56 protein-coding genes, 1 tRNA gene and 1 riboswitch (2 of these 58 running past the window's edge) are annotated in these 55667 nt (G+C 57.0%); of the genes, 27 read left to right on the top strand and 30 right to left on the bottom strand.

Annotation, left to right across the window (positions count from 1 at the left end; translation table 11 throughout):
* The 3 genes in view from AC2FIZ_RS04765 to AC2FIZ_RS04775 are tightly spaced (each overlapping or abutting the next) and all read right to left on the bottom strand, a layout consistent with a single transcriptional unit that may run on beyond the window.
* A protein-coding gene (locus AC2FIZ_RS04765) for a 5-guanidino-2-oxopentanoate decarboxylase (protein ID WP_496790656.1) crosses the window boundary here: on the bottom strand, window positions 1–832 show its 5' portion. 764 nt of this gene lie to the left of the window's left edge; only the first 832 of its 1596 coding nucleotides appear in the window; it begins with the start codon at window positions 830–832; its stop codon lies beyond the left edge, outside the window.
* Window positions 829–2016 carry a pyridoxal phosphate-dependent aminotransferase gene (locus AC2FIZ_RS04770; RefSeq protein WP_496790658.1) on the bottom strand — a complete coding sequence of 396 codons (1188 nt, stop codon included), beginning with the start codon at window positions 2014–2016 and terminating at the stop codon, window positions 829–831. Before AC2FIZ_RS04770 ends, AC2FIZ_RS04765 begins: the two co-directional genes overlap by 4 nt.
* The gene (locus AC2FIZ_RS04775; RefSeq protein ID WP_496790659.1) at window positions 2013–2663 is read right to left on the bottom strand and encodes a TetR/AcrR family transcriptional regulator; all 651 of its coding nucleotides are present in this window, start codon (window positions 2661–2663) and stop codon (window positions 2013–2015) included. Before AC2FIZ_RS04775 ends, AC2FIZ_RS04770 begins: the two co-directional genes overlap by 4 nt.
* Window positions 2664–2759: 96 nt before the next feature.
* On the opposite strand from AC2FIZ_RS04775, the gene AC2FIZ_RS04780 reads away from it, so the two are divergent.
* From AC2FIZ_RS04780 to AC2FIZ_RS04795, 4 genes are read left to right on the top strand one after another with little or no spacing between them, the layout of a single operon-like run.
* Window positions 2760–3536 carry an ABC transporter ATP-binding protein gene (locus tag AC2FIZ_RS04780; RefSeq protein ID WP_142634458.1) on the top strand — a complete coding sequence of 259 codons (777 nt, stop codon included), beginning with the start codon at window positions 2760–2762 and terminating at the stop codon, window positions 3534–3536.
* Window positions 3537–3567: 31 nt separating this feature from the next.
* A complete protein-coding gene (locus AC2FIZ_RS04785) occupies window positions 3568–4341 on the top strand; it encodes a transporter substrate-binding domain-containing protein (RefSeq protein WP_142634460.1) in 774 nt (257 codons plus the stop codon).
* Between the two features lie 47 nt (window positions 4342–4388).
* The gene (locus tag AC2FIZ_RS04790) at window positions 4389–5102 is read left to right on the top strand and encodes an ABC transporter permease (protein WP_416383908.1); all 714 of its coding nucleotides are present in this window, start codon (window positions 4389–4391) and stop codon (window positions 5100–5102) included.
* Window positions 5102–5872 (top strand): ABC transporter permease, encoded by a 771-nt coding sequence (locus AC2FIZ_RS04795; protein ID WP_496790661.1) that lies wholly within the window; start codon window positions 5102–5104, stop codon window positions 5870–5872. The genes AC2FIZ_RS04790 and AC2FIZ_RS04795 overlap by 1 nt, the downstream gene beginning before the upstream one ends.
* Before the next feature lie 162 nt (window positions 5873–6034).
* Here AC2FIZ_RS04795 and AC2FIZ_RS04800 read toward each other — a convergent pair.
* A tRNA-Leu gene (locus AC2FIZ_RS04800) sits at window positions 6035–6121 on the bottom strand.
* A 142-nt stretch (window positions 6122–6263) separates the two neighbouring features.
* On the opposite strand from AC2FIZ_RS04800, the gene AC2FIZ_RS04805 reads away from it, so the two are divergent.
* Together AC2FIZ_RS04805 and lipB are read left to right on the top strand one after the other, a co-directional pair.
* Window positions 6264–6923: a DsbA family oxidoreductase gene (locus AC2FIZ_RS04805; RefSeq protein ID WP_282027460.1), complete on the top strand. Its 660-nt coding sequence runs from the start codon at window positions 6264–6266 to the stop codon at window positions 6921–6923.
* 38 nt (window positions 6924–6961) lie between these two features.
* A complete protein-coding gene (lipB, locus tag AC2FIZ_RS04810) occupies window positions 6962–7621 on the top strand; it encodes a lipoyl(octanoyl) transferase LipB (RefSeq protein ID WP_271946447.1) in 660 nt (219 codons plus the stop codon).
* Between the two features lie 292 nt (window positions 7622–7913).
* Here the strand turns inward: lipB and AC2FIZ_RS04815 are convergent, their stop codons facing one another.
* Entirely contained in the window at window positions 7914–8840 is a 927-nt protein-coding gene (locus AC2FIZ_RS04815; protein ID WP_496687570.1) for a cation diffusion facilitator family transporter, read from the bottom strand.
* Between the two features lie 81 nt (window positions 8841–8921).
* On the opposite strand from AC2FIZ_RS04815, the gene AC2FIZ_RS04820 reads away from it, so the two are divergent.
* Window positions 8922–9335, top strand: coding sequence for a MerR family transcriptional regulator (locus AC2FIZ_RS04820; RefSeq protein WP_281972282.1), 414 nt, complete (start codon window positions 8922–8924; stop codon window positions 9333–9335).
* Window positions 9336–9350: 15 nt separating this feature from the next.
* On the opposite strand, the gene AC2FIZ_RS04825 is transcribed toward AC2FIZ_RS04820, so the two are convergent.
* On the bottom strand, window positions 9351–9770 hold the full coding sequence (locus AC2FIZ_RS04825; RefSeq protein WP_281994787.1) for an HIT family protein: 420 nt from the start codon (window positions 9768–9770) through the stop codon (window positions 9351–9353).
* Between the two features lie 81 nt (window positions 9771–9851).
* Window positions 9852–10607, bottom strand: coding sequence for a glutathione S-transferase family protein (locus AC2FIZ_RS04830; protein WP_282027462.1), 756 nt, complete (start codon window positions 10605–10607; stop codon window positions 9852–9854).
* Between the two features lie 188 nt (window positions 10608–10795).
* Between AC2FIZ_RS04830 and ctaD the strand changes: the two genes are divergently transcribed.
* The 3 genes from ctaD to AC2FIZ_RS04845 all read left to right on the top strand — a co-directional run bounded on the left by ctaD (window position 10796) and on the right by AC2FIZ_RS04845 (window position 13744).
* On the top strand, window positions 10796–12469 hold the full coding sequence (gene ctaD, locus AC2FIZ_RS04835; RefSeq protein WP_142634476.1) for a cytochrome c oxidase subunit I: 1674 nt from the start codon (window positions 10796–10798) through the stop codon (window positions 12467–12469).
* 139 nt (window positions 12470–12608) lie between these two features.
* A complete protein-coding gene (locus AC2FIZ_RS04840) occupies window positions 12609–13208 on the top strand; it encodes a 2-hydroxychromene-2-carboxylate isomerase (protein WP_142634478.1) in 600 nt (199 codons plus the stop codon).
* A gap of 44 nt (window positions 13209–13252) precedes the next feature.
* The gene (locus AC2FIZ_RS04845) at window positions 13253–13744 is read left to right on the top strand and encodes a DUF2244 domain-containing protein (RefSeq protein WP_142634480.1); all 492 of its coding nucleotides are present in this window, start codon (window positions 13253–13255) and stop codon (window positions 13742–13744) included.
* 21 nt (window positions 13745–13765) lie between these two features.
* On the opposite strand, the gene AC2FIZ_RS04850 is transcribed toward AC2FIZ_RS04845, so the two are convergent.
* Window positions 13766–14245, bottom strand: coding sequence for a GatB/YqeY domain-containing protein (locus AC2FIZ_RS04850; RefSeq protein WP_142634482.1), 480 nt, complete (start codon window positions 14243–14245; stop codon window positions 13766–13768).
* 184 nt (window positions 14246–14429) lie between these two features.
* On the opposite strand from AC2FIZ_RS04850, the gene carA reads away from it, so the two are divergent.
* Window positions 14430–15596 carry a glutamine-hydrolyzing carbamoyl-phosphate synthase small subunit gene (gene carA, locus AC2FIZ_RS04855; RefSeq protein ID WP_281972285.1) on the top strand — a complete coding sequence of 389 codons (1167 nt, stop codon included), beginning with the start codon at window positions 14430–14432 and terminating at the stop codon, window positions 15594–15596.
* A 73-nt stretch (window positions 15597–15669) separates the two neighbouring features.
* Window positions 15670–17541: a glycosyltransferase gene (locus AC2FIZ_RS04860; protein ID WP_496790662.1), complete on the top strand. Its 1872-nt coding sequence runs from the start codon at window positions 15670–15672 to the stop codon at window positions 17539–17541.
* A gap of 3 nt (window positions 17542–17544) precedes the next feature.
* Here AC2FIZ_RS04860 and AC2FIZ_RS04865 read toward each other — a convergent pair whose 3' ends face one another.
* A complete protein-coding gene (locus AC2FIZ_RS04865) occupies window positions 17545–18192 on the bottom strand; it encodes a GntR family transcriptional regulator (protein ID WP_142634488.1) in 648 nt (215 codons plus the stop codon).
* 99 nt (window positions 18193–18291) lie between these two features.
* Here AC2FIZ_RS04865 and AC2FIZ_RS04870 point away from each other — a divergent pair, with 99 nt between their 5' ends.
* The 3 genes from AC2FIZ_RS04870 to AC2FIZ_RS04880 all read left to right on the top strand — a co-directional run bounded on the left by AC2FIZ_RS04870 (window position 18292) and on the right by AC2FIZ_RS04880 (window position 20541).
* Window positions 18292–18936, top strand: a complete 645-nt coding sequence (locus tag AC2FIZ_RS04870) for a pyrimidine 5'-nucleotidase (protein ID WP_142634490.1) — start codon at window positions 18292–18294, stop codon at window positions 18934–18936.
* A gap of 85 nt (window positions 18937–19021) precedes the next feature.
* Window positions 19022–19270 carry a hypothetical protein gene (locus AC2FIZ_RS04875; RefSeq protein ID WP_271946430.1) on the top strand — a complete coding sequence of 83 codons (249 nt, stop codon included), beginning with the start codon at window positions 19022–19024 and terminating at the stop codon, window positions 19268–19270.
* Window positions 19271–19344: 74 nt separating this feature from the next.
* The gene (locus tag AC2FIZ_RS04880) at window positions 19345–20541 is read left to right on the top strand and encodes a UbiH/UbiF family hydroxylase (protein ID WP_271946428.1); all 1197 of its coding nucleotides are present in this window, start codon (window positions 19345–19347) and stop codon (window positions 20539–20541) included.
* Window positions 20542–20551: 10 nt separating this feature from the next.
* Here the strand turns inward: AC2FIZ_RS04880 and AC2FIZ_RS04885 are convergent, their stop codons facing one another.
* A complete protein-coding gene (locus AC2FIZ_RS04885) occupies window positions 20552–21679 on the bottom strand; it encodes an aminotransferase class V-fold PLP-dependent enzyme (protein WP_142634496.1) in 1128 nt (375 codons plus the stop codon).
* A 229-nt stretch (window positions 21680–21908) separates the two neighbouring features.
* Between AC2FIZ_RS04885 and hutC the strand changes: the two genes are divergently transcribed.
* Complete coding sequence (gene hutC, locus AC2FIZ_RS04890) at window positions 21909–22610, top strand: histidine utilization transcriptional repressor HutC (RefSeq protein WP_142634498.1); 702 nt, start codon at window positions 21909–21911, stop codon at window positions 22608–22610.
* 7 nt (window positions 22611–22617) lie between these two features.
* Here the strand turns inward: hutC and AC2FIZ_RS04895 are convergent, their stop codons facing one another.
* Together AC2FIZ_RS04895 and AC2FIZ_RS04900 are read right to left on the bottom strand one after the other, a co-directional pair.
* Window positions 22618–23076, bottom strand: a complete 459-nt coding sequence (locus tag AC2FIZ_RS04895; protein WP_142634500.1) for an Lrp/AsnC family transcriptional regulator — start codon at window positions 23074–23076, stop codon at window positions 22618–22620.
* Window positions 23073–23528 (bottom strand): Lrp/AsnC family transcriptional regulator, encoded by a 456-nt coding sequence (locus AC2FIZ_RS04900; protein WP_271946422.1) that lies wholly within the window; start codon window positions 23526–23528, stop codon window positions 23073–23075. The genes AC2FIZ_RS04895 and AC2FIZ_RS04900 overlap by 4 nt, the downstream gene beginning before the upstream one ends.
* A 131-nt stretch (window positions 23529–23659) precedes the next feature.
* Here AC2FIZ_RS04900 and ilvC point away from each other — a divergent pair, with 131 nt between their 5' ends.
* Window positions 23660–24682, top strand: a complete 1023-nt coding sequence (gene ilvC, locus AC2FIZ_RS04905) for a ketol-acid reductoisomerase (protein WP_142634504.1) — start codon at window positions 23660–23662, stop codon at window positions 24680–24682.
* A 39-nt stretch (window positions 24683–24721) separates the two neighbouring features.
* On the opposite strand, the gene AC2FIZ_RS04910 is transcribed toward ilvC, so the two are convergent.
* On the bottom strand, window positions 24722–25066 hold the full coding sequence (locus tag AC2FIZ_RS04910) for a hypothetical protein (protein ID WP_142634506.1): 345 nt from the start codon (window positions 25064–25066) through the stop codon (window positions 24722–24724).
* 77 nt (window positions 25067–25143) lie between these two features.
* On the opposite strand from AC2FIZ_RS04910, the gene AC2FIZ_RS04915 reads away from it, so the two are divergent.
* Window positions 25144–26052: a DMT family transporter gene (locus tag AC2FIZ_RS04915; RefSeq protein WP_496790664.1), complete on the top strand. Its 909-nt coding sequence runs from the start codon at window positions 25144–25146 to the stop codon at window positions 26050–26052.
* Here AC2FIZ_RS04915 and glmM read toward each other — a convergent pair.
* From glmM to AC2FIZ_RS04960, 9 genes are all read right to left on the bottom strand, one after another.
* Window positions 26049–27392, bottom strand: a complete 1344-nt coding sequence (glmM, locus tag AC2FIZ_RS04920) for a phosphoglucosamine mutase (protein ID WP_281972291.1) — start codon at window positions 27390–27392, stop codon at window positions 26049–26051. The two genes, AC2FIZ_RS04915 and glmM, sit on opposite strands and share 4 nt — an antisense overlap.
* 35 nt (window positions 27393–27427) lie before the next feature.
* Window positions 27428–28426, bottom strand: a complete 999-nt coding sequence (gene folP / locus AC2FIZ_RS04925; protein WP_281972292.1) for a dihydropteroate synthase — start codon at window positions 28424–28426, stop codon at window positions 27428–27430.
* A complete protein-coding gene (locus AC2FIZ_RS04930) occupies window positions 28423–29343 on the bottom strand; it encodes a dihydroneopterin aldolase (protein ID WP_281972293.1) in 921 nt (306 codons plus the stop codon). The genes folP and AC2FIZ_RS04930 overlap by 4 nt, the downstream gene beginning before the upstream one ends.
* Before the next feature lie 100 nt (window positions 29344–29443).
* Entirely contained in the window at window positions 29444–30772 is a 1329-nt protein-coding gene (locus tag AC2FIZ_RS04935; RefSeq protein ID WP_496790665.1) for a multicopper oxidase family protein, read from the bottom strand.
* 116 nt (window positions 30773–30888) lie between these two features.
* Window positions 30889–31530 carry a cell wall hydrolase gene (locus AC2FIZ_RS04940; RefSeq protein ID WP_496710154.1) on the bottom strand — a complete coding sequence of 214 codons (642 nt, stop codon included), beginning with the start codon at window positions 31528–31530 and terminating at the stop codon, window positions 30889–30891.
* 186 nt (window positions 31531–31716) lie between these two features.
* Entirely contained in the window at window positions 31717–34278 is a 2562-nt protein-coding gene (locus AC2FIZ_RS04945; RefSeq protein WP_496678154.1) for a putative PEP-binding protein, read from the bottom strand.
* Window positions 34279–34314: 36 nt separating this feature from the next.
* Window positions 34315–36588 (bottom strand): glycine--tRNA ligase subunit beta, encoded by a 2274-nt coding sequence (gene glyS / locus AC2FIZ_RS04950; RefSeq protein ID WP_496790666.1) that lies wholly within the window; start codon window positions 36586–36588, stop codon window positions 34315–34317.
* 9 nt (window positions 36589–36597) lie between these two features.
* Window positions 36598–37800, bottom strand: coding sequence for a sodium/glutamate symporter (gene gltS / locus AC2FIZ_RS04955; protein ID WP_496700057.1), 1203 nt, complete (start codon window positions 37798–37800; stop codon window positions 36598–36600).
* Window positions 37797–38324, bottom strand: coding sequence for a DUF6446 family protein (locus AC2FIZ_RS04960; RefSeq protein WP_496695035.1), 528 nt, complete (start codon window positions 38322–38324; stop codon window positions 37797–37799). The genes gltS and AC2FIZ_RS04960 overlap by 4 nt, the downstream gene beginning before the upstream one ends.
* 92 nt (window positions 38325–38416) lie before the next feature.
* Between AC2FIZ_RS04960 and AC2FIZ_RS04965 the strand changes: the two genes are divergently transcribed.
* Window positions 38417–39049: a MarC family protein gene (locus AC2FIZ_RS04965; protein WP_142634527.1), complete on the top strand. Its 633-nt coding sequence runs from the start codon at window positions 38417–38419 to the stop codon at window positions 39047–39049.
* Between the two features lie 8 nt (window positions 39050–39057).
* Here AC2FIZ_RS04965 and AC2FIZ_RS04970 read toward each other — a convergent pair whose 3' ends face one another.
* Window positions 39058–39987, bottom strand: coding sequence for a glycine--tRNA ligase subunit alpha (locus tag AC2FIZ_RS04970; RefSeq protein WP_281972405.1), 930 nt, complete (start codon window positions 39985–39987; stop codon window positions 39058–39060).
* A 204-nt stretch (window positions 39988–40191) separates the two neighbouring features.
* Between AC2FIZ_RS04970 and AC2FIZ_RS04975 the strand changes: the two genes are divergently transcribed.
* Window positions 40192–41928, top strand: a complete 1737-nt coding sequence (locus AC2FIZ_RS04975) for a serine protease (RefSeq protein WP_496687528.1) — start codon at window positions 40192–40194, stop codon at window positions 41926–41928.
* A gap of 45 nt (window positions 41929–41973) precedes the next feature.
* On the opposite strand, the gene AC2FIZ_RS04980 is transcribed toward AC2FIZ_RS04975, so the two are convergent.
* The 5 genes from AC2FIZ_RS04980 to metZ all read right to left on the bottom strand — a co-directional run bounded on the left by AC2FIZ_RS04980 (window position 41974) and on the right by metZ (window position 48558).
* On the bottom strand, window positions 41974–43557 hold the full coding sequence (locus tag AC2FIZ_RS04980) for a thiamine pyrophosphate-binding protein (RefSeq protein WP_496790668.1): 1584 nt from the start codon (window positions 43555–43557) through the stop codon (window positions 41974–41976).
* Window positions 43557–45005, bottom strand: a complete 1449-nt coding sequence (locus AC2FIZ_RS04985) for a TrkH family potassium uptake protein (RefSeq protein ID WP_496790669.1) — start codon at window positions 45003–45005, stop codon at window positions 43557–43559. Before AC2FIZ_RS04985 ends, AC2FIZ_RS04980 begins: the two co-directional genes overlap by 1 nt.
* A 50-nt stretch (window positions 45006–45055) precedes the next feature.
* Window positions 45056–45817 carry a hypothetical protein gene (locus tag AC2FIZ_RS04990; RefSeq protein WP_496790670.1) on the bottom strand — a complete coding sequence of 254 codons (762 nt, stop codon included), beginning with the start codon at window positions 45815–45817 and terminating at the stop codon, window positions 45056–45058.
* 275 nt (window positions 45818–46092) lie between these two features.
* A complete protein-coding gene (gene folE2 / locus AC2FIZ_RS04995) occupies window positions 46093–47196 on the bottom strand; it encodes a GTP cyclohydrolase FolE2 (protein WP_142634540.1) in 1104 nt (367 codons plus the stop codon).
* A gap of 171 nt (window positions 47197–47367) precedes the next feature.
* Window positions 47368–48558 (bottom strand): O-succinylhomoserine sulfhydrylase, encoded by a 1191-nt coding sequence (metZ, locus tag AC2FIZ_RS05000; RefSeq protein ID WP_281972300.1) that lies wholly within the window; start codon window positions 48556–48558, stop codon window positions 47368–47370.
* A gap of 62 nt (window positions 48559–48620) precedes the next feature.
* Window positions 48621–48698: riboswitch (SAM riboswitch) on the bottom strand.
* Between the two features lie 130 nt (window positions 48699–48828).
* Here metZ and AC2FIZ_RS05005 point away from each other — a divergent pair.
* The 4 genes from AC2FIZ_RS05005 to AC2FIZ_RS05020 all read left to right on the top strand — a co-directional run bounded on the left by AC2FIZ_RS05005 (window position 48829) and on the right by AC2FIZ_RS05020 (window position 51420).
* Complete coding sequence (locus AC2FIZ_RS05005; RefSeq protein ID WP_271946383.1) at window positions 48829–49518, top strand: glutathione S-transferase N-terminal domain-containing protein; 690 nt, start codon at window positions 48829–48831, stop codon at window positions 49516–49518.
* A 60-nt stretch (window positions 49519–49578) separates the two neighbouring features.
* Window positions 49579–50205 carry a GNAT family N-acetyltransferase gene (locus tag AC2FIZ_RS05010; RefSeq protein ID WP_281994800.1) on the top strand — a complete coding sequence of 209 codons (627 nt, stop codon included), beginning with the start codon at window positions 49579–49581 and terminating at the stop codon, window positions 50203–50205.
* Between the two features lie 136 nt (window positions 50206–50341).
* Window positions 50342–50665 (top strand): 2Fe-2S iron-sulfur cluster-binding protein, encoded by a 324-nt coding sequence (locus AC2FIZ_RS05015; RefSeq protein ID WP_142634548.1) that lies wholly within the window; start codon window positions 50342–50344, stop codon window positions 50663–50665.
* Window positions 50665–51420: an FG-GAP repeat domain-containing protein gene (locus tag AC2FIZ_RS05020; protein WP_281994801.1), complete on the top strand. Its 756-nt coding sequence runs from the start codon at window positions 50665–50667 to the stop codon at window positions 51418–51420. The genes AC2FIZ_RS05015 and AC2FIZ_RS05020 overlap by 1 nt, the downstream gene beginning before the upstream one ends.
* A gap of 86 nt (window positions 51421–51506) precedes the next feature.
* Here AC2FIZ_RS05020 and purD read toward each other — a convergent pair whose 3' ends face one another.
* Complete coding sequence (gene purD / locus AC2FIZ_RS05025; protein ID WP_281972303.1) at window positions 51507–52769, bottom strand: phosphoribosylamine--glycine ligase; 1263 nt, start codon at window positions 52767–52769, stop codon at window positions 51507–51509.
* Between the two features lie 75 nt (window positions 52770–52844).
* Between purD and xseA the strand changes: the two genes are divergently transcribed.
* Window positions 52845–54338, top strand: a complete 1494-nt coding sequence (gene xseA, locus AC2FIZ_RS05030; protein WP_281994802.1) for an exodeoxyribonuclease VII large subunit — start codon at window positions 52845–52847, stop codon at window positions 54336–54338.
* Between the two features lie 12 nt (window positions 54339–54350).
* Here the strand turns inward: xseA and AC2FIZ_RS05035 are convergent, their stop codons facing one another.
* Window positions 54351–54746: a hypothetical protein gene (locus tag AC2FIZ_RS05035; RefSeq protein WP_271946369.1), complete on the bottom strand. Its 396-nt coding sequence runs from the start codon at window positions 54744–54746 to the stop codon at window positions 54351–54353.
* A 133-nt stretch (window positions 54747–54879) separates the two neighbouring features.
* On the opposite strand from AC2FIZ_RS05035, the gene AC2FIZ_RS05040 reads away from it, so the two are divergent.
* Entirely contained in the window at window positions 54880–55518 is a 639-nt protein-coding gene (locus AC2FIZ_RS05040; protein ID WP_281972305.1) for a lysoplasmalogenase family protein, read from the top strand.
* Between the two features lie 58 nt (window positions 55519–55576).
* A protein-coding gene (gene ftsY, locus AC2FIZ_RS05045) for a signal recognition particle-docking protein FtsY (RefSeq protein WP_496790671.1) crosses the window boundary here: on the top strand, window positions 55577–55667 show its beginning. Its footprint extends 1028 nt past the window's final position; the window shows 91 of its 1119 coding nt (coding positions 1–91); its start codon is at window positions 55577–55579; the stop codon falls past the right edge of the window.

Genomic DNA, 55667 nt, shown 5'->3' on the forward strand with positions numbered 1-55667 from the left:
CGTAGTCCGTCTGGCCCAGCTCAGTCCCCAAAGCCAGAACCACGTCGGCCTGTTCGATCAAAGCACGCACTGAATTCAGGCTCGGGCTTGCTGGTACACTCAACGGGTGATCGTACATCAACCCGCGCGCATTCACGGTTTGAACAACCGGCGCATCCAGCGCTTCGGCCAGCTGCCGGATCGACCTGCCGGCGCTGCGCCCACCTCCGCCGACCAGAATGACCGGCGCTTTTGCCGACCCCAGTAGCTTGGCAGCACGGTCAAGAAGCGCCGGATCAAGAGACTTATCGACGGGACCTTTCGCAGCATCGGTCGGACCAGCAAACTCGTCCCCCGCAACGTCTAGCGGGATTTCGATGTGTGTTGGCCCTGGGCGACCGGATTGAAACAGGGCGAAGGCGCGGTCCAACGCGGCTGCTAGTTCAACTGACTTTTCAACTCGGTCCGATGACAGAGCGACTGTTCGCGCCATCGCTCGTTGATCCGGTAACTCATGCAAGTGACCAAGCCCTTTGCCAAGACTGGACAACGTGTTGACCCCCGACACCACCAGCATCGGAACGCTGTCTGCCCGAGCCTGCCCCATCGCCGTGAGTGTATTGGTCAGACCGGGGCCGGTAATCACAAAGGCCACGCCAGGCTTGCCGGATACCCTGGCATAACCATCAGCCATGAACCCTGCCCCCTGCTCGTGTCGTGGGGTGACATGGCGAATGCCCGATGCGGCCAGCCCGCGGTACAGTTCGACCGTATGGACGCCGGGGATGCCAAACACGGTATCCACATCGCGCCTGACCAGTTGATCAACCAGCGCCTCACCAATGCTCGTCATGCGTTTTCCAGTTGCAGTTGGGTCGCGTGGGCAACGATCCGGTCACAGGCTTCGGTAAAGATCGCGTCGTCCACCGTCAGCGCGATACGGACCCAGTTTTCAACCGTGTCACCGAAAGACGGCCCCGGCATCACCGCGACTTTGCCATGTTCGAGCAGATGAAAGGCGTACTCGTTTCCATTCATCCCGGTGGCCGAGACATCAATCATCGCAAACATACCTGCCTGTGGAAGATGCACACGCAGATGTGTCTCGTTCGGCAGCCTGTCGTTCAGCATCCGGGCGCGGCGGGCGTACCGTTGCGCCATGCCTTCGGCCACGGTTGATCCGTTGCGAATAGCCGTCTCGGTCATGTCGGCGATGAAGGGCTGATTTCCAAACAGCATGGTTTCCGACAGCGACAAAAGGCGCGCGGTAAACTCCTCGGGGCCAATGCACCAACCGCTGCGGAATCCGGGGGCGGCATGGGATTTTGATATCGACGAGACGACGATTACCCGATCCGCCAACTCGGACCGCGACAGGGGTGAGGTAAACACAGATCCGTCAAAGATCAGTTCTTCATAAACCTCATCAGAAATGATCCATAGATCATGCTCGATAGCCAGCTTGCCGATTGCGTCTATGTCTTCGCGTGTCAGGATCGACCCGGTAGGATTATGCGGTGTGGTTAACAAAAGCGCAGTGGTCTTCGCGGTAATCCTGTCCGCGATATCATCCGCAGAAATACGAAAACCGTTTTCCGGCCGCAATGGAACCGGCACAATATCCGCACCGCTTGCGCGTACCACACCTTGATAGGTTGCATACATCGGATCGCCCACCAGCACCTCGCAACCCGCCTCGGCCACGCCCATCAGGACGGTAAAAAGCGAGGTCTGGGTGCCTGGAAAACACAGCACTTGATTATCCGTGATCGTGCGCCCGGATCTGGCCGAATAACGATCGGCCAGTGCAGAGCGCAGTCCAGCCTCACCACGCCCATTGGAGTAGTTGGTACGCCCGGCGCGCAAAGCGTCCACAGCGCTTTCCACCAGTTCGGTGGGCGTTGGCACATCCGGCTCGCCAATGGTCAATTCGATGATATCCTGCCCCTGCTCGACAAGTTCTTTGGCCTTGAGATAAACTTCCCATTTGGCGCCACCCAGGCCGGCAAGGCGTTCGGTAATCGCTGTTTTCTTCATGTCTGCCTCTGCTCAAGATCCGTCAATTCAACACCGATAATTGCCCCAACCGAAGCCAGCCCAATCTCGGGCAGCTCATTCGGCTCAAAGGCGTATGGCAGGGCGCCGCCTTCCATCCACAAGCCGTCGACCACGGCGTTGCATGCGATAGCCAACCTGCGCAGTTCCGCCGGGCTGGCTGGTATGCCTACCTCGTTCAGCGCATCTGCAATGAGTGATTCCAAGCGGTCACGAAAATCCCGATATGTCTGTTCGTGGATCGCTTGCATTTTGTCGTCCGCCAGAACTTTGTTCAAAAAGCCAGCCCATAGGGACACTGACCCCGGATCGACCACCGGATGGGTCAACCCGGTCGTTACAAACGTCGCCAGCCGCAATCTAGCTGTGCTATAATCTCCGTCTGCAGGGGCCGACGTCATATCCGTCAGTCGCCGCATATGAAAGTCATAAGCTGCTGTAATTAAATCTTCTTTCGAAGAAAAATAGTGCCGGATCAGACCCTGAGTTACACTGGCCCGCTCGGCAATCGCCCGAACGGTCGCACCTTGCAAACCTTGCTCGGCGATCAAAGACAGCGTGGCCTGGATCAACGCCTCTTTGCGCTGCTCCGCGGGTTCTCGCTTGAATTTTGTTGCGTGATCCGACATCTATCTTTCCAGAAATTATAATTATACAGTTGCATAATTGTAGGGATTTGCTAAAGCTGCAAGTAAAAAAACGGTTGAGAGGGATGAAACTGCAAAATGAACGCTGACCCAGAAACCACGCCGGATGAAGCCATTCGGGTCACTGACTTGCACAAGTCTTTTGGCTCGCTCGAAGTTCTCAAAGGCGTTTCACTTACTGCCCATCAGGGTGATGTCGTCGCCATCATCGGAGGCAGTGGTTCGGGGAAATCCACGTTCCTTCGCTGTATCAATTTCCTTGAAACGCCCAGTTCCGGAGAAATCGTCGTAAACGGCGAGCCGATTGAGATGCGCCCGGATGGCACGCCTAAGGACCGGCGTCAGCTGGAACGCATCCGCACCCGACTGGCAATGGTGTTTCAGGCCTTCAACCTTTGGACCCACCGCACGTTGCTGGAAAATGTCATCGAGGTGCCCGTTCACGTGCTGAAAGTACCGCGGGACGAGGCGATCAAGCGCGCGCACCAGCTGCTGGAGCGCGTTGGGCTTGGCGACAAGGCGGATACCTTCCCTTCCTTTCTGTCAGGCGGTCAGCAACAGCGCGCTGCGATTGCGCGTGCTCTTGCCGTTGATCCCAGCGTAATGTTGTTTGACGAGCCAACCAGCGCGTTAGATCCAGAACTTGTTGGTGAAGTACTGACCGTAATTCGCGATCTGGCGGCCGAGGGCCGAACCATGTTGCTGGTCACGCATGAGATGAAGTTTGCGCGCGAGGTTGCGACCCATGTTGTGTATCTTTTCGAAGGAAAGATCGAGGAACAGGGGCCACCCGACGAACTTTTCGACAATCCGAAATCCGCAAGGCTGCAACAATTCCTAAAATCAGTCGGCTGAACAAACAAAATATCAAACAGGGAGAATATCAATGAAAAACAAAAAGCTAATCGTGGCCGCTTTGGCTGCTGCTGTGCTTTCGGCTGGAACGGCTGGCGCAGATGAAGTCAAGATCGGGATCGCAGCCGAGCCTTATCCGCCTTTCGCATCGCTGGATGCGTCTGGCAAATGGGTCGGTTGGGAGATCGAGGTTATTGATGCGGTCTGTGCCGCCGCCGAGCTTGAGTGTGTGATCACTCCGGTTGCGTGGGACGGTATCATCCCCTCGCTGACCGGTCAGCAGATTGATGCCCTGATGGCGTCGATGTCGATCACCGAAGAGCGCATGAAAACGATCGACTTCAGCGACCCTTACTACAACACTCCGGCCGTTATCGTCGCCGACAAGTCGATGGACATTGAACCGACACCAGAATCTCTGGCCGGTAAGATCATCGGCATTCAGGCGTCCACGATCCATCAGGCCTATGCCAACGAGCATTTCAAGGATGCGGCAGAAATCCGGGTGTATCAGACTCAGGACGAAGCCAACCAGGATCTGTTCGCCGGCCGTATCGACGCGACCCAAGCCGACAGCATCGCCATGGCAGATTTTGTCTCTTCTGACACTGGTGCCTGCTGTGAAATCAAAGGCGCGGTCGAAAATGACGTCTCGATCCTGGGTCGCGGCGTCGGCGCGGGTGTCCGCAAGGGCGATGACGCGCTGCGTGAAAAGCTGAATGCGGGTATCGCGGCAATTCTTGCCGACGGCACGCATGACGAAATCACCTCGCGCTATTTCACAGCCAGCATCTACAGCGAGTAAGATCCGTCGTGGAAGCTATCCTCGAAAGCCTGGGTTTGGCCCAAAGCATGGAGTTGCTTGCCCTTAGTCCTCCGGGATGGGGCGGCAACCTTCTGCGTGGCCTCGCTAACTCGTTGCAGATCGCTTTTGGAGCGTTCGGGTTCGGGTTGATCATCGGGCTTTTCGGGGCCTATGGAAAACTATATGGCGGGCCGGTCACACGTGACCTGCTCGGCATATATACGACTGTAATGCGCGCCGTGCCTGAACTGGTGCTGATCCTGATCCTGTATTACGTCGGGACCGACCTGATCAATCAGGCCGCGCAGGCAATGGGATACGCCCGGGTCGAAATCAGCGGCGTTGTCGCCGGTATATGGGTTTTGGGCATTGTTCAGGGCGCCTATGCGACCGAGGTCCTCAGGGGGGCGATTCAAGCGGTTCCTACTGGTCAGATCGAAGCCGCCCGTGCCTATGGCATGCCCTCTCTTTTGCTGATGCGACGGGTGACGATACCGGCGATGATGTCTTTTGCCACGCCTGGATTGGCCAATCTGTGGCTCATTGCAACCAAAGATACGGCCCTACTGGCCATTGTCGGCTTTAGCGAATTGACGCTGGAGACCCGTCAGGCTGCGGCCAGCACCCGCGCCTATTTCACCTTCTTCCTTGCTGCAGGTGCCTTGTACTTGATCGTCACGCTTTGTTCCGGTGTCGTGTTCGCGCGTATCGAGAAATGGGCCCGTCGTGGGCAGCCTTCGCTGAAGGGAGGAAGCCGATAATGGACTGGCGAGCACTCATGCAGCCGCATCGGATCGTGCTGATGGCACTTTTTGCTGCTTTCGTTATCTGGTGCGCCGTCTCACTGCGCTGGGATTGGATTCCAACCTATGCGCCCCTGGCACTTGAAGGTCTGTGGAGAACCATCTGGCTGTTGGCCGTCACCTGTGTGCTTGGGTTCTTGCTGGCTGTTCCGCTGGGCCTCGCTCAGGCGATTGGGCCCTGGTATCTGTCGGCACCGGCGCGGGTGTTCTGCACGATCATTCGTGGCACGCCCATCCTTTTGCAGATCTGGCTGCTATACTATGGGCTTGGATCGCTTTTCCCTCAGATTCCATGGATACGCGGCAGCGAGCTGTGGCCCTATCTGCGACAGGCTTGGCCCTATGCGGTTCTGGCCCTGACCCTGTCTTACGCGGGCTACGAGGGCGAAATCATGCGCGGTGCCTTTGCCAGCGTTAAGAAGGGTCAACTCGAAGCGGCGCAATCCTTTGGCATGCCTCGGTTTACCATGTTCCGCAGGATCTGGCTGCCTCAGGCCATTCGCAGCGTGCTGCCGACACTAGGCGGTGAGACGATCCTACAGCTGAAAGCAACCCCGCTGGTGGCGACGATAACAGTGGTTGAGATCTACGCTGTGTCGTCCAGAATTCGGGCGGACACCTTTGTTGTCTATGAGCCATTGTTGCTGTTGGCGCTGATCTATCTGATCATTGCAGGCATCATCACGCTGATATTCCGGCGAATTGAGCTGCAGGTCCCTGATCGGTAACGCAACGCCGGACACCTAAGAATCCTGACACATGGTCAGAATCTCGGCTGCCAGCCCCGATACTGCCTAACATCAGGTGGCTGGCGACCGGTTTTACAGGTCGGCTGAACGCACCGAGGGCGTCGCGAATACAAGCTATAAGAAGATTGAAAGCCAATCACTTGGTGCGGTCGAGAAGACTCGAACTTCCACGGGTGTTACCCCACAGCGACCTCAACGCTGCGCGTCTACCAATTCCGCCACGACCGCACTGTTAGTGACTTGATAGTGGGGCGTATAGACTTTGATGATCAAGATGTGAAGAGGCAAAAATCACGTTGGTTTGAATTCCCATTCGGCGCTCTTATCTTTAACAGGTTGTCGTCCAAATGACCCCGTCAGGAGCCCCGCCATGACCTCGCCCGACCCTCGCCCCATCGTTCAGATCGACATAGTCTCGGATGTGGTTTGCCCCTGGTGCATTGTTGGATTCCGGCAGTTGGATCTGGCGCTCAAACAGCAAAATATTCTGGCAAAGCTGCGCTGGCATCCGTTCGAATTGAACCCGAACATGGCGCCCGAGGGTCAGAACCTGCGTGAGCACATTGCCGAGAAATACGGCTCCTCTCGGGAACAAAGCCAGATGATGCGGGATCGTTTGACGCAAATCGGGACTGACCTGGGCTTTACCTTCGCCTTTGACGACGACAGCCGCATCGTAAACACCTTTGCCGCGCATCAGCTTCTTGACTGGGCCGAGGCTCAAGGGCGCCAGCATCCGCTGAAACTGGCCTTGTTCGAGGCCTATTTCACCAATCAAAAAGACGTCTCGAATATCGATATCCTGCTTGAGGCCGCCGAAACCGCCGGTCTGGATCGGAATGCTGCGCGCAGGGTGCTTGAATCAGGTGCTCATGCCGCGCCGGTTCGAGAGAAGCAGCAATACTGGACCGGTCGTGGTATTTCCGGCGTTCCCGCAATGGTGTTTGGCGGAAAGTATCTGCTGACTGGGGCGCAGGGGGCGGACAGCTATACACAGGTCCTGCAGCGCTGTTTGACCGAAGCAGCCTAGGTCTTTCCATCCATGCATCCAGCCGCTAAGGAGCCGACATGGAATGGAAGATTACTGACGGATTGACCGACTATGATGAGGCCATCGCCTTTATGGAGGCGCGCGTGGCGGATATCGCGGCGGGTGAGGCGGATGAGTGTATCTGGCTACTTGAGCACCCTGCCCTGTACACAGCGGGCACTTCAGCCAAGGTCGAAGACCTGAAAGACCCGGACAGATTTCCAGTCTATACGTCAAAACGCGGTGGTGAATACACCTATCATGGTCCGGGGCAGCGCGTTGCTTATGTCATGCTGGACCTGAACAAACGCGGCAGGGATGTGCGCAAGTTTGTAAAGCAGCTTGAGAATTGGGTGATCGCAGCTTTGGCCGAGTTCAACGTGACCGGGCAAATCCGCGACGGCCGCGTTGGTGTCTGGGTGCAACGGGATGACAAGCCGCTGACGCCTGCAGGCGAAAAAGCCGAGGACAAAGTCGCGGCGATCGGCCTGCGATTGCGTAAATGGGTCAGCTTTCACGGCATCTCGATCAATGTCGAACCGGATTTGAGCCATTTCTCTGGGATCGTACCCTGCGGCATCTCGAACCATGGCGTGACTTCTCTGGTCGATCTGGGTCTTCCGGTCGCGATGGATGATGTGGACAACGCGCTTAGAAAAACATTCGCTGAGGTTTTTGGACCCGCGGGGGCGGATTAACTCGGATCACGAATCGAAAAACAGCCCGGCACCGACTACAATCCAGCCGTCAGATCCGCTCTGCTTCATAATTTGGAAACAATTCTCGATTGGTCCGTCTGGTTTCCGACGGAATCTAGTTAAATTTCACAAATATGAATACTTGGGTCCCATTAACGCCTAGTATGAATTTACCGTTCTAGAGTGAGTGGTGTGTTAAGCCGGTGATCGCAGGTATACCCTGGGAAAACAGGTATGTGTTTTGGTTACGAGTCTGCCGTTCCGACCCCAAATCGGAACGGCAATTTCTTTTTTAGTGCTCGTGTTTGTCATGTCCAAACCGGGCCGGATGGCCACAAACCTCTTCCCCACTTTCAATTTCAAGCGTTGCATGGCCGATCCCGAACTGATCCTGCAGCGCATTCTTGATGGTTGTGGAAAGCCACCTGGCATCTTCGTCTGCGTGGCTGGTCGCAACCACATGTGCAGTCAGGGCAGGTTCATGCTCCTGCATACTCCACAGATGAACGTGATGGACCGAGACAACGCCCTCGGTAGCCTCGATCATCGAAGCGACCTCTTCTGGGTCAAGGTCGGATGGTGCACCCAACATCAAGACGTGAATGGTTTCGCCAATTTCAGATTTCACATGCCAAAGGATGTAGACCGAGATCATGATGGTCACGGCCGGGTCCACCCAGGTCCAGTTGAACAGGATAACCAAGGTTCCGGCGACGATCACGGCCAATGAGCCTAAGGCATCTGCCACGTTGTGCAGAAAGGCGGCCCGGATATTCATGCTGTCCTTTGCCATCGAATAGGTCAGGACAGCCGTGATCAGATCGACGATCAGGGCCAGCACTGCGATCCAGACGACGATCCAGCCATTCACCGGTTCGGGCTCTATAAACCGCATGACACCTTCGTACATCAGATAAACGGCCAGAACGACAAGAATGGTGTAGTTAACAAGAGCGGCCACAACCTCTGCCCGGCCATAACCAAAGCTCATCCGTGGATCTGCCGGGCGTCGCGCAATCTTACGAGCGAAAAACGCGATGATCAACGCGATGGCATCTGAAAAATTATGCAAGGCATCTGCGATCAAGGCCAGTGAGCCAGACAAAATGCCCCCCACTATTTGTGCAAGCGTCAATACCATATTGACGCCGATCGCTCCGACCACCCTCCGGTCACCGGCATTAGGATCAATGTGAGAGTGGGTGTGGTTATGTGACATGGCAGATCAGATCCTTGTTTTGAACTGCCATCCTATGTAATTCCTCTAGTCACTAGAGGTTCAAGAGGCAAAAAGCACAAAATGTACTCAATCGGAGATTTGTCGCGGCAAACCGGGGTCAAGGTGCCCACGATCCGTTTCTATGAGGAAAAAGGCTTGTTGGCCAAGCCGTATCGGACGGCGGGCAATCAGCGCAGATATGACGAGACTGCTCTGAAACGCCTCCAATTTATCCGCCACTCGCGTGATCTGGGCCTGCCTTTGCCGGATGTCGAGGCGTTGCTTTCTTTGGAAGGGGCGCAGGGGGCGGATCTGGACCATGTTCATGAAATCGCGGATCGTCAGCTGACTGAACTGCGCAACCGGATAACATTGCTGCGCAGCCTTGAGGCCGAACTGGAACGCATCACAGCCGCCTGTGACGGCACCCACGACCATGTATGTGAAGTGCTGAACGCGTTTGGCGACCATAGCAAATGCCTTGGATCGCACTGATCCTGTAGCGGGTGATCAGGCCAGCGTGTCTTTGATTTTACCGGCGTGTTCAGCGATCAGGTCAAAATCACCCATATTGCCCGGTGGTCGCATCGAAACGCCTTCGTGCCGCGGCAGAACGTGAAAATGCAGATGAAACACTTCTTGCCCGCCTGCAGCCTCGTTGAACTGCTGGATGGTGACGCCATCCGCATCAAAGGCCGCTTTCACCGCCTGCGCCATCTTCTGAACCGTTGAGATCACAGAAGCAAGCTGTTCTGGGCTGGCATCCAGCACGTTGCGACAAGGCGTTTTCGGGATCACCAGCAGATGCCCGTCCGTGCGCGGCATGATGTCCATGAAGGCCAGTGTGTCGTCGTCTTCATAGACCCGGTTTGCAGGGATTTCACCACGCAGGATCTTGGCGAAAATGTTATCGGGATCATAGGCAGACATACTCGGCCTCCGTTTGGACGTTTTTCATGAGGTGTTTGTGCGGTGCCGCATCTTGGCGGTCAAGACGCAATGCACATGCGATCAAAGCGACAAGGGTGTTTCCAGAAAATCGCGGTATATCCTGTCCCGATGCAACAGCAAACCTGCCGAAAGCGTATCCCGTACAGGATCGGATATATGCTCGAAAACCCTTCGGGTACTCGGCCGCATAGCACACAACTCTTCCGGCAACGGTGCGAACAAAGCCATGAAGGCAGCACAATAAATATCTGCTGCAGTGAGCGTGTTGCCAAACAGAAAATCACCACTTTCTGCGAGCTTGCTGCTGACGCGTTTCAATATCCCATCAGCGCGACCGGCAGCCATTTCACCTGCTTCTGTATCATAGCCGCATTTCTTGCCAAGATAGTCGGCAATCTTGGGATGGAACCCACCTTCTTGGCCTCGCATACCAGCATGGATTTGCTGAAGCCGCCTTTGCCAGCCCAATCCATTTGGGGCCGTAAGTAAGTCAATGAAGGCGAGAATGTCGGGCGCCATTGATGCTGGCAACAAATCTGGTTCAGGCGCGATTCGTTGTGCCAAGGCGACAATATCGGCCGTTTCGGAAAGCGGTACTTCATCTTTCCAGAACACAACCGGTGCGCTGTCCGTTTGCGCCCAGATGGTCTGCGCCCGGTCCTGATGGTCCAGATAAACTGGCAGCCAAGGCAGACGCTTTACGTGAAAAATACCCTTTGCGGCTTCGCTCCAAGGGCTTGGCACACCTCCGACAACGATCATGCGTAGCCCGGTGGCCGCCTGAGCCTTTTCGGTCGTCACGTAGTTCAGAACCATCCGGTCTCCTCCATTTGCCGAAAGTTGTGCTCTTTTTCGAAGCCCTGCAACCGGCACCCGCGACAATTAATCTTGATCCAGATCAAACTCGACCATTGAAGGTCGCCCCCACGCAATCTAAAACCAGCAGGAATCCCGCGCGTTGGAGAGGTCCGACAGCGCGGTGTAGTTGCAACAGGAGGCACCTAATGGCAGACGCAGCCATTCATGGTCACGACCATGAAGACCAGCGCGGGTTCTTTACCCGCTGGTTCATGTCGACCAACCACAAGGACATCGGGATTCTGTACCTGATCGTCTCGGCCCTGGCCGGTCTAATCTCGGTTCTGATGACTGTTATCATGCGGATCGAACTGATGGAGCCCGGGGTACAGCACATGTGCATGGAAGGGTTCCGCTTGTTCGGCAGCGGTGCCGAGCTTTGCACTCCGAACGGGCATTTGTGGAACGTGATGATCACCTATCACGGTGTTCTGATGATGTTCTTCGTGGTCATCCCTGCCCTATTCGGCGGATTTGGCAACTATTTCATGCCGTTGCAGATTGGCGCGCCGGACATGGCGTTCCCGCGGATGAACAACTTGTCCTTCTGGCTCTATGTCGCCGGTACTTCGCTGGGCGTGGCCTCTCTGCTGAGCCCCGGTGGTAATGACCAGCTTGGTTCGGGCGTCGGCTGGGTTCTATACCCGCCGCTGTCGACGAGCGAGGGCGGCATGTCCATGGACCTTGCGATCTTTGCCGTGCACGTATCGGGCGCCTCCTCGATCCTCGGCGCGATCAACATGATCACCACCTTCCTGAACATGCGTGCCCCGGGCATGACCCTGTTCAAGGTGCCGCTGTTCAGTTGGTCGATCTTCATCACCTCGTGGCTGATTCTTCTGTCGCTGCCGGTTTTGGCAGGTGCGATCACCATGTTGCTAATGGACCGCAACTTTGGTTTCACCTTCTTTGATCCGGCCGGTGGTGGTGATCCGATCCTGTATCAGCACATCCTGTGGTTCTTTGGCCACCCAGAAGTGTACATCGTGATCCTACCTGGATTTGGCCTTATCAGCCACATCATTGCGACCTTCTCGCGCAAGCCAGTCTTCGGTTACCTGCCGATGGTTTGGGCACTTATTGCGATCGGTGTACTGGGCTTTGTCGTGTGGGCACACCACATGTACACAGTCGGCATGTCGGTCCAACAGCAAGCCTACTTCATGCTGGCAACGATGGTCATCGCGGTTCCTACCGGCGTTAAGGTCTTCTCGTGGATCGCAACAATGTGGGGCGGCTCGATCGAGTTCAAGACACCGATGCTGTTTGCCTTCGGCTTCCTGTTCCTGTTCACCGTTGGCGGTGTGACCGGTGTGGTTCTGTCGCAGGCCGGTATCGACCGCGCCTATCACGACACATATTATGTGGTTGCACACTTCCACTATGTGATGTCGCTGGGCGCAGTGTTTGCGATCTTTGCTGGGATCTATTTCTACTTCTCCAAGATGACAGGCCGTCAGTATTCAGAGTTCTGGGGCAAGGTTCACTTCTGGCTGTTCTTCATCGGCGCCAACCTGACCTTCTTCCCCCAGCACTTCCTGGGCCGTCAGGGCATGCCACGTCGCTACATCGATTATCCCGAAGCGTTCGCGCAGTGGAACTATGTCTCGTCGATTGGCGCCTTTGTATCCTTCGCCTCGTTCCTGCTGTTCTTTGGTATCGTGTTCTACGCCTTGTTCCGTGGCGCACGTGAGACCCGGAACAACCCGTGGAACGAATACGCGGATACGCTGGAATGGACCCTGCCCTCGCCGCCGCCCGAACACACGTTCGAGCAGCTGCCCAAGCAAGAAGACTGGGACAAGGGCCACGCGCACTGATCCCTCTGAACCAACAGAAAACCCCGCCAACTTGGCGGGGTTTTTCATTTCTAAGTGGCGTGCCACCGGAAATTCGCCAGATCGGTCAAAATAGGGTACTCTGGTAAAGGCAAAACAATCGGCAACCCCGAGGGTTCATATGCCCGATCTTGATTTCTGGTACTCTATCGGAAGCACTTACAGCTTTCTGACGATCATGCGCCTGGACGATTGGTGTTCTGAACACGATGCGTCCGTCACATGGCGGCCGTTCAATGTACGCACAGTGATGTCGCAGCAGAAGAACATCCCCTTTGCAGGGAAACCCGTCAAATCCGCCTATATGTGGCGCGACATTGAGCGTCGGGCGGCCAAGTACCATATGCACGCCCAGCTTCCTGCGCCCTACCCCATTTCTGACCTTGCCTTGGCAAATCAAGTAGCGCTGTTGGGAATGGAAGAAGGCTGGGGCAAGAACTTTACGCAAATTCTATATCGGATCTGGTTCGAAGAAGGTGTAGAGGCCGGCAGCGAAACCGCCCTGTCCGAAGCGCTACATCGCAGTCAGCAGGATCCCCGACTGATCCTGTCCCGCGCGCGCAGCCCCGACATTGTCGCCGCACTTGAGGCGGAAACACTACGCGCAATCAAGCTGGGCATTTTTGGCGCCCCAAGCCTGGTTGTGGGGAACGAAGTCTTTTGGGGGGATGATCGGCTGGACGATGCCCTATCGTGGGCCCGCGTCGGGCACGTCATCTGAATTTTCAGCGTCGACTCGGACGCGCTTTGGGCTATCTTCCGGCCATGCCCTACAGATGGAATCAAACCACCACATCAGAACTTGAGCTGCGCTTGTGGCCGCATAACTCGCTGCCGCGTCATTGGGCAGTTCGGGTTGTGTTTAGTGTCTTTTTGTTCGGGTTGATCCCGCTTTTGGCCGTGCTCGGCTCGGCCTTGCTTTGGGGGTTGCTGCCCTTCCTGCTGCTAACAGTTATTGGCCTTTGGCTGGCTCTCCGGTCAAACTATCGGGCCCGTAGCATATTCGAAGTCCTGACGCTGACCGGAACACAGGCGCATCTGATACATCATGACCCGCGACGGGGGCAGCAGGAATGGGCCTGTAATCGCTATTGGGCCCGCCCCGAGATCCATCAGAGCGGCGGCCCGGTTCCGAACTACGTCACCCTCAAGGGTGAAGGTCGCGAAGTAGAAATCGGCGCATTCCTGTCCGAGGAAGAGCGGATTGCGCTTTACGATGACCTCAAAGAAAAACTGCGCGAACCAGTCGCGCAGTAAGCTCTCAGCATGTCACGGCAGTCAGCCGCTGGCAGCCGCACAAAGCTGATCTTTGACCATGGGCCCAACTTTCCCAAAATCCATCTGGCCAGTATAGCGTGTCTTGAGCTCGCCCATGACCTTGCCCATATCCCGGATCGACCCGGCACCAGTGGCCGTAATCGCTGATTGGATGGCTTTCGTCACCTCATCGTCGTCCAGTTGCTCGGGCAGGAATTCTTCTATGACTTCTATCTCGCGCAGTTCACGCTCCGCCAGATCGAGGCGTCCACCCTCTTCGTAAGCACGCGCACTTTCCTTACGCTGCTTGGACATTTTCCCTAGAATTTCAAGAACTTCGGCATCACCGCAACCCTTGGCTTCCTCGTTGACCGCAGCACGAGACGCGATATCCCGGTCCTTGATTGCTGCATTGATCAGACGTAGGGTCGACAGACGCTCGGCGTTCTTGTCTTTCATTGCTTGCTTCAGGGCGGAATTCACCCGTGATCGCATATCCATTTAGTTTGTCCATCCCCATGACAAAAGGAACCCCGACCATATCGAAACAAAAAGCGTGATACAACCGGGGGCCTCAACATCTAAGTCATTGATATTGCTCAATAGCCCAAAAATTGAACACACTTGACCCAAGCGCATAACCCCCTTAGGTATGCGCCGATTTACCCTGCAGGAGAGTCGCGCTATGGCCCAGAACGCCCCGTCTAAGCCCACCGCATGTCTGGCTTTGGCCGATGGAACACTGTTCTACGGGGTCGGTTTCGGCGCCACAGGCCAGACCGTGGCCGAGCTGTGTTTCAACACCGCAATGACCGGCTATCAAGAGATCATGACCGATCCTTCTTATGCCGGACAGATCGTGACCTTCACTTTCCCTCATATCGGAAATGTTGGTGTGAACCCCGAGGATGACGAAACCGGTGATCCTGTCGCGGCAGGAATGGTCGTCAAATGGGACCCAACCGAACCGTCCAGCTGGCGGTCTGCTGAAGAGCTGAAATCATGGCTTGCCCAGCGTGGGCGTATTGCCATTGGCGGTGTCGATACCCGCCGGTTAACCCGCGCAATTCGCCAGCAAGGCGCACCTCATGTGGCATTGGCTCATGATCCTGAGGGCAATTTCGACATCGAAGCTCTGGTTTCGGCTGCGCGTGGCTTTGCCGGGCTTGAAGGTATGGATTTGGCCAAGGAAGTGACTTGTGCGCAAAGCTATCGCTGGGATGAGATGCGTTGGGCCTGGCCAGATGGCTATAAACGGCAAGAGGCCCCAGTACATAAGGTTGTGGCACTGGATTTCGGGGCAAAGCGCAATATCCTGAGATGCCTTGCCTCGACCGGGTGCGATGTCACTGTGCTGCCCGCAACGGCCACCGCGGCTGAGGTTCTGGCCCATAATCCCGACGGCGTATTCCTGTCCAATGGCCCCGGTGATCCAGCGGCTACGGGTGAATACGCAGTACCGATGATCAAAGAGGTATTGGACACCACCGACCTACCCGTATTCGGGATTTGCCTTGGTCATCAGATGCTTGCGCTGGCCCTTGGCGGTCAGACTGTCAAGATGAATCACGGCCACCACGGGGCGAACCACCCGGTAAAAGATCTCGAGACTGGGAAGGTGGAAATAACGTCGATGAACCATGGGTTTGCGGTAGACGCTCAAACCCTTCCCGACGGTGTCGTTGAGACTCATCGTTCGTTGTTTGATGGTTCAAACTGCGGAATTCGCATGACGGATCGACCGGTCTATTCGGTACAGTACCACCCAGAGGCATCTCCAGGCCCACAAGACAGCTTCTACCTGTTCGAGCGGTTCTCGCATGCGATGGCCGCCCGAAAGGCACAGGCATAATCATACAGCCTTAACGGCCTGTTAACCTTAATCGCTCCACCCTGACGCAGATTACCACGTCTGGGTTGATTGAATGGTTGAACTGAACCTGCAGCATTTCGCATCGGCCGCGCCGATTTCTGCAACGGTGCGCAAGCCTTTGGGGGCTTGCCTGATCGACCGCGGGCTGCTTTCGAACCATCAGTTGCAAAAAGCCCTGCACCTGCAATCCAGACAAAATGTTGCACTGGGCGAAATCCTGGTCGGCGAAGGCTGGGTAGATCGGTCCGAGGTTCTGACGGCGCTGTCTGAACAAACAGGATTGCAGATCGCGGACCTGGATCTGCATCCACCAAATCCGGACCTTTGCAAAACCCGCCCCGCCAGCTTTTGGCTGGATCACAACATCATTCCCTGGATGCGCATCGGTCCCATTCTGCTGGTCGCTACCGCCAATCCCGATCAATTCGACGCAGTTCGCAAGCAGTTGGCAAAGGAAAAGCAAACGATCATACCCGTGCTTGCCGATGCGGACCGGATCGGCGACGCGATCGCCAGAATTTTCTCGGAAAGCCTTGCTGAAAAGGCTGAAACCCGTGTGGCAATAGCTCATAGTTGCCGATCCTGGACTCGGCGCTCGCGTATTGGGCCGATTGCCATAGTGCTTGGCCTCGCCACACTGTTCCTGGCGCAACCCATTCCGGGGCTGCTGGCTCTGGTCGTTTTGGCCGTTACGTCGCTTGTATTATTCCTGACATTGCGTCTGGCGGGATTGCTCTCGTTTCTATGTTACAAAGGAAAACGCCACAGTCAGACCGCCACCACGCTTCCTCTTCGACTGCCTCGCGTTTCCATCATGGTCCCTTTGTACAAAGAGCGAGAGATTGCTGGCGCTCTGATCCGCCGATTGCGGCGTCTGACATATCCCAAAGCTCTTTTGGACGTCATTCTGGTTTTGGAAGAAACGGATATGGTAACCCGTGCAACCCTGGCCAAAATCGAGCTGCCCTGTTGGATCCGCACGATCGAAGTACCGGCATTAAGCGGGCTGACGACAAAACCGCGCGCGATGAATTATGCGCTGGATTTCTGTCGTGGTGACATTCTAGGCGTTTGGGATGCCGAGGACGCCCCTCTTCCCGATCAAATCGAACGCGTCGTCGGACATTTCACCCAAGCCAGTGAAGACGTCGTCTGCTTGCAAGGCGTTCTGGACTATTACAACCCGCGCACCAACTGGCGGTCTCGCTGCTTTACCATCGAGTATAACAGTTGGTTTCGGGTCATCCTGCCTGGCATTGCCCGGTTGGGACTGGTGGTTCCACTTGGTGGTACAACCTTTTTCTTTCGTCGCGAAAAGCTGTTGGAACTGGGCGGTTGGGATGCCCATAATGTGACCGAAGACGCGGATCTGGGCGTCCGCCTCAGCCGCGCGGGTTATCGGACCGAGATGGTTGATACCGCCACTTTCGAAGAAGCAAACTTTCGGGCCTGGCCTTGGGTCAAACAGCGTTCACGATGGCTCAAGGGCTTTATGGTCACATATCTTGTCCACATGCGCTCGCCGATCCATCTGCTGAAAGAGCTGGGTGTGCTGCGCTTCCTTGGGCTCCAGGCGTTTTTTCTGGGCACCGTCGGACAATTCCTGCTGGCCCCGGTTTTGTGGCTGTTCTGGCTTACCACATTCGGATTGGCCAGCCCGCTGGATCCCGTCATTCCGGGCAAGGTCATGACCATACTGATAGCTCTGTTCGTATTTGCAGAGATCACGAATGTGACCATCGGGATACTGGCTGTCGCCGCCCGTGAAAGACAGTTTCTGATGCCGTGGGTGCCGACAATGCCGTTGTATTTCCCCTTGGGTGTGCTGGCAGCTTACAAAGCCCTTTGGGAATTGGCTATCAACCCGTTCTTCTGGGACAAAACCCAACACGGTCAAGCCAGTGAAGAAGCCTTCGACATGTGACCGTCAGCTTTCGCGACGAACCGCATCCTGCTTGAGACGCGTCATGAAAGCGACCGAGATATGCTCTTTCAACGCACGTTCCGCGGCTTGCTCGTCACGGGCGGCTATCGCCTCGACGATGCCTTTGTGTTCACTTTGCGCGATTTCACCGCGCCCGGAAACCGCAAGCGATGTCGTTGCCATCAAGGCCATTGTGCGGTGCACAAGGTTCAGCTGTTGCACCAAATAGCGGTTGTGCGAGGCCAGATGGATCTGTTCGTGAAACCGCCGGTTCGCCCGAGACAGGGCGTTTGGATTGTCCACCAGCGCATCATCTTCGGCAACCATTTCCTGCAGCACCTTGATCTCTTCCTCGGTCGCGTGCTTGGCGGCCAAACTTGCAGCGAGACCTTCAAGTTCACGGCGAACGACATATAGCTCTGCCATCTGATTGTGGTCCAATGAGGCCACAATCAGCGAACGCCCGTCGCGTTCAAGCAAGGATTGGGTCTCTAACCGCTGCAACGCCTCGCGGATTGGCGTGCGCGAAACACCGAACCTTTCGGCCAGCTCGCTTTCGACCAGCCTGTCACCGGGCTTGTAGATGCCCACATCAATCGCTTCGAGAATAAGGCTGTAGGCGTCGCTGTTGGACTGCTTGGATTGGGGCATCTTTTGTTTTTCTCCTCGTTCGGACATGTCTATCCGTCTGCAGTGCGCACAATCAAGTACTGCATTGAAAACCTGCGCTGCGCCGCTTAAACGGCAGGTATGGTCAAACCTGCCTTCAGCCATGTCTCCCAATGGGTGTTCGATCTGGACAACACCCTGTACCCGCCGCATATGCGCCTGTTCGATCAGATCGAGGTGCTGATGACGGATTATGTGGTTCAGGCCATCGGCGTCGACCGGGCCGAGGCCGACCGACTGCGATCCCATTACTGGCGCGAATATGGCACCACGCTGGCCGGGCTGATGGCCGAACATGATCTGGATCCCGACCCTTACCTGCATGCCGTGCATCAGGTGGATATGAGCCATATGGACCCGGACGTGGATCTGGCGGCACATATTCGTGCTCTGCCCGGTCGCCGCATTGTCTATACCAATGGCAGCGCGCCCTATGCCGAACGCGTCCTTGCGGCGCGTGGCCTCAGCGGTTTGTTCGATGCCATCTATGGGGTCGAGCATGCGGGATACCGTCCTAAACCCGAGAAGGCCGCATTCCAGGCCATCTTTGCGCAAGACGGAATCAAGGCAGAAAAAGCGGCCATGTTCGAAGACGATCCGCGCAATCTGGCGGCCCCGCATGAGATGGGGATGCGCACGGTTCATGTCGCGCCCGAACCGCACATGGCCGATCACATCCACCACCATACAGACGACCTGACCGCCTTTCTGGCCCGCCTGCGATAGGCTGTCACACTGCGACGATCTGCACGTACTGCGACCCGGGCGCCGCCCCTATATCCCAACTGCGACGAACAGAACGGAGACCCAGATGTCCGCAATCGAAATGCCCCCGCGCTCACCCATCTGGCAGCGCCTGCTATTTGCTGTTCCTCTGTTTGGCTGGATGGCGCGCGATGCGGCCGATGCAGATGGGGACGACTGGTATTACACCGCTGCCGCCATCTTCAGCATGTGGGGCTGTTCAGTGATGCTGTTTGGCTTGCCGGGCTTGTATATCCCCGCCGTCGTGATGGTGCCCGTGATATTCCTGATCCTCATCCTGATCTCGCGCGGCTGACCTGCGAGACAGGATGTCACTTGGCGCGGGAAGTCGAACCGCTCTAGGGTCGGGTTAGAACCAAAGAGGGCGCCATGAACGACCAGTGTGACATCCTGATTTCCGGCGGCGGAATTGCCGGTTTGACCGCAGCGGCGGCCCTTGGCGCGGCTGGATTCAATGTGGTCTGTGTTGATCCTACCCCACCTGTGACCCAGCGGGACGTGGACGGATCGGATTTACGGACCACCGCGTTTTTGCAACCAGCCCACGGTCTTTTGGAACAATGCGGGCTGTGGGAAAAACTCGACGCGCATGCCGCCCCTCTTCAGATCATGCGGATTGTGGATGCAGGCGGCGATGTGCCCGAGCCGCGCGTGGTGCGCGACTTCAATGCCGCGGATATCTCGGACCAGCCCTTTGGTTGGAACCTGCCAAACTGGCTCTTGCGGCGCGAAATGGTGGCCCGTCTCGCTGAACTGCCCAATGTCGATTTTCGCCCCGGAACGGGCACGGTCAGCTTGTTCACCCGTACAGCCGAAGCCCGCGTTGGCCTGAGCGACGGGACGCGCATCCGCTGTAAACTGGTGATCGCCGCAGATGGTCGCAACTCGCCCATGCGAGAGGCCGCCGGGATCAACGTGCACACCACGCGCTATGGGCAAAAGGCGTTGGCCTTCGCGGTTACACACTCGATCCCGCATCAGAACGTCTCGACCGAGATTCACAGGTCCGGCGGCCCGTTCACGCTCGTTCCCCTGCCCGACTGGCAGGGTCAGCCCTCGTCCGCGATTGTATGGATGGAGCGTGGCCCGCGCGCGGTAGAGCTGTTGAACACCGATCCGGAAAGCTTTGAAGCGCTGATGACCGAACGGTCCTGCGGGTTGTTCGGTCCGTTGAAACTGGCCTCTCGTCGGACCATCTGGCCGATCATCAGCCAATCGGCAGAGCGTCTGTCGGGCGAACGCGTGGCCCTGATGGCCGAAGCCGCCCATGTCGTGCCCCCCATCGGTGCGCAGGGGCTGAACATGTCCTTGGGTGATCTGCGATGCCTGCTGGATTTGGCACAGGCCCGTCCCGAGGGCCTGGGTGACGCGCAGATGTTGGATGCCTATCACAAAGCGCGTCATACCGAGATCGAGGCCCGGGTCAAGGGTATCGACCTGCTGAACCGCGCCTCGATGATCGAAGCGCGGCCTTTACGGGACATACGTGCAATGGGGTTGAACGCGCTGTATTCGCTGCCGACCGTGCGCAAGACGCTGATGCAGATGGGCCTCGGCGTCCGCTAAAGCCCGATGGTCACAAAACCTGGTCCAGCACGCGCTTTAGACGCGCGATTGTGCCGTCAACATCGTACAGCTTGTCCAGACCGAACAGGCCCAGACGGAAGGTGCTGAACCCGTCTGGCTCATCACATTGCAAGGGTACACCAGCAGCGATCTGCATGCCCAGGGCGGCGAATTTGCTGCCGTTCTGGATATTGGGATCCGAGGTATAGCTGACCACCACACCCGGCGCACCAAACCCATCGGCGGCGACAGAAACAATGCCCTTATCCTTCAGCATTGCCCGTACACCGTCCCCCAATGCCCACTGGGCGTCACGCAGTTTGTCAAAGCCATAGTCTCGAGTCTCAGCCATCGTGTCGCGGAAGGCTTTCAGCGCATCTGTTGGCATCGTGGCGTGATAGGCGTGACCGCCATTTTCATAGGCTTGCATGATCTGACGCCATTTCTTCAGGTCGACGGCAAAACTGTCCGAAGTCGTCTCCTCCAGCCTTGCCTCAGCCTGTTCGGACAGCATGACAAGACCCGCGCAAGGCGATGCGCTCCACCCTTTCTGAGGGGCCGAGATCAGGACATCCACACCCGTCGCCTTCATGTCCACCCATGCGCAGCCCGAAGCGATGCAATCCAGAACCATCAGCGCCCCAACCTCGTGGGCTGCGGCTGCCATCGCCGAAATATAGTCGTCGGGCAGAATGACCCCGGCCGCTGTTTCGACATGCGGCGCAAAGACCACATCCGGGCGCCCATCGCGGATCGTTTCGATGACTTCCTCGATCGGAGCAGGCGCAAATGGGGACGTTGCCGAGTTGCCGGTCTGGCGCGCCTTCAGAACTGTTGCCGACGCCGTCAACCCACCGGACTCGATGATCTGGCTCCACCGATAGGAAAACCAGCCATTCCTGACCACCAGAACGTTGGCATTGCGGGCAAACTGGCGCGCGACTGCTTCCATAGCGTAGGTACCACCGCCCGGGATAACGGCCACACCGTCAGCGTTGTAAACGCCTTTCAGCATCTCAGAGATGTCGCGCATCACATGCTGAAACTGAACCGACATGTGATTAAGCGAGCGATCGGTGAAGACGACCGAAAACTCCTCTAACCCATTGGGGTCAATTTTGTCCAAAAGCGGGGGCATTGGTATTCCTTTCAAATTCCACGAAACGAGCGGGTGTTCGCAACTTCGCTCACTGCCTCTCAGTTATTACTGAAAATTGACCCGACGGAACCCGGTTTCCTAAGAAAATTTTAACGCCTCAAAGGCCCTATCGACAACTAATGACGCCAAACAGTGTCAGCAACCCTTTACACCCCTACGTGTTTCTGACCAGATACATACACTTTGGAGAAGAAAGGTATTTTCACTCGTGACTGCGCATAAGCGGATCAGTTTTCAGTTTGTACGTGACGAAGTAAAACGACGAATAGAAACCAGAGTTTGGCCACAGGGGTCGGTGCTGCCGACAGAAACCCAGTTGGCAGAAGAATTTAATTGTGCCCGTGCCACGGTAAATCGTGCTTTGCGGGAACTGGCAGATCAGGGCTTCGTTGAAAGAAAACGTAAAAGCGGAACGCGGGTCAAAAAAGAACCCAGCAAACACGCAAAACTGGAGTTTTCCCTGACCCGACTGGATGTCGAGGGGCAGAACTCCACCTATCGTTATGCGCTGGTCGAGCGTAATATCGTCTCCAGCCCCGGATGGCTTGCCTCTCAGTTAAGCGTCTCGCAAGAAGCGCGTGTTTTGCATATTGTCTGCATGCACTATGCAGACAACCGGCCGTTTCAACTGGAAGAGCGCTGGATCAATATCGATGCAGTTCCAGAAGTGGAACATGCTGACCTCGACACCAAAGGCCCGCATGAGTGGCTGTTGCACGCCGCCCCCTTCACCGATGCTGAAGTCGCCTTTTGCGCGATTTCGGCAGATGGACGGCTGGCTGAATTCATGGGGACAACCTCGGGGACGTCTATGATCCAATTAGAGCGCACGACATGGAAAGACGGGCAGCCAATTACCTTTGCGCGCATGACACATCATCCCGGATATTACATCCGTACCAGGTACTGAAACGGACCTAGCCGATAGGCCCGGGTAGCCTCTCTTCGCTCAGCAATACATTGGCTTCGACATCTCCGGCCCCGGGCAAAGTCATAATCCGGCGGCGCAGAACACGTTCAAAGTCCGAGAGATCCCGTGCCACGACGCGCAAACGGTAATCATAGAGGCCCAACACATGTTCAACGGTTTGAACCTCGGGGATCGCACTGACGGCACGTTCGAAATCTTCAAGGCTGACCTGACCTTTCCGCGCTAACTTGACCCCCAGAAAAACTGTCACCCCAAACCCCAACGCTTCTGCATTCAAACGCAGGTGGCGCCCCTTTATGATCCCCGTCGTTTCAAGCCTCCGGATACGGCGCCACATCGCGGGCTGAGACAGGCCAAATCTACGCCCCAAGGCACCCGCGCTTTGCGTTGCATCCTGGATCAGAGCGCGCAGAATTTTGCGGTCGAGCTCATCCAATTCGGTCATAGCGGCAGCACCTCATCGCTTTTGACCCGCGCGATATGCATCAATGCCTCGATATCTGCGATATGCGGCAAAGTCAGAATACGGTCACGATACAGCTGCTGGTAATGTGCCATATCCTTGGCAAGCACAGATAAGCGCACATCCACACGGCCCAAAAAGGTCTGAATCTCGATCACCTCGGGAACCTCACGCGCGACACCCATGAACTCGTCGAATGCACGCGGTTGGGTCTTATCCAGCGTCACCCGCAATGAAACCTCGACCGCATATCCCAATGCGGCCCAGTCAATGATCGCCTCTTGGGCTTGAATAATCCCGGCCTCTTGCATTTTTTCGATACGCCGCCAGCAGACACTTGTGCTGATGCGACAAAGCTCGGCCAGCTCAGCGGTTGTCAGCGTCGGGTCGGCCTGGAAATGACGCAGAAGCCTGCGGTCAACATCATCAAGCATGATTTTTTCTTTTTTCTGAATTTTTAAGAATATATACTCGATGTTCAGGTGATTTTTCAAGGATAACAGTGTCGCTATCCTTGGAAAACCACCGTAAACCCACAGCAATCGAAACAGAAAGGACCAGCATCATGCGCGTCTATTATGATCGCGATTGCGACATCAACCTGATCAAAGACAAAAAAGTGGCCATCCTGGGTTATGGCAGCCAGGGTCATGCACACGCGCTGAACCTGCGCGACTCGGGCGCGAAGAATCTGGTCGTTGCCCTGCGCGAAGGCTCGCCTTCGGCTAGGAAAGCCGAAGCCGAAGGCCTGGCGGTCATGGGCATTGCAGAAGCGGCAGCCTGGTGTGATGTCATCATGTTCACCATGCCCGATGAATTGCAGGCCGAAACTTACAAGAAATACGTGCATGACAACATCAAGCCGGGTGCTGCGATTGCGTTCGCCCACGGCCTGAACGTTCACTTTGGCCTGATCGAACCGAAAGCAGGCGTCGACGTCATCATGATGGCCCCCAAAGGCCCCGGCCACACCGTCCGTGGTGAATACACCAAAGGTGGCGGCGTTCCCTGCCTTGTGGCTGTTGACACCGACGCAACCGGCAAAGCGCTGGAAATCGGTCTGTCTTATTGCTCGGCCATCGGTGGCGGTCGTTCGGGCATCATCGAGACCAACTTCCGCGAAGAATGCGAAACCGACCTGTTCGGTGAACAGGCGGTTCTGTGTGGCGGTATCGTCGAGCTGATCCGCTGCGGCTTTGAAACTCTGGTCGAGGCTGGTTATGCACCCGAAATGGCCTATTTCGAGTGTCTGCACGAAACCAAGCTGATCGTGGATCTGATCTATGAAGGCGGTATCGCCAACATGGATTACTCGATCTCGAACACTGCTGAATACGGCCAGTACGTCACTGGTCCGCGCATCCTGCCTTATGAGCAGACCAAGAAGGCAATGAAAGAGACCCTGTCGGACATCCAAAGCGGCAAGTTCGTACGCGACTTCATGCTGGAAAATGCTGTGGGTCAACCCACCATCAAAGCCTCGCGCCGTTCCAATGACGAGCACCAGATCGAAGTGGTCGGCAAAAAGCTGCGGGACATGATGCCCTGGATTTCGGCCGGTAAACTGGTCGATCAGGAAAAGAACTGATCCTATCGTGACGCCGCCCCCCGGGGCGGCGTCATTCATTTAATGGGCGTCAAAAATTTCTATCGACGGCCCGCCAACAATATCCACATGGGTATACATCGGGTTCGAATGCTGCTCGAACCGCACCGGCTTGTCGACAACCACCGAGGGCCATTTCCCGGGCTTCTGACAGAGGAAGATGTTGAGCAGCAAATGGCTGGGATTGATCCCCTGCGGATTGGCGATAACCAACATGGGCTCGACCCCTGGATTACCAACCGTGACAATGCCCGTCACAATCAACCTAGCGGGCCCCGGAGGCATCTTGTTGTTCCAAGCATACCAATCTCGTGAAGCCACATCGTCTCCGGGCTGGCAAACAGCATTCACTTCTTTGTAGTCCATAATTTGTCTCCAAATTCTTTTTCCAATACCCCTACAATACCACACTCGCAGCTAATTGTGACGAAGCAGGCAATACCATGAGAGAACCCTCTGAAATCACCAACAAAAACTGGCTTATGGTCGCTGTACTTGGCTTCATCTGGGGCGGCACATTTATGGTCGTGGCCATCGCGCTCGAAGGGTACGGGCCCGTCACAGTAGCAACAGCGCGCACGACTCTGGGCGCGCTCACCCTTATACTGCTGATGGGGGCGACGGGTCGCAAATTGCCAACAACCACGCGGGGCCTTTGGCCCTCAATCATCGTGATCGGCATTCTGTCGACGGCCCTACCTTTTTTGCTTCTCAGCTGGGGCCAGCAATATGTTCCGTCCGCCTTTGCGGGCCTTTCGATGGCGGCCATCCCGTTGATGGTGTTGCCACTGGCACATTTCTTTTCGGATGAGCCCCTCAACGCGCGGCGTTTTGTTGGCGTATCACTTGGATTTGCAGGCGCACTGGTGCTGATTGGCCCTGGCCTTGCACAGCTTGGTCAAGGTACGGAACCACTGGCACAGCTGGCCTGTATTGGTGCTGCACTGTGCTATTCCTGCGCTTCTATATTCACGCGCAGATGCCCTCCGGTCGATCCGGTTGTTCTGGCTGCGCTCACTTTGCTGGTCGGCGCGGCGATCTTGTTGCCCATCATGCTGGTAACCGAAGGGGTGCCAAATTGGCATGGCGCACGGCCTAGCCTCGCCATAATCGCATTGGGCCTTGTTCCAACCGCCTTTGCCACGTTGCTGCGCGTCTCGATTATTCGCAGCGCCGGGTCTGTTTTTCTGACGCTGGTCAACTACCAAGTTCCGATATGGTCGATGGTGTTTGGCGCGTGGGTTCTGTCCGAGGCATTGCCGATACGGTTTTACGTTGCTCTGGCGATGATCCTGACCGGGCTAGCGATCAGCCAGTGGTTCAGCCTGCGCAGAATGCTGGCCGGTCGCTAGCCTGCAACCGCCGCGACCTCAGCAACGATACTGTCAACGACTTGGGCCAACAGCTGATCATCTTCACACTCCGCCATAACGCGGATCAGAGGTTCAGTGCCGGATTTACGGATCAGTAATCGGCCTTTTCCTTTTAGACGCTCTTCGGCATCCGAGATTGCGGCTTTCACACCAGCTGTTTCCAGCGGGGCCTGCCCCTCGCCATAGCGCACGTTCTTCAACAGTTGCGGTACTGTTTCGAACTGAACCGACAGTTCGGATGCGTTGCGCCCGGAATGTACCATTTCAGCCAGGAAATGCAGGCCCGCCATGAGGCCATCGCCTGTGGTGGCATAGTCGCTCATGACGATGTGGCCAGATTGTTCACCACCCAGGTTGAAATCTCCTTCACGCATCCGCTCGACTACATAGCGGTCGCCTACGGCCGTTCGTTCAAGCCTGAGCCCCTGCGAACCGAGATGGCGTTCGAGACCAAGGTTGGACATAACTGTCGCGACCAAGGCGCCGCCGCGCAGGCGGTCGGCCTTGGCCCAAGAGGTCGCCAACAACGCCATCAACTGATCGCCGTCGGCCACGTGTCCGTGCTCATCCACGATCACAACCCGATCGGCATCACCATCCAGGCAGATCCCGACATCGGCCCCGTGCGCCACCACCGTTTCAGCTGCTAGCTGAGGTTTGGTCGAACCGCAATTCAGGTTGATATTCTTACCGTTAGGAGAGGTGCCTACAGGAATGACCTCGGCCCCAAGTTCCCACAAAACTTCGGGCGCAGTACGGTGCGCGGCGCCATTGGCGCAATCCACCACCACTTTCAAACCGTCCAGCCTAAGATCGCGGGATAGCGAAGATTTCACCCGCTCGCCATAGCGAAACCGCGCATCGTCTACCCGGCGGGCCCGACCGATATTTTGCGCCTGCGCAGGCTTAACCCCTTCTTCGATCAGCCGTTCGATTTCAATTTCCGCCTGATCCGACAGCTTGAAGCCATCAGGCCCGAAAAACTTGATCCCGTTGTCTTCGGCGGGGTTGTGACTGGCCGAGATCATCACTCCCAGATCGGCGCGCATTGACCGCGTCATTAGGCCGACAGCCGGCGTTGGAACCGGTCCCAACAGCAAAACATTCATCCCGGTCGAGGTCAGCCCCGCCGTCAGCGCGTTTTCCAGCATATACCCAGACAGGCGCGTATCCTTGCCAATAACAACACGGTGCACGCCGGATTGGTCACGTCGGAAGTACCGCCCAACCGCGGCCCCCATGCGCAGGGCCATCTCAGCCGTGATCGGATGCGTATTGGCGGTGCCACGCACCCCATCGGTTCCGAACAGCTTGCGCATTGGTATCTCTCCGTAAATTCTTGCTTGCGACCGGATTACCGGACGGCGGCCCATAGACGCAAGGCCTGAGCGGTTTCAGCGACGTCATGAACACGCAGGATCTGCACACCCTGTGCCAATCCGGCCAGCCCCACGGCGATGGATCCCGGCGCACGCGCGTCTTTGCGGGGCTCTTTGCCTATCTGCCCGATAAACCCCTTTCGGGATACGCCCAGCAGGATCGGACACCCCAAACAGTGAAACAGGCTGAGATTCTGCAGAAGGATAAGATTGTGCTTTTCGGTTTTGCCAAATCCTATGCCCGGGTCGATAACGATCTGGTCCCGGCTCATGCCGAGGTCTTCAAGAAAACCAACCTGCCCATGTAGGAAGTCATAAACATCCAGCAAAACACTGTCGTAAGTCGGGTCGTCCTGCATCGAACCGGGATCGCCCTGCATGTGCATCACGCAGACAGGGGCCCCAACCTGGGCACAGAACGGCGCAAGGTCCGGGTCGAAGGTAAAGCCCGAGACGTCATTGATCAGCCCTGCCCCGGCTTTCCAGGCGGCTTTGGCGACGGCGGCTTTGCGGGTGTCTATGGAAATCAGCGCATCGGTGGCCGATCTGATCGCTTTGATCAGCGGTTCGGTCCGGGCGATTTCCTCGTCTTCAGGAACAAAACTTGCGCCGGGGCGTGTCGACTCGCCTCCGATATCAAGAATACTGGCGTCCTGCGCGACCATGTCCCGCGCCGCAGCCTGTGCCGCCTCGACCGAGTTATGCACCCCGCCATCCGAGAAACTGTCCGGCGTGGCATTGAGGATGCCCATGATCTGGGGCCGATCCATCGCAACGCCAGAAATAGCGGCCCGTGGACGTGTCAGCCGATCCAGCACATCGCCGGGAACCTGCGCAGCCGGGAGGATGCGCGCGGCTGCGGTCCGGCTGAGGCGTTCGACATGGGTGAACCACAGCGTCTGGCCGGCCAAGGCGACCGCCCCCTCGGGGCGCGCCTCACCATGTTGAACCAAAGGGCGATAGTAAGTGGTCACAGGGTCGCCTGATCCACCGGCACAGCGCGCAGCGGAGTCTGGGGTGAGTCCGGCAAGGCGCCTCCGAATACCATCAGCTCGCTCGCTTCGAATGTCGCGGCAAACCACGCCGCCAGAGCGACCGCATCCGAGGGCGCAGCCGACGGGCCGTCCACTGCATCAAGCACGATCTTGGACGGCGCCCAGACGCAAATCTGCCCGTTCTTCATGGCCCAATCCAACTCGGTCCGGGTGGAAACGACAACGCAGCGCAGGTCGCGCGCGGCCAGTACCCAGGCGTTCTGTTCAATGGCCAGCAGGTCGATCCGGCGCTGAGTCATCGCGTGACCGGTTTGCGAAACGGCCATATCCGCCGCCCCGACGCAGAGGATCAGGGGGCGTTTCCGGTTTTCCAACTGGTCAATCCAGCCGGTCAGATTGTCCGACGCGATTGCTTCGTTTGACAGGAAGGCCAAACGCGGGTGCGGACGCTCTTCCTCGACCAGCTCGTGGTGAGTTGCATCTTTACCGCGCACGATCTCAACGCCCAAAGCGCCGGGGCCACGATCCAGCTTTTCTATTCTGACAAAGGCTCTTACAGCCTGAGGTTCAAGCAGAATTCTCTCGGCAATCCGGTCCGCCAGAGTTTCCAGCAGGTTCAACCGCTCGGCCGACAGCTCAAAGGCGATGGCCTCGGTCACACGATCATAGGACAGGATGCGATCAACATCATCGTCAATAGGATCGGTCAGCGGGCGCACCTCGACAACGATATTGAAGCAGATGCGTTGCGTCGTTCCACGCTCGGCCTGAAAGGCGCCGATCTCGACCTCGACAATATGGTCACGCAGAGAGATGCGATCCAGAGGTCCCCGCGTGGCAGTCGCCTCGGACCGCTCGGACGGGTGCGCAAAGGCAAGACGGATTTCAGAACTCATGCGGTTGACCCTTTGGGCTTGGTGGACTTTTCGGACCTATTTACACATTGCAGGCCCTATAACACTGCAACAAGCGCCATTCCAGTCTTCGAATGCGGCGTCAGCTGACGCGAAACCAGCTCATCATTCCTGATGCTGAATGACCCAGCATGTGGCAGTGTAACAACCAGTCGCCTGGATTGTCAGCAATCAGCGCGATTTTACGGGTCTGACCCCGCCCTATCAGTATCGTGTCGCGCCAGGGGCCCAGCGTGCCGCCATCCAGGATGATGCGGAAATGGTGCCCATGCAGGTGCATAGCGTGGGGAAACGCTGTTTCATTGACAAACTCAATCTGATGAGCACTTCCCAATCGCGCATCCAGAAACGGCTCATCCGGTCGATCAGAATAGCCATTCAATGCCCAAAACCTCCCGAGTTGGGCCAATTCACGGCCTGATAGCTCGGTCTCGCCCATATTGGCGGAATCCAGCCAGCGCATGGCCCCGCCTTGCAGCGTCATGCGATGGATCGGTGCGTCGTCCAGCCGAACCTTAGGCATCTCATTTGCTGGCAAAGGGCGGATTCCAGTCCTGTTTGCCGCCACCTGACCGACCACAGCAAGCCGAACCAGACCGAAGCTGTCACCGCGTTCTTGACTTACAAGCCCGGCAATCTGACCCTCATCACTTTGCACATCCACGATCAGATCCATCCGCTGAGCAGGTGCAAGCGGGACGTTCCCGGAAAACGGCAAAGGGTCAACCAGAGGCATTCCATCCAAGGCGACAATCCAACCTGTAAGACCATCAAGCCCCAGATCGAATATCCTGGCATTTGCCGCATTGATCAGCCGCAGCCTCAGGCGCGCACCGCGCGCCACTGCATATTCTGGATCAAACTGGCCATTAACTGTGACGAGATTGCCCAAACGCCCGGCGTGGCTGAGGTCGTGCTGGTTATCAAAATCTTCTACGATCTGCCCGGTTTCCGGGGCCAACCTCCAGTCGTCCAGGACAAGGGTCAAATCCTGATCCACATCAGGCAGATTATCTTCTTCGACAATCAATGGGCCGTAGAGGCCACGCGCAACCTGCTCCATGGATCGGTTATGGGCATGATACCAATATGTTCCCGCATCCGGGACCACAAAGTCATAGGTAAAACTGTGGCCAGGCTGAACAGCGTCCTGCGTCAGACCCGGGACTCCGTCCATTGCATTGACAATCCGAATGCCATGCCAGTGGATCGTAGCGGGTTGGGGTAAATCGTTTACCAATCTGCGCCGGACGCTTTGCCCTTTGCGCAGGCGAATTTCTGAACCGGGCACATTTCCACCAAAGGACCAAACCGAGGTCTCGGGGTACCCGTCAGGGGCCAGCTGTCGGGAGACGATCTGGGCAACCAAATCATCTATTGCGGCATGTACTGCCTTGGGCAACAGCAACATTGCTGTACCGGATTGCAAAATCTGTCTGCGTGATAACACCAATACGGGCCTCCTGGACCCGCAATCTAAACCGATTTTCGTCCCGCGCCAGTAGGGTTCCAGCGCGGGTGCGTCAATCAGTTACTCGCCGTCTGATAGTTGTGACGGTAGAAAATATGGACACCGATACGCGCGGTTTCCTTGTAGACCTTGGCCCAAGACGGGCGCACTGCGGTCGTGTGATAATGCGTAGCCCCTTCGGTGAGCTTTTTGGCAGCCCCGTCGATGGCTGTACGCGCGACTTTCGCTACACGCTCATAGGCCTTCTTTTCACGGATCACTTCCTCTTGACCGTCACAGGTATAGGTGAACTGGCACTGGTATTTCTTACCTGTGCCCTGATTGATCACACCACACAGCGTGTCGGGAAAGCGGCTGCTGGCAACACGGTTGAGGATTACCTCCGCCACAGCAAACTGACCGCGCACGCCTTCGCCGCGCGCTTCAAAGTACAACGCCTCGGCCAGGCACTTGAACTGTTCGCCTCCGGTGGCGGTGGGTTGCTCGTCCAACCAGCTCTTGGAGTAGGACACTTCTTTCGGCTCAGGCTCCTGTCGGGGCTTGAACAAATTCAGATAATCGCGAAAATTCTGACCGGGCAGTTCGCTACGGGCGACCAGCTCACGTTTCGCAGTATCGGTTGCTTCCCTCTCAGCGAAGGACACACTAGGCAGCATGGTTGTCGCCATAACGGCAACAGCCAGAATATATCTTAGCATCAGATAACCTCGCACAGGCACATTCTGCGCCATACCCTCCCCCGGCGGGCGCGATGAGGCTCATACCGAATTGAATCGGAAACGTCCAGATCAGAAGAAGATGCAAGTGGAAAATCGCCGTAACGTCAAAATAAGTTGACGACGGCTACCTTCTTTTCCCACTAATCCTTGGGTCGGCAGTTACTGTCAACCCCCAAGTCTGGACGAAATCGCCAGTTGAGCGGCAGCCAGCCGAGCGACAGGTACCCGGAAGGGTGAACATGACACATAGTCGAACCCCAAATCCCGACAAATTGCGATTGATTCGGGGTTTCCGCCATGTTCACCACAGACCGACAGGGTCACGTCCGGCTGAACCCGGCGTCCGCGTTCAGACCCCAGCTTCAGCAATTCCCCTACACCATCGGGATCTAGCACGTGGAACGGATCCTCGGCGAAAACACCCTGACGCACATAAGCAGACATGAAACGACCAGCGTCATCACGAGACAATCCGTAGGTCATTTGGGTCAAATCATTGGTGCCGAAGCTAAGGAACGCAGTTTGTGGAGCGATTTCGTCCGCCCGCAGGCAAGCACGCGGCGTTTCCACCATGACCCCCAGCCGATATTCGAACTCTTGCCCTCGTTCAGCGGCTACCGACGCCGCAACCGTGTCTATCCGAGATTTGACAAGCTCAACCTCGCGCTTGGCCGAAACCAGCGGTATCATCACCTCGGGGACCACCAGAGCGCCCTCTTCGCTGGCCTCAAGCGTCGCCTCAAAGATTGCTCGGGCCTGCATATCATAGATTTCCGGCACCGTGATGCCCAGCCTGACGCCGCGCAATCCCAACATCGGATTATATTCGGTCATCTCGGCGACACGGCGTTCCACATCCGAAACCGGCAGATCAAGTGCCTCTGCTAATTCACGCTGGCCACTGCGAGTCGTGGGCAGGAACTCATGCAACGGCGGGTCGAACAGGCGGATACAGACCGGTTGACCTTCCATAATTCGAAAGAGTTGCACGAAATCTGCGCGTTGCATCGGAAGCAGACGTTCCAGAACCGCCGCACGACCGGAAGAGGTTTGGGCAAAGATCATTTCGCGCATCACGATCAGGCGGCCGGGATCAAAGAACATATGTTCCGTCCGGCACAGGCCGATCCCTTGTGCCGAAAAGTTCCGAGCGGTCTGCGCATCCGCAGGCGTATCGGCATTGGCGCGGATCTCAATATCACGTTCGGCGTCTGCCCAGCTCATAAGCGTCTGAAAACAATCGTCTAGCGCCGCCTCAAGCATCGCGGGCTGCCCCGCCAGAACCTGCCCCGAAGTTCCGTCTATCGTCAGCTTGTCGCCCGTTTTGAAAACGCGGCCATCCTGAGCTGTCAACATCTTCTCTTTGGTCTGAAACCGCATTTCAGAGGCGCCGACGATGCAAGGCAGGCCCAAGCCGCGACCGATCACGGCCGCATGGCTTGTCATCCCACCCTTTTCGGTCAGAACAGCCACTGCGGCGTGCATTCCCCGGACATCTTCCGGGGACGTCTCTCGGCGCACCAGAATACAGGGCTCGCCCCGCGCGGCACTGGCCTGCGCCTCGGCCGCAGTAAACACAAGCTTTCCGGTTGCCGCCCCTGGACTGGCTGCAATGCCTGTGGTCAGCACATCACGGCGCGCGTCGGGGTGAACCTGCCGGTGCAGCAACTCGTTCAGAGAATGCGGATCGACCCGCATCACCGCCTCTTGCTGAGGAATGATGCCATCCTCGGCCAACCGAACGGCAATCCGCATGGCGGCACGGGCACTGCGCTGCACGCGCACACCGTCCAGAATGTGAACGTGCCCATTTTCGATGACGAATTCGACCTGCATTTCCTCACGCAGCTTTTCGCGCATGATTGCAGCATGTGCCTTGAGTTCCGCGAATGCCTTGGGCGCAACTTCCTCAAGCGACTTACCACGCGGATCCTTTTCCAGATACAGCGCAGCGACCCCCTCGCCCAACGCATCGCGACCCTGGCTTTGGCTGAGATAACGACCGGTTATCTGCTGCAGCCCTGTTGTCGGATCAATCAGTTGCAGAACGCCGGACCCGCATTCGCCCTGCCCCACACCCGGGACCATCTCTTGAATGACCAGACCCAGACCTGCATCCGCTGGCGCACCTTTTGCCTGGCGTAACAGCCGGGCTGAGGTTCCATCCCATGCCCGCGCCATCGAACGCAGAACCGCAACCAGCTGCTCACCACGATCCTGTGGGAAGGGCTCGTCGGTCTCATCCTCATAGGCCCGCAACGACTGGCGCAGACCTTCCAGCCCATCGGCCTCGATGTCGTCAAACACATCCGCATCCAGACGCGCCACATGAATGGCATAGCTTTGAACAAAGCGCAGCGACAGTGCAGCCGCGGCCTCGTTCCCCATCTCGTCTGACAGATCCACATAGCGCGCATCATTCATACCGATGTTGAGGATTGCCCCAGGCCCGCCCCAATCGGGGTCCTCGGAACTTGGACGAACACATAGCAGCGCCGCCTCGTCGAACTGTTCGAGAATGGCCGCAATGTCGGGCACCTGCCCGCCGGCGATCCGTTGCACTGCATCAAAGGACAATGCAACCGTTCGTGGTACGGGAAAATCCAGCCGAACCAAGCGCTGCAGGCATTTCGCGCGCCCGCCATGAGTATTCGCCGCTACGGGCGCTTCGGCTGTGATCAGAGTGGTATGCGGGTTATTCTGCACTGCGGCACCTTTTGGTTTCACCGCAGCATAGGCGCCTGCGCCCGTGGCGCAAGAGCGTTAACCTTCGATTCGGGCCAGATCGGCCACGCTGGAACAGACCTTCCTGATCTGGCTGAGCAGGTTCAGACGGTTGCGGCGCAGGATGTCATTGTCAGTATTGACCTGCACATCCTCAAAGAACGCATCCACCGGCCCGCGCAGCGCGGCCATGGCTGTCATCGCGGCCGGGAAATCCTCGGACGCCAGTGCTGTATCGATCTGCGCCTGCGCCTGATCCAATGCGGCAAACAGAGCCTTTTCGCTGTCCGTTTCGGCAAATTTCACATCCGCGCCATAAGAGTATTCCACCCCGTCCTTTTCCTCGGCCTGGGTCAGGATGTTATTGGCCCGCTTGAACCCCTGCACGAGGTTTTCGCCATCCTCGGTCGCAATCACCGCGTTCAGCGCGCGAGCGCGTTTGACCAGCAGGTTGAGGTCGTCATTGCCGTCAATAGCGATACAGGCGTCGATGATGTCGTGGCGGATGCCCTCGTCGCGGAGGAAGACCTTGAGGCGGTCGTGGAAGAAGGAGATGAGGTCGTCTGTATCATCCCAGATTTTAGTCAATCCTAGAGCTTCAACCATGGTTTTCAACGGGCTAATTTCCTCGATGGCCTTCTTAAGCATACCGGAAGCAGTCGTGGGGTTTCGGCGTTCTTTGTTCATCGCTTTGGCTAGCGAAAGCGGACTCATTTTGAGCTCATCTGCGACCTTGAGCACTCGCTGCTCTTGTTCCCGGCCTTCAGCCAAGTTTTTCTGCCGGGCTCGTTCTAGCAGACTAGAGGTGACAAGTTCTTCTAATTCTAGTTTCAGTCCGTTTTCCAAAACCAGCCGAATAACCCCCAACGCCGCACGACGCAGGGCAAAGGGGTCTTTCGACCCGGTCGGCTTCTCATCAATCGCCCAGAACCCAGTCAGCGTGTCCAGCTTATCGGCCAGCGCCACGGTCACCGAAAGCGGCGCGGTCGGCACGTCATCCGACGGACCCAGCGGCGAGTAATGTTCCTGCGCCACGGCGGCCACGGCGGCGTCTTCACCTGTGACTTCGATATAATACCGCCCCATAAGCCCCTGAAGTTCGGGGAATTCATAGACCATTTCCGAGTTCAGATCGGCCTTGGCCAGACGCGCGGCTTTCTCGGCCTGATCCGCATCTGCTCCGACTACTGGCGCCAGTTCGCGGGCTAGTGCTGCGATGCGGTCAATCCGTTCCGCCTGTGTGCCCAGCTTGTTGTGGAAGGTCACATTCTGCAGCGCGCGGGTCCACTGAGGCATATCCGACTTGGCAACGCGCAGGTCATTCTCCCAAAAGAATTTCGCATCCGCCAGACGCGCCGACAGCACCTTTTGGTTGCCCGCCAGAATGGTCGCGCCATTGTCGGCGGTCTCGCGGTTGGCAACGGTGATAAATCGTTCAATCCGGCCGGTTTTAGGGTTCTTCACAGAAAAGAACTTCTGGTGTTCCTTCATCGAGGTCTGCAGCACCTCAGGCGGCAGCTCCAGAAACTCTTCGTCAATCTGCCCCATCAGCACCACGGGCCATTCGACCAGCCCGGCCACCTCGGCTAGCAGACCCTTGTCGTCGACCACTTCCAGACCGGCGGCAAAAGCCATGTTCTGCGCGTCATTCCAAATATGTTCGGCGCGTTCCTCAGGCGATAGCACCACAAAAGCGCGTTTCAGCTTGGCGGCATAATCCTCAAACGACGTTACAGAAAACCGGTTCGGGGCCATAAAGCGGTGACCCTCGGTTGTGTCGCCGGATTTGATCCCTTCGACCTCAAGAGGCACGACCTGCGCGCCGGTCTCATCATTGAGGATGCACAGGATCGAATGCAGCGGACGCACCCAGCGCATCGGGCCACTGCCCCAGCGCATCGACTTGGGCCAGGGGAAATTGCGGATCGTCGCCTCAAGCACGTCGGCCACGATGTCAGCCGCCGGGCGGCCGGGCTTTTCGATCATCGCGAAATAGACCGCACCTTTGGGCGTTTCACGCTCTTCCAACTGGTCGCGGGTCAGGCCGGCGCCGCGCAGGAAGCCTTCGATGGCCTTATCGGGTGCGCCCACTTTCGGGCCTTTGCGTTCCTCGCGGATGGACGGGCTTTCGGCCAGCAAACCCTCGACCGCCAGCGTCAGGCGGCGGGGCGTGGTCAGAGAGGCGGCCCCGGCATAGGTCAGACCGGCCTCGACCAGACCATCGGTGATCCGCTTTTTCAGGTCTTCACCGGCACGGGTTTGCATGGGTGCAGGGATTTCCTCGGAAAACAGTTCGATCAGCAGGTCGGGCATAGTCGGTCCTTAGAAATTGACGATCGTCTGAATGACGATGGCATTGGCGATATCCACAAAGAATGCGGATACAAGGGGCAGTACGATAAAGGCAATAGGGGACGGGCCATATCGCTTGGTTACGGCGGTCATATTGGCGATGGCGGTGGGGGTCGCGCCCAGCGCAAACCCACCGAAGCCTGCGGCCAGAACCGCGGCGCGATATCCCGACCCCATCACCGGAAACAACACGTAGATAACGAAGATTACCGTAAAGGCGGTTTGTGCCGCCAGTACGACCAAAATGGTCACACCAAGTTCCGCAATCGTCCACAACTGCAGGCTCATCAGCGACATGGCCAGAAAGGTACCCAACGCAAGCTCTGAAACCAGCCCAAGCGCGGATGTGCGGCTGACGGGAACTGCATTCGGCCGCAACCAACTGCGCAGGTTGCCGATCAAAATGGCAATGATCAGACAAGGTACAAACAGGGGAAGTTTCAGGCCGGCCTCTGCGATCAGGACATTCACGCCATAGCCAATGATAATGGCAAGATGGAGGTACAGCATGACCCGCATCAGACCAAGCGGCGTAATATCGGGATAACGCTGTTCTTCGGTTGCGACACCAACTGTCAGTTCTTCGTTGGGGCGGTCGGGGGTCAGATTATAGCGTTCGACAAGATACTTGGCCACAGGACCGCCAACCACCGCGGCCAACACCAGACCCAATGTCGCCACTGCGACCCCCAACTCGGTCGCGCCTTCCAACCCAGTTACGGCACCAACGTCCGGCGCCCATGCGATGGCGGTTCCATGCCCGCCGATCAGTGCAGCTGATCCGAATAACACTCCGGATTGGGCAGGAAAACCAAATGCAACAGCCCCGACCGCACCAATGCCGTTTTGCATGATGATGGTGATCAATGTCAGAACCAACAGCAAAAACAGAGGTTTGCCGCCGGTAAGCAGATCCAGGAACCGGGCATTCAGGCCGATTGCCGCAAAAAACAGCACCAGCATGTAATCCCGCGTGGCCATCTCAAAATCGAATGAGATGCCTGTGGCCATGTATAATCCCAACATCACCAGCGCTGCGACCAACCCGCCGCTGACCGGTTCGGGTATGTTGAAGCGCTGAAGCAGCTTCACCTGCGTGTTCAACTCCGCCCCCAAAAGATAGACAGCTAGCCCCAACGTGGCGGCGATCATATCCGGGATGAGATAAGTCATTGCCCCGTTTCCGGTTGCTGCGGGCATTCCTCTCCGACGACCGTGCCGTCATAGGCCTTTTCCCCGCAGTTGTTCAGCGCGTGCCAAACATAGCCTTTTCCATCCTGGGTTACAGCGACGATCCGGTCCACGCCAAAGTGTATATTCTTAGCCCCGACAAAGGCCTGCGCCTGACCAGTCTGCAACGCGTTGGCAATCTCGATGGCATCGTAGCACTCAAACCATCCGGGCGCTGTCAACGGTTCGGGGTCATTGGCGGTCTGATAACCAGCCAGATCTGCTGGCGTCAGGTCAGTTTCAAAGCAGGCGCGGTATCGAATCGGAGAGCTGTCCGCATCAATCGCCTGAAAGTCCGTATAGGCGATGGTCTCGGGCTCATCTGCGCCGATTGCTAGCAAACGGACATCCTGTCCCGGCTTTGAGACCACTTCATAATAAAAGCCGTAAACTTGCAGATAGTACATGGCCCCACCAGCCAGAACAGCCGACCCAAGAAGGAGAATAGCAAGTAGTTTTCCGGTCATCGTTCGAGCATCCTATTCACGTGGCCTCTTTCATTGAGGTCGAAAATGGGCCAGTTTCCAACCTGATACAGGCTGACATTAGGGTAATGAAAATGGACACGACTCTCGCCGCAGGTTTTTTCGGCGCGCTTTTTGCGATCATGAACCCGATCACCAACTTGCCCGTTTTTCTGAGCGTGACTGATGGTCTGACCCCCGCAGATCAACGCAAGGTTGCGGTGAAAACCGTCACCTACTGTCTGATCCTGGGCGGTGCTTTTGCAGCCATTGGCAGCAAGACATTGGGACTGTTCGGCATCAGCGTCAATGATCTGCGCGTTGCGGGCGGTCTTGTTGTCCTGATGATCGGCCTGAACATGCTGAGCGGCACCGAGAGCACGGCGCATCACGGAACCGAAGGCGAAAAGAAATCTTATCCCGAGGCCGACACCGTCGCCTTTTATCCGTTGGCCTTTCCCATCCTCGTTGGGCCTGGCACAATCACGACGTTGATCCTCTATGCACATCAAATGTCCAAACCTATGGACGTCATACTCTATGCGGGCGTTTTTCTGGCAGTGCTGTTTTTGCTGTTCGTCACATTCTGGAACGCCGCGGCGCTGTCCAAGCGGCTTTCGGACAACGCTCGGGTGATCATGAGCCGCTTTATGGGTATGATCCTGTCTGCCATCGCAATCAGCATGATCGCGGACGGACTTAAAGTTCTGCTTCCCGGTTTGGCGTAACTGCCGCATCAGACCTCGTACCCGGCGGCTTCGGTCTGGACGAAGGCGTCGGCGCATTGCTTGGCCAAGGCGCGCACGCGTCCGATATAGGCCTGCCGTTCCGTCACCGAGATCACGCCACGCGCATCCAGCAGGTTAAAGATGTGCGACGCCTTGATGCACTGATCATAGGCCGGATGCGCCATGATGATGCGTTTGCCGGTCTTGGGATCGTCATGATCCTGCGCCAGAATGGTGGCACATTCAGCCTCGGCCTCTTTGAAATGGTCGAGCAGCACGTCGGTATTGGCCACGTCAAAGTTCCAGCGGGCATATTCTTCTTCGGTCTGTTTGAATATGTCACCATAGGTCAGCGGGCTGGGTGACTGCGGATCGTTGAAGGGCATGTCCATCACGTGATCAACACCCAGCACATACATCGCCAGCCGCTCCAACCCATAGGTCAATTCACCTGAAACCGGCGCGCAGTCATGGCCTCCGACCTGTTGAAAATAGGTGAACTGGCTGACTTCCATGCCGTCGCACCAGACCTCCCAGCCCAGGCCCCAGGCGCCCAGGGTTGGGCTTTCCCAGTCATCCTCGACAAACCGGATGTCATGCAGGTCCATGTCGATGCCGATTGCCTCAAGGCTGCCCAGATACAACGCCTGCAGGTCCGGCGGGCTAGGCTTGATCAACACCTGATACTGATAATAGTGCTGCAAGCGATTGGGGTTCTCGCCATAGCGCCCATCTGTTGGGCGGCGCGAGGGCTGTACATAAGCTGCGGCCCAGGACTTGGACCCCAACGCGCGCAAAGTAGTCGCGGGATGGAATGTCCCTGCCCCGACCTCCATGTCATAGGGCTGCAGAATGGCGCAGCCTTTTGACGCCCAATAGGTCTGAAGGCGCAGGATGATCTCCTGAAAAGAGCGAGGTGCGTTGGACTGAACGGTCATCACATTCCCTTTGGACGCCATTGCGCCCTGTTCCGGTGGGTTTTGCCCTTCCTATGCAAGGGGCCAAGGGGCGTCAACGGGACAGTGTGCCCGGGAAGCCACTGAGCGGCCAAACTGGAAATTCCCCGCATTCCAGGCATGGTGTTTCAACCCGCATATCGCGTACTCTTCATCGCAGAAAAACACCGCGGACACAGGCACACAATGAGACGCATACTAACGGTAATTTCAGTTCTTTTCCTTTTCGGCGTGCGGGCATCATTTGCGCAGCAAGACGGAGGTGTTTGGGTCCAGGTTGAGGCGCAGCCTTCGCTGCGTGAAGCCCAGGAACGCGCACAAGCCTATTCTGGCGCGTTGCCAGACGTGAATGGATTTCGCCTGAATTCGGGCTGGTATGCCATTGTTATCGGCCCGTATCTGCGCGGCGATGCCGAGCAAGTTCTGCGGGTGTACCGTGCAGAGGGGCAAATTCCAGCCGACAGCTTTATCGCCTTCTCGAACACTCTGGGGCAGCAGTTCTGGCCGGTCAGTGCGAATACTCAGGACCAGGCCGCTGTGACAGCGCCGGTCGCACCTGAACCGGAACAACCAGTGGCCGAGGCAACCCCGCAAATTGCCGATGAAACCAGATCACAGGCGCTGCAAAGCGAACGATTGCTGAGCGCGCAGGAGCGTATGGGCCTTCAAACCGCACTTCAGGCAGCCGGTTTCTACAATTCGACGATTGACGGTGCCTTTGGTCAGGGGACACGCCGCTCGATGGGCGACTGGCAAAGTTTCAACGGATACGAGGCGACCGGGGTTCTGACGACGGCACAGCGCAAGGCCCTGATGGATGACTATAACGCGCCACTAATCAGCGCCGGAATGCAGCGCTACACAGACCCACAGGCAGGTATCGAGATGGCCATGCCGCTGGGTGTGGTTGCATTCGACCGTTACGAGGCCCCCTTCGTGCATTTCAACGGCTCGACCGACCTGAATGCTCAGGCCCTGCTGATCAGTCAGGATGGCACCAAAGCAACCCTGCGGGCCCTTTTTGAAGTCATGCAGTCGCTGGAAATCGTTCCGCTTGAAGGCCCTCGCCAGCTGCGCGGTGACAGCTTTACGCTGGAAGGTCGCGGCAATGACATTGTATCCTATACCGAGGCCAAGCTGAAAGATGGTCAGATTAAAGGTTTTACCCTGGTCTGGCCCGAAGGGGACGAGGCGCGCCGTACCCGCGTTCTTGCCGCCATGAAAGCGGGCTTTAGCACCACTGATGCGGTTCTTAACGCCGCCGCCGGATCGGACGCTGTGCAAAGCATTGATCTTGTATCCGGCCTGCAGGTTCGCAAACCGCGCCTGTCACGCTCGGGGTTCTTTGCGGATGCCAAAGGCACCGTCCTGACCGTGACCGAGGCGGCAGATAGCTGCTCGCGGATCACGCTGGACGGCGCGCACGAGCTTGAGGTCGCCTCGACCGATCCCAATATCGGCATCGCCGTTCTGCGGCCAAGCCGCGACCTTTCCCCGATCAGCGTGGCCGAGTTCAGCAGCACCAAGCCGCGGATTCAGTCCGAGGTTGCGGTCTCCGGATTCTCGTATCAGGGCGTTTTGGGCGGTCCGACGCTGTCATATGGGCAGATCGCCGACCTGCGCGGCCTGAACGGTGAGGATGGCGTGAAGCGTCTGGCGCTGGCCACCCAACCCGGCGATGCAGGAGGCCCCGTGTTTGACGGCAACGGTCAGGTGGTCGGGATGCTTTTGCCGACCCCGACGAATGGGCGGACCCTGCCCGCCTCGGTCAGCCTGTCTGCCAATACAGAGAGCCTGAACAAGGCGCTGAGCAAGGCTGGGCTGGCAGGTCAATCCAGCGCCACCGCCGCCACGCAGGTCTCACCCAATGAGCTTAGCCGCCGGGCAAATGGGATGACTGTTCTGGTACAATGCTGGGATTGAGTTCGTAAAATCGCGCATTAACGCCGCCCATCCGGGCGGCGTTTTTTATTCTGCGCGCCATATGTCCGGAGTGATCCGGATCAATGTCGGCCCCTTAGCGGAAAACGCTTTTCGCACCGCAGACTGCATGTCTTCCAGTGTTGAGGGCGCGGCAGACAAGGCGCCGAATGCCTCGGCCAGTTTGCAAAAGTCTGGGTTACGCGCAACGACAGCATTCGGCGCGATCTGACTGCCCACCATGCTGTCTTCGATCTCTTTCAGCTTGCCATTGTCCCAAAGAATGATCGGCAGGGGCAAACCCAGCTCTACCGCCACGCCCAATTCCATCATCGTGTAGTGAAAGCCATAATCCCCAGCTATCACAGCAGTCGGCCTGCCCGGCCGCGCGATAGCGCCACCTATTCCAGCCGGCAACGCATAGCCCAGCGTGCCAAAGCCGTTCGGGTGGTGCCAATGATAGGGGAAAGGCATTTCCCACACCCCCTTGGCAACATAGGCGAACTGGGTCATGTCCGAATACACCATCACATCCGCTGGCATTGCCTTACGCAAGGCATCCAACACCGGGACAATTCCGGGCCGTTCTGCATCAATCTCGGCGCGCCATTTACTGCGGGCTTCGGAGACCTCATCCGAAGACCAGCCATTTGCCGGTTTGACATGATCAATAGACGCCCACATCGCGTGGGCAAAACTTTCGCCATCCGCCTGCAACTTGACCGATGCCCGATGATGGTCTGACAGGACCTGAGGGTCCAGATCAATGCGGATCATATTGGCCGTATGCCCCAGCGCATCGCGCCACAGATCGGCCTCACCCAGCTCGGCTCCGACGACCACCACAAGATCGGCGGAGGCGATGATCTGGGCGCTTTCGGGGCGAGACAAGGCAGCGCCAAAATCCAACGCATAATCCAACCCCACCATTCCACGCCCCGCATAGGTGGTGAAACAGGCCGCTCCGATCTGTGTCAGAATCTGCCGCCACAGGTTTGATCTTGCACCGCCTCCCAGAATGAACAGCGGCCTGCGCGCAATGTTCAGCATCGACAAGACCGGCGCGACGTCCGGCGGCAGAGCCTTTGTCCGCAAACCCGACTGGTTCGGGAATGGGGCCGGGTCAGCCTGTGCCTTAAGCTGCGAAATCGGCACCTGTATGTGCTTGGGTCTGGGGCGGCTCAGCGCGAACTCTTCGAAAGCACGTTCAACCAGGCCATAGGCGGCCGAAGCTGTACTAGCCTGCAACGACCAGTCCGCAACCGTTTCTCCGGCGGCACGTTGATCCTTCATCTGATGAAGCTGTCCCTGCAGCGCCTGATCATCATCAAGGCAGGAGGACAGCACCAGCATTGGCACCGAATCCGAATACCCCTGCCCCATGGGTGTCATGATGTTGCACAGCCCAGGCCCAGTGATCACATAGGCCACGCCAGGATTGCCGCTTGCACGCGCATATCCGTCCGCCATGAAACCGGCCCCCTGCTCGTGCCGCGCAAGAACATGGGTGATGCCTGCTTCTTCGATCCCGCGATACATCTCCTGATTATGAACGCCGGGGATACCAAAAATCACATCAACACCCCGATCCCGGAGCATGTGCGAGATTTGAGCGCCAAGTGGTCTTTTCATCAACTTCTCCAGAAATGGACTGTGAACAGCGCATAGACCGCGAGCAGTTCAAGCCGACCGACCAGCATCCCCGCAGATAGTAGCCATTTGGCTGTATCGCTGAGCCCGCTGAAATTACCCGCTGGTCCGATCTGATCCCCAAGGCCGGGACCAACATTGGCCAATGCTGTTGCTGCACCCGATACAGAGGTAATGAAATCCAGCCCGGTCAGCGCCAGCGCCCATGCCAGGAAGCCCAAAGACAATACGAAGAACATGAAAAAGCTCATGACCGAAGTCAGGACATCCGTTCCGATGGGACGCCCGTCATAGAGAGGCATGAATACCCCATGCGGTGAACGGATACGCCGGATTTGAGTTTTGATGGATGCAAACAGCAGTTGATAGCGGAAAATCTTGATCGAACAGGCAGTTGATCCTGCACACCCTCCGATCAGGCCAATCAGGAAGAACACCATGATCGGAAAACTGCCCCAACCCATATAATCGACGCTGGCATAACCGGTACCTGAAATGATCGACGTGATGTTGAACAGCGATTCCCGCACCGCCTGTTCCCAGTGATGCGGAAAGACAGAGGTCAAAAACACCGCCATGACGGCTACAAGAACCACGATCGTGGCCAAAAACGCCCGAATCTGACTGTCGCGGAACAGGGAGCCGGTGCTGCCATTGGCAAACTGAACATAACGCACAAATGGCAGGGCAGCGAGGATCATGAAAATCGACGCCGCATATTCCGCCGGGCCCGAAAAGGTGCCGAACGATGCATCATAGTTTGAAAACCCACCGGTCGAGATTGTGGTCATAGAATGAACCACGGCGTCAAAGAAACTCATGCCAAGGCCGGTGTAAACAAGCGCGCAGACCACGGTCAGGAACACGTAGATCAGGGAAATCTGGCCTGCGATTTCTTGCGCCCGCGGCAGGATCTTACCCATGGTTTCGAAACCTTCCGAACGGAAGATCTGCATTCCTCCGACCCGAAGCTCGGGCAGAAAAACCATTGCAACAACGATGATCCCGATACCGCCCAGCCATTGCAGCACACCGCGCCACAAAAGCAACCCCTGCGGCAGCCCGTCGAGCCCGGAAATCACGGTCGATCCCGTGGTCGTAAGGCCAGACATGGCCTCGAAATAGGCATCGACAAAGCGCAGCTCGGTTTCCCCGAACAGGAAAGGAATTGCCCCAAATAAAGGCAAAGCCACCCAAACGCCGGTCGTGAGCAGAAAGGTCTGACGGATCGTCAACCCTTCGCCAACGCCATTTGAGCAGCTCATAGCCAGAACAGCGCCCGTCAGTATTGTGATAACGCCACTTTCAAGAAACACATGCCATTCACCGCGGCCCTCGATCAGGTCCGCAAGCATGGGCAACATCATGGTCGCCCCAAGAATGGCGACCAACAGGCCAATCACATATCCTACCGGGCGCATGTCCGTCATGAGGCGCAGCGTTGGCGCGCCTGCACGACTGAGTCAAGCGGATGTCCCGATTACTTTTCGGTTTTGCCGCTCGAGACGGGCATCACGGGCGGTTTCGAAGGCGCGCGTGACCGGCGTGCAGCTGCCGCCTGTCCCGCCTGAGCCTTCGACGCGGCCGGATTTGCAGGTGCAGGTTTGGCGGTTGCAACCCGATCTGCCTTCACCTGGGACGCTGCCGGTTTAACAGCTGCGGTTTTTGCAACAGCAGCGTCGATCGCAGCGGCGGGAGCAGCAGTTTTTGCCACTGCAGGTCTGACTGCAGCAGGTTTAGCGGCTTCTACTTTGGGCGTTTCAGATTTGGCAGTTACGGTTTTGGTAACAGCAGGCTTTGCCGTAGCGGCTTTGGGGGCAGCGGGCCTAGCTGCGACTTTTGGGGCTGCGGCTTTTGCCACTGCAGGTTTTGCCACGGATTTGGTCTGTGCCTTTTTCGCACGCCCCGACGCTCTGGCTTTTGTCACAGGTTTCGCCAGGGCGGGCTTAGGCGATTCGGCCTTTGCCATGACTTCTGCCTTCTTCTGGACAGCCACTTTGACCTTTGCCGCAGGTTGCGGATCAGCATTGACCACAGGCATCGCCTGAGATTTGAACTCAGGTGCCTTCACGTCAGCAACAGTCTTTTCGGAGGCGACACGCAGAGCCTGAACCTGGACGAAGGGCAGTTCAATCGCAGAGTTGGTCAGAATTTGCATGATTTTCAAATGGTTGGTCATTGCCTCACCGGCAAATCGAATTGCCGCTGCCTGAAATTCAAATGGCTGGGTAAACGGGTTCATGAGGTTGTTCTCCTGTGAAAGTGATGCAACCCGCGAATGAGTAAAGAACCCTGCCCGCCCTGACTAAACGGGCGGATTACGTTGCCTTGCAGTCCTTGGCGTCGCACGTGCCGGCTTCCTGATTGAGTGAAATGATCACCAGAACAGTGACCACGAGATGGCTGCATTCAAGGATAGTTTACAGCAAGAACTTCGCGCTTGCAGCATTTATCGCTGCAATGCGGCGAAATTTCACCGCACCGGTACTTAATCAAGGTTTTACAAAAGTTTAGCGCCTATCCGACGTGAAACAATGTCGTAAACAGCCTCGGATCCAGACTGGAGGACACAAAGGTCGGGCCCTCAGTCAGAACAGAAACGGCATCATGGCTGTGCAGGCTTTCTTGATGGCTGGCGATCACGCGGAAATCGCCGATATGATGGTCGGCCAAAAGTTCGGCACAAAACAGGCGTGCCGCGTCTTCGACAAAAATCGGGTTTGCGGCGTTCAGCTCGGCAAATGCCTGCTCATCTTCACGTTTGACCATGACCTGCGTCTCGGTCGGCACCGCCCTGCGACACAGCGCAATCAGATCTTCGAACCAGAGGCAATCGGCATCGCAATCGACCGCAACCGATATCCGCGCAACCGAGCGCTGCGAATGCGGCGTCGCCAGTTGCCCTCGTGTAGACCGCGCATGCTCGCTGAGCTCCAGAGAACATGGGCACGTCGAGGAATACACATAATCCAGATGCATGATCTTTTGGCGCACGCCATTCTGTTCGACCAGTTCCAGCGCGATATCGTAATATTGATAGCCTTCCAGACCCGAACGCAGGCTTTGAGTCCTGTCCGGGTAGGAGAACCGCATCTGGATACGTGCGTCAAAGCTGTCCAGATCGGTCATATAGTCGTTCAGCGCAGCCTCGATCACCTCAAAGCTGAACGTGCGCTCGGCATGTTTGTAGAACGAACGCATGATACGGGACATGTTGATGCCCTTCTTTTCCGCATCAAGGCTGACAGTGCCAGTCACTGAGGTCTCCAGCGTCAGGTCGTCGCCCTGCTTGCGGTGAAACCGGATCGGCAGGCGGAAATTCGATATGCCAACATGTTGAATCTGTTGCTTTGCCCCACGGATCAGACTGGAAGGTCCATTCTGAAGGTCAGGCAACGAGGCGCGGTAGGCCTCATCCACAGCAAACCCCTCGGGGTAATGCCGCGACAGGGATGGGTAGTTGACCGGCAGGAGCCCCGGCACAAGCCGCGCGACAGCAGGATCAAGCTGACCAATTTCAGCCTCGGTCGCGTTCTCGGCCCATTTCCGCAGGGTTTTCAACGCTGCCGCGGCCTCATCATTGTTGGGGGCGTCATCAATGTCACGGGGATACACGTTCATCGATCAGGGCTCCTCGGGTTGGTCGCCGGACTATATATATGTTCGACGCGATTTCCAGTCTAATGGTATACGCGCCGAAACACAGCCCGGATCGAAACTTCGTGATGGGCGCATCATGCGCACAAGTCACAAACCGTTTTCGAACCATGCCTAACAGTTCAGCTGACGCCCCTATTGCTGAGAAACGTCCAATGCGCGCTTGATATCGGCAAGAAGATCATCGGCGTCTTCCAAACCGACCGAGAACCGGATGAGGCCCGGAGCAATGCCCAGCTCAACTTTTTGGTCGTCACTCAATCTTTGATGTGTGGTGGTTGCCGGGTGGGTGGCAATCGACTTGGCATCGCCCAGATTGTTCGAAATCACCGGAATCGTCAGGGTGTTAAGGAAGGAAAATGCCGCCTCTTTTCCGCCCTTGATATCTAACGACAGCACTGTCCCGCCTTTGCCGCCAAGCTGCGTTTGTATCAGATCATTCTGCGCATGAGACTTCAGACCGGGGTAAAGCGTCCGCTCCAACGCCGGATGGCCCTCTAGCGCCTCGGCAATCCTCTGGGCGGTTTCGGCCTGTGCGTTGACCCGCAAGGCCATGGTCTCAAGCCCTTTCAACATGATCCACGCGTTGAAGGGGCTAAGCGCGCCTCCGGTGTGTTTCATATAGGGCTCGACCGTACCACGGATGAACTCTTTGGTGCCGATGATGACACCACCCAGGGCGCGGCCCTGCCCGTCAATATGCTTGGTCGCCGAGTAGACAACCACGTCAGCCCCCTGAGCGATCGCGCGCGAGAAAACTGGGGTCGAGAACACATTGTCCACGATGACCGTTGCACCAACCGCATGGGCCAGAAGGGAAACGGCTGAGATGTCGATGACCTCAAGCGTCGGGTTGGACATGGATTCGAAGAAAACCGCTTTGGTGTCCGGGCGGATCGCAGCCTCCCATGCGTCAAGATCGGTACCGTCCACAAAGGTCACTTCAACCCCGAACCGGGTCAGCACGTTTTCCAGAATATACAGGCACGACCCGAACAGAGCCTTGGCAGAAACAACGTGGTCACCGGCTTGCAACATCGAAGTCAGTGCCGCATTCACCGCAGCCATTCCAGAGGCGGTGGCAAAAGCGTCTTCGCCCCCTTCCAGAGCCGCGATACGCTGTTCAAACATCGAAACTGTCGGGTTGCCATACCGAGCGTAAATGAACTCATCAGGGCCGGTTTCGATGAACCGCGCCTCGGCCTGCTCGGCCGTATCATAGACAAATCCCTGGGTCAGAAAGATCGCCTCGCTCACTTCGTTGTATTGGCTGCGGCGCGTGCCGCCATGGACGGCTTGTGTGCGCTTGTTCCAGCTCTCGCTCATGTCATTCCTTTCAGCCCCGCTTGGGAGGCAAACAAAAAACCCCAGACGCGGCCAAGCGAAAGGGGTCTTTCATCCTGACCTTTTAGCGGTGTTGTTTAACGTGGCCCGCAATCCGGTAACAAATCGCCACTTGATGAGGATGCATTTACGCCCCGTCCCAGATCACGTCAAGACCGGCTGCACCAAGGTCACGCTTTCGTAACACACCTGCGCGCCCTCTTGCCGAACGCGCTGAAACCTCCATGATCGCGTCCAGTTTGAGGAGATGACATGATCGATCTATATTTCTGGCCCACGCCCAACGGCTGGAAAGTGTCCATCGCTTTGGAAGAGATGGAGCTGCCCTATAAAACCCACCTGATCAACATCGGCCAAGGCGACCAGTTCGACCCCGAGTTCCTTAAAATCGCCCCCAATAACCGGATGCCCGCGATCGTCGATCCGAACGGACCCGGAGGGACGCCGGTATCTGTATTCGAAAGCGGCGCGATCCTGATGTATCTCGCCCGAAAAACCGGACGCTTCTATGGTGAAACTGAACGTGACCGGATCGCTGTCGAAGAATGGCTGATGTGGCAGATGGGCGGCATCGGCCCGATGGCGGGACAAGCACACCATTTCCTGAAATACGCACCTCAGCTGGACCCGCCGCAAGACCTGCCCTACCCCAAGGATCGCTACCGTGCCGAAGTCGGACGTCTTTACGGCGTTCTGGATCGCAGGCTGGCCGAGAACGAATATGTGGCCGGCAATTTCTATTCCATCGCCGACATGTCGATCTGGGGCTGGGCGAGCTTGTGGGAAGGGCAACAACAGGTGTTGGAAAACAAGCCTCACTTTACCCGCTGGTTGGAAACCGTAAGCTCTCGCCGCGGTGTGCAAGCGGGCCGCGCCTTGCATGCCGAGTTGCGCGGAGATCACCGTGACAGGCAATCGCAGGGCGTTTTGTTTAAACGATAAGCGAGGGTATTGTTTACACGGTATGTCGCATTTTCTGGATGCCAGAATCAGGAGTGAATTTTGACCGTCCTAGTACAACCGGCCTCCAAATCTGTTCCACCCGAGGCTCTCGCCGATCTTCTATGGAGCACAGATCCAAAACTAAACGGTTACATATTTGGAAAAATGGATGTCTTGCTTAAGATCATCGGAACAGAATGGCCCGCGCAACTAGGTTTGTATTCGTTCAAACATGCCTTCACGGCCATGCACCGTGGCAAAGTCGCCGGCCTCCTTATTGGGCATACAGAAGAAGAATATGCTGCGAATTTCGATTTTTCCGTCGATCATCAAGCTAATGCTCTTGGCGAAGATGAAGCCCGTCATCTAAAATCTGCCTTGCATTGGATGGATCGGTTGTTTCCCGCCCCGCGTCAAAACTCTTACTACATTCTCGAATTCGCTGTGAACCCAGACATGCAGGGTACAGGCATTGCCAGCCAACTCTTTGCAATAGCAACGAAACGGGCTTTGGCGGGTGGGTGCAATCAAATATGCCTTGATGTAGCTGCCAACAATGAAGCCGTTAGTTTTTATGAACATATTGGATTTAGCGTCGAAATTGAATCGCGCGTGCCCGTTTTGGACGACGAGCATGGAATAGGAATGCACCTGCACATGGTTCTAGAGATCGGTCAAAGCGACTGACATCGGTGCAGGCTCGATTGCAATATTGTCGATAAGAATATTCAGCCGCGACCGTTCATGTCGCAATTCCCACTGGAAACAGGCAACGCCCTTCACTAAGGAAGAAATCGACAATCGAAAAAGGAAGACGCACGCAATGGCAAAGATCACCTATGTCGAGCATGGCGGTACCGAGCACACTGTCGAGGTCGCCAACGGACTAACCGTCATGGAAGGAGCCCGTGACAACAACATTCCCGGCATCGAAGCGGATTGCGGCGGCGCCTGTGCCTGTTCGACCTGCCATGTCTATATCCACCCCGACTGGGTTGAGAAAATTCCCGGCAAGGATGACATGGAAGAAGACATGCTGGACTTTGCCTATGAGCCCGACCCTGCCCGTTCGCGCCTGACCTGCCAGATCAAAGTCACAGACGAGATGGATGGCCTGATCGTTCAGATGCCGGAAAAACAGATCTGATGCCCTGCAAAGCGCCGCGCCTACCCTACCGAACTTGGCAGGGTCAGGCCCGCGGCGCAGCGCTGACGTTGTGCTTCTGGCTGACGGGCCATGTCCCGCTGGCACTGGCAGAGACCGTCCCAGCCGCTCGTTTCACCGAGCCGACAACACGTTACGCCCACGGAGTTCTGGGTGATAACATCGAATATGGCGCGTTGGAACTGACTACCCAAAGCGGAAATGTGACCATCCGCCTTCCATCTGATCGCGTATTTGAAGATCTCGCTCCACGGCTTGTGGACGTGGATCAGGACGGGACCCCCGAGGTCATTGTCATTGAATCTCAGGATCAAACGGGCGCTCAGTTGGCCATCTATGATGCCAGAGGCGATAAAATCGCCGCAACTCCGCATATCGGTACCCGCTTTCGATGGCTTGCTCCGGTCGGGGCGGCGGATCTGGATGGGGATGGCAATATCGAAATCGCCTATGTCGACCGCCCTCATCTGGCCAAGACATTGCGCATTTGGCGCTTTGTCGACGGCGAATTAATCCAGATTGCCGCTCTACCAGGGCTGACAAATCATCGGATCGGCGAAGGTTTCATCACAGGGGGCCTGCGCGACTGTGGCAATGGCCCGGAACTGGTAGTCGCGTCTGCGGACTGGCGCGAAATTGTCAGCATCCGCTTTGACAATGGCTGGGTGCAGCATCTGGTCGCCCCCTTTAGCCCGAAAGCAATGACCTCTGCGCTTAACTGCGTACCCTCGCCCTGACTGCAGCCCGCGTCAGAGGGCTGCCCGGCCCAAGTCCATTGACGCTGCATCTCTGATGCAGTGGCTGAGCGCGGGAGCCGTCGCGATTACAGCGCCCGCCATCCGATATCCCGGCGAAAGAACCCCTCTGGCCAGTTGATCCCGTCGATCAGCTCATAGGCGCGGTCACGCGCTTCCTGCAGGTTCCGTCCGCGTGCGGTGACATTCAATACCCGGCCACCACTAGAGACGATCTGACCGTCGGCTTCTTTGGTTCCTGCGTGAAACACCATATTACCGCTATCTTCAGATACGTCATCCAGCCCTTTAATCACGCTGCCTTTTTGGTAGGCGCCCGGATAACCATTTGCGGCCATGACTACCGTCAAGGCGTGATCATCCGCCCAGTTTACACGCGCCTCGGCCAACCGGCCTTCTGCTGCGGCGTGCATCAAGTCCATCGCCTGCGCGCCCAGGCGCATCATCAGCACCTGACATTCCGGGTCGCCGAAACGCACGTTATATTCAACCAACCGTGGCTGGCCGTCTTTGATCATCAAACCAACATAAAGAACGCCCTGAAACGGCGTTCCGCGCCGCTTCATCTCTGCCATGGTGGGGCGCACAATCTCGTTCATCGCGCGCTCTTCGATTACAGCGCTTAACACAGGAGCCGGAGAATACGCGCCCATGCCGCCGGTGTTCAGACCGGTATCGCCCTCGCCTACCCGTTTATGGTCTTGCGCCGTGCCAATGGACAGGATGCTTTCCCCGTCGCATAGCACGAACAGAGATGCCTCTTCACCTTCCATGAACTCTTCGACCACAACTTCGGCACCGGCACCACCAAAGGCTCCGCCAAACATGTCATCGATCGCATCCAAGGCCGTCGCTTCGTCCATCGCAACGATCACACCCTTGCCCGCGGCCAAGCCATCAGCCTTGACGACGATAGGTGCGCCCTGCTTTTTGATATAGGCTTTGGCTGGCTCGGCCTCGGTAAACCGGGCGTATCCTGCGGTTGGAGCATTGGCGGCGTCGCAGATCTCTTTAGTAAAGCTCTTGGACGCCTCGAGACGTGCAGCCGCGGCCGAGGGGCCAAAAACCAGCACACCGGCCTCGCGCAAACGATCCGCAACCCCCGCAGCCAATGGCGCCTCGGGGCCGACGATCACAAAGTCGATCGCGTTCTCATCCGCAAACCTGACCACCTCACCGCCGTTTTCGATATCCAGCGCTGCACATTCGGCAATCTGGGCGATCCCGGCATTGCCCGGCGCCACAATCAGGCGGTCGCATTTCGGGTTTTGCATCACCGCCCAGGCCAGGCTGTGTTCGCGCCCACCACTACCGAGAATGAGGATGTTCATGACTGCTCTCCGATCTGCTTGGCCTCGCCTTCCGCGCGTTCTAAGCTGGCCGAGCATTTGACACAAGGCGCTGAAATGTCCGACCTACTTGACGACCCCATTCCCGGCCAAAATACCCCAGAATACACTGTTTCCGACATCTCGGGCGAGGTGAAGCGGACGCTGGAAGGCAGTTTCGGCCGAATCCGTGTTCGGGGTGAAGTCGGTCGCGTGTTCAAAGCCAGATCTGGTCATCTGTACTATGACATCAAGGACGACAAGAACGTACTGGCCTGCACCACTTGGAAAGGCCAGGTTGCTGCCCTGTCCGTGGTTCCCGAGGAAGGTCTGGAAGTGGTCGTCACAGGCCGTCTGACCGCTTTTGGAGCGCAGTCCAAATACAATCTGAACGTGGATGAGGTTTCGGTGGCCGGACAGGGTGCCCTGATGGCCCTGCTTGAAAAGCGAAAGAAACAGTTGGAATCCGAGGGCCTGTTCGCACCCGAGCGTAAAAAGCCTCTGCCCTATCTTCCTCAGATCATCGGCGTGGTGACTTCACCCTCGGGCGCGGTGATCCGCGATATCCTGCACCGGTTGCGTGACCGGTTTCCGCGCAAAGTGCTGATCTGGCCTGTCGCCGTGCAAGGTTCGAATTGCGCACCTGAGGTGGCGAACGCGATTACTGGTTTCAACCAACTGACTCCTGGCGGTGCGCTGCCACGACCGGACCTGATCATCGTCGCCCGTGGTGGCGGGTCAATCGAGGACCTCTGGGGGTTCAACGAAGAGATCGTGGCCCGCGCTACGGCGGCGTCAGAGATCCCGCTGATCTCGGCGGTTGGGCACGAGACCGACACGACCCTGATTGATTTTGTATCAGACCGCCGGGCCCCAACCCCCACGGCCGCAGCCGAGCTTGCGGTTCCCGTCCGCATGGAACTTTTGGCCTGGACCGGAGAGCAGGGCGCCCGCCTGTCCCGTGCAGCCACGGACGCTGTGCAAAGACGGTCGCAACGGTTGCGGGATTTATCCCGCGCATTACCACGCCCGGATAGCTTGTTGAACAACCCGCGACAACGCCTTGATTTAATTGCGGACCGACTGACACCAGCACTTGAGCGCGGCGTACAAAACCGCCGCCTTCAAGTTGTGAAACTGTCCGCCCATCTGCGCCCGTCCATATTACGCTCACTGGTCGGAACCCGACAGGAAACACTGCGCAGCCTTTCGTCGCGCCTGTCTGTCCGGCCGATCCAGCGCGAAATCGACAGCCAACGGCAAAACATCAACCGCCTAGCCGAACGCTTGAGTACAGCGCAAGCCGCGCGTCTGGACCGGGTGCGTCAATCCCTGGAAACCGCAGACCGGCTGCGGGAAACGCTCAGCTACAAGGCCACGCTGCAACGTGGATATGCGGTCGTACGCGCCGAAGGGCAAGTACTGACAACCCGTAATCAGGCGGCAAAACACCAATCCTTTGACATTGAATTTGCAGATGGCGAATTGAAGACCGGCCCGTCTACCGCGTCACCGTCAACTTCGAAAAAGCCGCCGAAAAAAGATGCGCCGGATCAGGGGTCGTTGTTCTGACCCCTGCACAGGCTAGACACCGACTTCAGGACCGTAACAGACCATCTCGGCGTCTGTGTCTTCTTTCTCATATAGTTCGGTCATCTCAGGATTTCCCTCGAACTGAGCGATCAGACCGCCGCCAGATTCGGTGAATACCCAACATTGCGGGTCATGCCGGTCTTCATAGACGAAACAGATCTGTCCTTCTTGCTCGTACCAGAGCCCTTCTTTGCAGTTCCCATCCAGAAAAGACCAAATCACGCGGCGATCCGGCAGATAACGCTCGACCCCATAGATCCTGCCTTCAAAGCCATAGAACAGTGTTTTTCCCAGCGTATAGCGGTCAAATTCGGCGCCGGATAGAGATGTGTCAGCACAAACCGCCGGGGCAGCCATTGACAACAGAATCGCAATTCGTTTCAGCATGGGTTCATTCTGTCAGATGGCAGGCCGCTAGGCCAATTCCCTTTTCATTCCAACCGGGTGCCTTCACGTCACCGATTGAGTTTTGCGGTTATGCGCTGCGAAAGTGTTCAGTACCTGCTGCGGAGATAACTCTATGACCAATGCCCTCTTTCTGATTGCGACAGCTTGCGCTCTGGCTTACCTGCCATTGACCTCGCGTGGCGCTGGTGCTGTTCGGTCAATCCTAAAGACCCTATCCGTCGCAGTTCTGGCGGTCATTGCCGCCCAAAGTGGCGCTCCATTTCTGTTGATCCTTGCGCTGGCATTCTGTGCGCTGGGGGACGCCCTTCTGTCCCGGGAAAGTGATGCCACCTTCATGGCCGGGATCGGTGCCTTTGCAACTGGTCATCTGGCCTATATCGGGCTGTTCTTGTCCCATCCGGCCAGCGACGCCGCGCTTATTCTGGAGAAGCCCGGATATTTCTGGTCTTTGATCCTCCTCGGTATTGTCGTTGTCACCCTATTACCGCCGCGTGCCGGTGACCTGAAATGGCCCGTTCTCGGGTATATTCCGATCATTCTGGGCATGGGCATCACGGTCCTGGCCCTGCCCGAAACAGGCGCGCTGCGTTGGGCTTTACCTGCGGCTTTGTCCTTTATCGCGTCCGACCTGATCCTGGCGACTGAGAAGTTTCTTCTGCCAGTGGACCATCCCAGCCGCCGTTTCACCTCCTATCTGGTTTGGGTATTGTATTGGGGGGCGCAAGCCGGTCTTCTGATCGCCTTCCTCTGACCCTTTGCAACTGCTGCAATTCCGCATTAGGTGAGAGGAACACCTACGGAGACCAAAAATGGCGCTATTCTCAAAGCTCAAGGACAAGCTGTTCAAATCCTCATCCCGCCTTGAGCAAGGGTTGGATGCCATCGTTGAAGATGGGGGCG

This window comes from Ruegeria sp. CDSB022, from assembly GCF_059611145.1.

Excerpts from the sequence above, each read along its gene's own strand:
- AC2FIZ_RS04770 (WP_496790658.1), bottom strand. The coding sequence starts at position 2,016 with ATGAAGAAAACAGCGATTACCGAACGCCTTGCCGGCCTGGGTGGCGCC.
- AC2FIZ_RS04775 (WP_496790659.1), bottom strand. The coding sequence starts at position 2,663 with ATGTCGGATCACGCAACAAAATTCAAGCGAGAACCCGCGGAGCAGCGC.
- AC2FIZ_RS04780 (WP_142634458.1), top strand. The coding sequence starts at position 2,760 with ATGAACGCTGACCCAGAAACCACGCCGGATGAAGCCATTCGGGTCACT.
- AC2FIZ_RS04785 (WP_142634460.1), top strand. The coding sequence starts at position 3,568 with ATGAAAAACAAAAAGCTAATCGTGGCCGCTTTGGCTGCTGCTGTGCTT.
- AC2FIZ_RS04790 (WP_416383908.1), top strand. The coding sequence starts at position 4,389 with ATGGAGTTGCTTGCCCTTAGTCCTCCGGGATGGGGCGGCAACCTTCTG.
- AC2FIZ_RS04795 (WP_496790661.1), top strand. The coding sequence starts at position 5,102 with ATGGACTGGCGAGCACTCATGCAGCCGCATCGGATCGTGCTGATGGCA.
- AC2FIZ_RS04805 (WP_282027460.1), top strand. The coding sequence starts at position 6,264 with ATGACCTCGCCCGACCCTCGCCCCATCGTTCAGATCGACATAGTCTCG.
- lipB (WP_271946447.1), top strand. The coding sequence starts at position 6,962 with ATGGAATGGAAGATTACTGACGGATTGACCGACTATGATGAGGCCATC.
- AC2FIZ_RS04815 (WP_496687570.1), bottom strand. The coding sequence starts at position 8,840 with ATGTCACATAACCACACCCACTCTCACATTGATCCTAATGCCGGTGAC.
- AC2FIZ_RS04820 (WP_281972282.1), top strand. The coding sequence starts at position 8,922 with ATGTACTCAATCGGAGATTTGTCGCGGCAAACCGGGGTCAAGGTGCCC.
- AC2FIZ_RS04825 (WP_281994787.1), bottom strand. The coding sequence starts at position 9,770 with ATGTCTGCCTATGATCCCGATAACATTTTCGCCAAGATCCTGCGTGGT.
- AC2FIZ_RS04830 (WP_282027462.1), bottom strand. The coding sequence starts at position 10,607 with ATGGTTCTGAACTACGTGACGACCGAAAAGGCTCAGGCGGCCACCGGG.
- ctaD (WP_142634476.1), top strand. The coding sequence starts at position 10,796 with ATGGCAGACGCAGCCATTCATGGTCACGACCATGAAGACCAGCGCGGG.
- AC2FIZ_RS04840 (WP_142634478.1), top strand. The coding sequence starts at position 12,609 with ATGCCCGATCTTGATTTCTGGTACTCTATCGGAAGCACTTACAGCTTT.
- AC2FIZ_RS04845 (WP_142634480.1), top strand. The coding sequence starts at position 13,253 with ATGCCCTACAGATGGAATCAAACCACCACATCAGAACTTGAGCTGCGC.
- AC2FIZ_RS04850 (WP_142634482.1), bottom strand. The coding sequence starts at position 14,245 with ATGGATATGCGATCACGGGTGAATTCCGCCCTGAAGCAAGCAATGAAA.
- carA (WP_281972285.1), top strand. The coding sequence starts at position 14,430 with ATGGCCCAGAACGCCCCGTCTAAGCCCACCGCATGTCTGGCTTTGGCC.
- AC2FIZ_RS04860 (WP_496790662.1), top strand. The coding sequence starts at position 15,670 with ATGGTTGAACTGAACCTGCAGCATTTCGCATCGGCCGCGCCGATTTCT.
- AC2FIZ_RS04865 (WP_142634488.1), bottom strand. The coding sequence starts at position 18,192 with ATGCCCCAATCCAAGCAGTCCAACAGCGACGCCTACAGCCTTATTCTC.
- AC2FIZ_RS04870 (WP_142634490.1), top strand. The coding sequence starts at position 18,292 with ATGGTCAAACCTGCCTTCAGCCATGTCTCCCAATGGGTGTTCGATCTG.
- AC2FIZ_RS04875 (WP_271946430.1), top strand. The coding sequence starts at position 19,022 with ATGTCCGCAATCGAAATGCCCCCGCGCTCACCCATCTGGCAGCGCCTG.
- AC2FIZ_RS04880 (WP_271946428.1), top strand. The coding sequence starts at position 19,345 with ATGAACGACCAGTGTGACATCCTGATTTCCGGCGGCGGAATTGCCGGT.
- AC2FIZ_RS04885 (WP_142634496.1), bottom strand. The coding sequence starts at position 21,679 with ATGCCCCCGCTTTTGGACAAAATTGACCCCAATGGGTTAGAGGAGTTT.
- AC2FIZ_RS04895 (WP_142634500.1), bottom strand. The coding sequence starts at position 23,076 with ATGACCGAATTGGATGAGCTCGACCGCAAAATTCTGCGCGCTCTGATC.
- AC2FIZ_RS04900 (WP_271946422.1), bottom strand. The coding sequence starts at position 23,528 with ATGCTTGATGATGTTGACCGCAGGCTTCTGCGTCATTTCCAGGCCGAC.
- ilvC (WP_142634504.1), top strand. The coding sequence starts at position 23,660 with ATGCGCGTCTATTATGATCGCGATTGCGACATCAACCTGATCAAAGAC.
- AC2FIZ_RS04910 (WP_142634506.1), bottom strand. The coding sequence starts at position 25,066 with ATGGACTACAAAGAAGTGAATGCTGTTTGCCAGCCCGGAGACGATGTG.
- AC2FIZ_RS04915 (WP_496790664.1), top strand. The coding sequence starts at position 25,144 with ATGAGAGAACCCTCTGAAATCACCAACAAAAACTGGCTTATGGTCGCT.
- glmM (WP_281972291.1), bottom strand. The coding sequence starts at position 27,392 with ATGCGCAAGCTGTTCGGAACCGATGGGGTGCGTGGCACCGCCAATACG.
- AC2FIZ_RS04930 (WP_281972293.1), bottom strand. The coding sequence starts at position 29,343 with ATGAGTTCTGAAATCCGTCTTGCCTTTGCGCACCCGTCCGAGCGGTCC.
- AC2FIZ_RS04935 (WP_496790665.1), bottom strand. The coding sequence starts at position 30,772 with ATGTTGCTGTTGCCCAAGGCAGTACATGCCGCAATAGATGATTTGGTT.
- AC2FIZ_RS04940 (WP_496710154.1), bottom strand. The coding sequence starts at position 31,530 with ATGCTAAGATATATTCTGGCTGTTGCCGTTATGGCGACAACCATGCTG.
- glyS (WP_496790666.1), bottom strand. The coding sequence starts at position 36,588 with ATGCCCGACCTGCTGATCGAACTGTTTTCCGAGGAAATCCCTGCACCC.
- gltS (WP_496700057.1), bottom strand. The coding sequence starts at position 37,800 with ATGACTTATCTCATCCCGGATATGATCGCCGCCACGTTGGGGCTAGCT.
- AC2FIZ_RS04960 (WP_496695035.1), bottom strand. The coding sequence starts at position 38,324 with ATGACCGGAAAACTACTTGCTATTCTCCTTCTTGGGTCGGCTGTTCTG.
- AC2FIZ_RS04965 (WP_142634527.1), top strand. The coding sequence starts at position 38,417 with ATGGACACGACTCTCGCCGCAGGTTTTTTCGGCGCGCTTTTTGCGATC.
- AC2FIZ_RS04970 (WP_281972405.1), bottom strand. The coding sequence starts at position 39,987 with ATGACCGTTCAGTCCAACGCACCTCGCTCTTTTCAGGAGATCATCCTG.
- AC2FIZ_RS04975 (WP_496687528.1), top strand. The coding sequence starts at position 40,192 with ATGAGACGCATACTAACGGTAATTTCAGTTCTTTTCCTTTTCGGCGTG.
- AC2FIZ_RS04980 (WP_496790668.1), bottom strand. The coding sequence starts at position 43,557 with ATGAAAAGACCACTTGGCGCTCAAATCTCGCACATGCTCCGGGATCGG.
- AC2FIZ_RS04985 (WP_496790669.1), bottom strand. The coding sequence starts at position 45,005 with ATGACGGACATGCGCCCGGTAGGATATGTGATTGGCCTGTTGGTCGCC.
- AC2FIZ_RS04990 (WP_496790670.1), bottom strand. The coding sequence starts at position 45,817 with ATGAACCCGTTTACCCAGCCATTTGAATTTCAGGCAGCGGCAATTCGA.
- folE2 (WP_142634540.1), bottom strand. The coding sequence starts at position 47,196 with ATGAACGTGTATCCCCGTGACATTGATGACGCCCCCAACAATGATGAG.
- metZ (WP_281972300.1), bottom strand. The coding sequence starts at position 48,558 with ATGAGCGAGAGCTGGAACAAGCGCACACAAGCCGTCCATGGCGGCACG.
- AC2FIZ_RS05005 (WP_271946383.1), top strand. The coding sequence starts at position 48,829 with ATGATCGATCTATATTTCTGGCCCACGCCCAACGGCTGGAAAGTGTCC.
- AC2FIZ_RS05015 (WP_142634548.1), top strand. The coding sequence starts at position 50,342 with ATGGCAAAGATCACCTATGTCGAGCATGGCGGTACCGAGCACACTGTC.
- AC2FIZ_RS05020 (WP_281994801.1), top strand. The coding sequence starts at position 50,665 with ATGCCCTGCAAAGCGCCGCGCCTACCCTACCGAACTTGGCAGGGTCAG.
- purD (WP_281972303.1), bottom strand. The coding sequence starts at position 52,769 with ATGAACATCCTCATTCTCGGTAGTGGTGGGCGCGAACACAGCCTGGCC.
- xseA (WP_281994802.1), top strand. The coding sequence starts at position 52,845 with ATGTCCGACCTACTTGACGACCCCATTCCCGGCCAAAATACCCCAGAA.
- AC2FIZ_RS05035 (WP_271946369.1), bottom strand. The coding sequence starts at position 54,746 with ATGCTGAAACGAATTGCGATTCTGTTGTCAATGGCTGCCCCGGCGGTT.
- AC2FIZ_RS05040 (WP_281972305.1), top strand. The coding sequence starts at position 54,880 with ATGACCAATGCCCTCTTTCTGATTGCGACAGCTTGCGCTCTGGCTTAC.